The following is a 57,671-nucleotide window of genomic DNA, read 5'->3' on the forward strand; positions in this document are numbered from 1 at the left end:
GAGCAACGTATGCAGGTGGCGACACTCGTCTCAGCTTACTTGGATGCCAACCTGAACGACGGTATGGTCGTCGCGGTTGGTCAAGGACAAAATGTCGCGGCAGTCGCAGACCACCCAGGTGTGGTATCTCATCGTCAAGCACGCTTTGTCTGCGCCATTGGTGGGACGCACCGCAGTGGAGATGCATTCAACGCTGACCATATTTGTCGACGTCTCGCCAAAAAGTTTGGTGGAAGCAGCGAAACCCTCTATGCCCCTGCCTACGTCGACAACGAAACCATTCAACAAGTCTTTGTTTCTCACCCCAACATCAGTGAAACCTTGAACCAAGCCAGAAAAGCAGAGTTTGCGCTGGTGGGAATTGGCGATATGGATGAAAATAGCCACATGGTAAAACTTGGCTGTTTTAGCGCTCGCGAATTTGTAGAAGCACGGGTTAACGATGGTATTGTCGGTGACATCGGCGGCTTTGATTTTTTCCGCATGGACGGTCAACCGACCGATAATCTGATGCGAGGCCGTGTAGTGGGTCTAGCTATGCCAGATTTGGCGCGCATTCCTAATGTGATTGCTATGGCAAGCGAGAGCCGCAAAGCGTTGTCCATCTTAGGTGCACTGCGTACAGGTGTCATTGACGTGTTAGCAACCAGTGCCAGTTGCGCCATGGCGCTATTGAATATGTCAGAGCCAGCACCGAACGAGAAGAAGATCACATTTCAACAGCCAGAGTAAACCACACACAAAGAAGTGAGATGTATCGCGGGTTTATTTCGCAATACAATTGACAATCGATGTGAAAAACACAAAGATCGTCACATCATTTGCTCAGGCGCGTTGCATCTGTTCATATTCAGAGCAGGCGCTAACCCGCAAATTTGGCGTCTGAGCCTATCACGCAGAAAAGGTGAGTGAAGATGAGCAACAAACTGGACCAACTCCGTGCCCTGACCACCGTTGTCGCTGACACTGGTGACATCGAAGCGATCAAAAAGTACCAACCACAAGATGCAACGACAAACCCGTCGCTGATCCTGAAAGCGGCGCAAATCAAAGAATATGCGCCGCTCATCGAAGAAGCGATTGCTTACGCCAAATCACACAGCAACGACGCTGATCAACAAGTGGCAGACACGTGTGATCGTCTTGCCGTCAATATCGGTAAAGAAATCCTCAATGCTATCCCTGGCCGTATTTCAACCGAAGTGGATGCACGCTTATCTTACGACACTGACGCCAGTGTGGCGAAAGCACGCAAACTGATCAGCATGTACAACGAGGCAGGGATCAGCAACGACCGTATCTTGATCAAACTCGCCTCAACGTGGGAAGGTATTCGCGCCGCAGAGATCCTAGAAAAAGAAGGAATCAACTGTAACCTGACGCTACTCTTCTCGTTCGCGCAAGCGCGCGCCTGTGCCGAAGCTGGTGTTTACTTGATCTCACCATTCGTTGGTCGCATCATGGACTGGTACAAAGCGAAAGAAGGCCGTGATTTCACACCAGCAGAAGACCCAGGTGTGAAATCCGTCACCACCATCTACAACTATTACAAGTCGCATGGCTACAATACTGTGGTCATGGGTGCAAGCTTCCGTAATACCGGCGAAATCTTGGAGCTGGCAGGCTGTGACCGTCTAACCATCAGCCCACAACTGCTGCAAGAGCTTAGTGACGCAGAAGGTGACGTGCCAGTGAAATTGCAAGACACTGGCGCCACAGAGCAGCGCCCAGCGCGTATGACCCATGCTGAGTTTATGTGGGAACATAACCAAGACGCGATGGCCGTTGAAAAACTGGCTGAAGGCATCCGCAATTTCGCGGTTGACCAAGGCAAGCTCGAAGCCATGATTCGCGAGCAACTGTGATTTAACACAATAAAAGCGGCTTAGGCCGCTTTTATGATTAACGTCGATACCGTATTCAACCTGTTCAATCTGTAGGTATACACATGGAACGCAAAATGCTAGCCAACGCCATTCGCGCCCTTGCGATGGACGGAGTTCAACAAGCTAACTCGGGACACCCAGGTGCCCCAATGGGTATGGCTGATATCGCCGAGGTTTTGTGGCGCGACCACATGAACCACAACCCACAAAACCCAGACTGGGCAAACCGCGATCGCTTTGTGCTATCAAACGGCCACGGCTCAATGCTGATTTACTCACTGCTGCACCTTACGGGTTATGACCTTGCCATTGACGATCTGAAGCAATTCCGTCAATTGCACTCAAAAACACCGGGTCACCCAGAGTACGGTTATGCCCCTGGCATCGAGACCACAACCGGTCCGCTTGGCCAAGGTATTACTAACGCCGTCGGTATGGCCGTGGCTGAGAAAGCACTGGCTGCTCAATTCAACCGTGACGGCCATAATATTGTCGATCATCACACTTACGCGTTCCTTGGTGATGGCTGCTTGATGGAAGGTATTTCTCACGAAGCCTGCTCGCTAGCCGGTACCTTGGGCCTAGGTAAATTGATCGCGTTTTGGGATGACAACGGCATCTCAATCGACGGTCACGTTGAAGGTTGGTTCTCTGACGATACGCCAAAACGTTTCGAATCATACGGCTGGCAAGTTATCCCAGCGGTCGACGGCCACGATCCTGCCGCGATTCAAGCAGCTATCGAAGCGGCAAAAGCTGAAACCGGCAAACCAACGCTTATTTGTACCAAAACCACCATTGGTTACGGTTCGCCAAACAAAGCCGGTAGCCATGACTGCCACGGCGCACCGCTGGGTGAAGACGAAATCAAAGCGGCACGCGAATTCCTTGGTTGGGAGTACGGTCCGTTTGAGATCCCACAAGATATTTATGCACAGTGGGATGCCAAAGAAGCCGGTGCGGCCAAAGAAGCAGCATGGAACGAAAAATTCGCTGCCTATCAGGCGCAGTATCCAGAACTCGCGGCGGAATTTACGCGTCGTATGAACGGTGACCTGCCTTCAAACTGGGACAGCGAAACCCAAAAGCTCATCAAAGACCTACAGGCTAATCCAGCGAAAATTGCCTCACGCAAAGCGTCGCAAAACGTACTAGAAGCCTTCGGCAAACTGCTACCTGAACTGCTCGGCGGTTCGGCGGATCTGGCGCCATCAAACCTCACCATGTGGTCTGGTTCAAAAGCCATTACCGCTGACGATGCCAGTGGTAACTACCTACACTACGGTGTACGTGAGTTCGGTATGACGGCCATCATTAACGGTATTGCGTTGCATGGCGGCTTTGTACCTTATGGCGCAACCTTCTTGATGTTCATGGAATACGCGCGTAACGCGATGCGTATGGCAGCCCTGATGAAGGTGCAAAACATTCAGGTTTATACCCACGATTCCATCGGCTTGGGCGAAGACGGTCCAACTCACCAGCCGGTCGAGCAAATGGCTAACCTGCGCCAGACACCAAACATGAGCACTTGGCGTCCATGTGATCAGGTAGAATCAGCCGTTGCTTGGAAGGCAGCTGTTGAGCGTAAAGACGGCCCAAGCGCGTTGATCTTCTCGCGCCAAGGCCTTGCCCAACAAGATCGTGATGATGCACAGCTTGCTAACATTGCCAAAGGCGGCTACATCCTGAAAGATTGTGCGGGCAAGCCAGAGCTTATCTTAATTGCAACTGGCTCTGAAGTTGAGCTGGCCGTTGATGCGGCGGCACAGCTGAGTGAGTCTGGCAAGCAAGTGCGTGTGGTTTCCATGCCAAGCACGGATCTGTTTGATAAGCAAGATGCAGCCTATCGCGAATCTGTATTGCCATCAGACGTAACCGCGCGTATCGCGATCGAAGCTGGCATTGCCGACTACTGGTACAAGTACGTGGGTCTAGACGGTCGTATCATTGGCATGACATCTTTTGGTGAATCAGCACCGGCTGGTGAGCTATTTAAGATGTTTGGTTTCACCGTTGAAAACGTTGTAGAAACCGCTAACGAACTACTCGCCTAGTTCCTTATAGCCAGCGATTAGCACGCTAACGCGCACAAAGGCCAGTCTTAGACTGGCCTTTTTTATATCCTTTCGCCACGGTTCAGTAAAGTCAGTAAAGAAAGCGACTGGCTGATGGACGAGGGTGATACGCAGACCTCACACCGAGATCGTGGCGAAGATATTCAGATAGCTGATCCATTGAACAAACGTTCAACATTTTATCGGCTCGCGTAATGCCAACCGTGATAGTGACAACCTTCATCACAGTGACGGTAAAACCTTGTTTCGTAATTGCCATCAGTGACTTTCCTCTCATTGTTTTTTCAACATACTCGCCATCATAAAACCTCAAGTTATATTGAGGTAAATGAAAATCACAGCAACGGGAGCAAAAAATGACCATGAGTGTCGGGCAAGTGGCTAAGCGTGCGGGGGTAAAGGTCTCTACCCTGCATTTTTACGAGCAAAAGGGGCTGATTGTGAGTCAACGCAACGCGGGTAACCAACGTCGTTACGACCGTGCAGTGCTGCGTCGCCTTGCCGTGATAAAAGCGGCGCAAAATGTTGGCCTGTCACTGGATGAGATTGGTAAAGCACTCAGCGAGCTTCCTTCACATCAAGCCCCCACTCAAGCGCAATGGCGTAAAATGGCAGAGCACTGGGATCAGACCCTGAATGATCAAATTGCGCGGCTTCAACAGCTACAGTCAAACCTCAGTGGCTGTATCGGCTGCGGCTGCCTCTCCATGAAATCATGTGCGCTCTATAATCCCAATGACGTGGTGGGCGAAGCCACGAAAGATGACAACGTGCTCAACCACCCCAAAAAAAATGTGTCTGATCTTTTAAAACACTGGGGACAAAATAAGTAATAAACGCTTTACATGAACTGGGATTGCTGTATGGTGGACACAGCTCTGGAACATGGAGCATCAATGATTCATCAAGTAAAAGTCGACATAAGCTACGCTATTATCAATATTATAGAGTTTCTAACGTTACCCACTTTCGCTTTTAGACATTTCATCGACTCCGTTCAAAGCTACCCTATTTATTTTAATTTAAGAGAGAATGATTATGTCTAATCAATCAACTGGTATCGTAAAGTGGTTTAACGAAGAGAAAGGTTTTGGTTTCATCACTCAAGACAGCGGCGAAAAAGACGTGTTTGTACACTTCCGCGCGATTGTTGGTGAAGGCTTTAAAACCCTTACCGAAGGCCAACGTGTAAACTTTACCGTTGAGCAAGGCCAAAAAGGCCCACAGGCATCTAACGTTTCTGTTGCATAAGAAACCTTGTCTGACTGATTGTAGGGCGCCGTTGGCGCCCTTTTTTGTGCCTATCGAACAGACACTCGCGATAATAAAAAAGGCCCCACAAGCACTTGCTGTGGGGCCTTTTTAACCTTGATATCAATTAACCTTGATTAGCTTTGTTGCATCTTCTGGCGTTTTTTCAAAAAGGTTAACCAGCTTTCTACTGCGTCATCCGGCGAAATACGTTGCGCGACTTTAGCTTGCTCAAGGGCATGGTCAAACTGATTCAACTTGTAATACGCTTGTACTTTCGCTAGCGCAATATCCTTCTTAGAAGCCCCTTTTTCCGCTCTGTCTAGCGAAGTGAGTGCTTGCTGATAATCACCCTGCTGAATTTGCATCAAAGCCAGCTGCCAGTGATATTGGCTCTCTTTCTTAGCTGCTAGTTGCCAAGCTGAAATGGCCTGAGACCATTCACGCGCTTGTTGCCAAAGGCTGGCTTGCTGAGCAAGTGTTTGCGCATCTTGCTCGCTCTCAGGCAACCCCTTCAGCCACTTGGCTGCGCGCTCAGGAACACCGACATTGGCATAAAGCTGTGCCACTGTCCGTTGCTCACTCGGCTCTAGGGCTATCCCTTTGCGCTTGGCAAGTAAATAGGTGCTAATCGCGTTTTTCGGCTGTTCTAAGCGCACATAGTTGGCCGCCAATTGACGCCACCACTGTTTATTATCTGGCTCAAGGGCAATCAAGGCTTTTAAAGTGGGGGGCGCCCCGCGCCATTGCTCCAATTGCAATTGTGCCCCAAGCTTGAGTGACAATGCCGACACGGTGGCCGTGTTATTCATGGCGCGCTCATAGTCCGGATACGCAGCCAACACTTTCTGCCATTGCTCGCGTTGATAATGCGCTTGCATGATACGCAGCCACACATCTTCTGCCTGCTCGGATTTCTCTTTAGGTACCGAACGGGCGAGCGGATAATAATATTGCAATGCCGCCGCGTATTGGCCATCAATCAGCAGTAAATCGGCTAACATCCGCTTGGTTTGCCACGCTTGCGCATCTTGCAATTGCTCGCTATCTACCGCGCGCTTGATATGAACAATCGCTTTATCATTGTTGCCATATTGCCAGTAGAAAACCCCCAGCGCACGGTCAACAAAAGCTTTGTCAAAATCACGTTTCACATTCAGCTTGTTGAGTAGCGCAATGGCTTCGCCCAACTTAGACGCTTGCTCTAACGCTTGTGCCTTTTCAATCGATAAGGCAACCGAGGGTGACAACTGCGCCGCGGCGGGCAGCGCAAACATCAATGCCAAGGTAAAGATAAGTCGTTTCAACATTAGCGTAAGTTAAACTCCAATTTGATCTGCTGACCCGGCTGCGCCACGGCTTCTCCATTCACCACTTTGGGCTCGTACTTCCATTTACGCAGCGCTCGCAGTGCTTCACGTTCAAATACTCGGGGCGGATTTGCTTCAACCACACTCAAATCTTGCGGTCGACCGGAAGGACTAATGGTAAAACGCACCACTACATATCCTTCTAAACCACGACGCATGGCCCGTGGTGGATAATTGGGTTCCACCCGAAACAGCGGCATAGCCTGCTGATTATTCGGCCCCTGCATGACGCTTAAATCACCCAGTGAGGGAGCTTGCACCATGACGCCTTGAATGTTGGTCTGCAAATTCAGCGTTGGCATATCCGGCTGAGCGGAAGCTGTCGATTGTGTTTGTGTCACCGGCGTCGGCGTATCTGGTATTTCCGGTGGTTTCGGCCGCTCTGGCACCGTGCGCTGACGACGCTGCACATCGGTGTCTGGCTCCTGCATAAAAATATCGATGCTCATCGAGGTCGACGTTTCTTGCGGGCGCTGGGTACTGTGACCCACCATCAGAGCCATCAGCATAAATAAGCCTAACGTGAATACCAGCGCGACCGGCATTGAAATCAGCCATCGCTTCATTATGGCGACTCCGTAGCCAAGGCAATACTCGCGATCCCTGCTCCCTTGGCGGCGTCCATCACTTTTACGACGGTACCATTGTACGCCAGTTCATCGGCTTGAATCACAAGGGACGCATCCGGCTTATCCAACAGCACATGCTCTAACGTCGCTTCGACACGCTCTACATCCACCAAACGCTTATCAATATAGATTTCGTTCGATGCGGTCACTGCGACAAAGATACCGGCATCTTTTTGGCTGGTTGCATGGCTGGCCTCGGGACGGTTCACTTCCACCCCGGATTCGCGCACAAACGAGCTAGTGACGATAAAAAAGATCAACATGATGAACACAATGTCCAACATGGAGGTTAAATCGATTTGCGCTTCTTCGCGCTGCTTATGAGGTCGAATCAATCGCATTACTGACTCCGAAGCGCCTGTTCAAGCGCAACTTCTCGGCGCTGACAGGCTTTAACTAGACGGGCATGGGCAAACATGCCGGCAAGGGCCGCCACCATACCAGCCATGGTCGGCAGCGTAGCCATCGAGATCCCCGATGCCATCAAGCGTGGCTCGCTGGTCCCCTGGCTGGCCATCACATCAAATACCGAGATCATTCCAGTGACTGTGCCCAACAGGCCCAACATCGGGCAAATGGCCACCAGCGCTTTAATTAAACTGAGGTAGCGCCCCAGTTCATGCTGCGCTTCAAATAGCCACCCTTGACGAATAGCGCGTGCATACCACGAATGGTGATCAGTGCGTGCTTGCCAAGCCGATACCCACGCTTGCCGTTGTACCGGAAACCGTGAGTATAAGTACAACAAACGTTCGATCACCAACACCCAGCAAAACAGCACTACCAGACCCAGCCACCATAGCACTGGCCCACCTTGCGCCATAAAATGGCGCAAGATAAACCAAATATCTTGGTGATTGAATTGGGAAAGTAGCTCTACATCCATCATGCTGCTTGTCCAGTGGCCGCCGTATTCGCTGGTTGCTCGGCTTGTTCTGCAACAAGGCTAATACTTTGTTTTTCCAACATGCCGCGAATGTGATCGGCCTGCCCGCTCAAAATATTATGCGCAAGAAGCAGTGGGATCGCCGCGATCAAGCCGAGTACCGTGGTCACGAGAGCCATCGAAATACCGCCTGCCATCACTTTCGGGTCGCCATTACCAAACTGGGTAATCACTTGGAAAGTTTCGATCATCCCCGTCACTGTTCCCAACAGACCCAGCATTGGCGCCAGTGCTGCCAGTAGTTTCAACATAGAGAGGCCTTTTTCACAGCCTTGCTGCTCATCGACAACCGCTTCCAGCAAACGTAACTCCAGCGATTCAACATCACGTTGTGGCGCATCGTGATACACCTTGAGGACACGGCCAAGTGGGTTATCCTCTGGTGACTCTGGATGTTTCAGCTGACGATGCATTTTGGCATGAATAGACAAAAGGACCGCGCCACGATAGAGCGCAATTAACAGACCAACCGCCAACAACGCCGCAATCACTTTGGCCACAAAACCGCCTTGGCTAAAGCGATCCGCCAGGCTTGGCGCTTTCTCCAATTGACTGAGGAGAAAACCGCGCGACGGATCAACCAGTACAGGCTCACCCACCGAGGTGATCGCTTGCTCGAGCTTGGATGTAGTCAGGGTATTATCAGGTTGCGCACGATACGGGATCGCCACCTTCCTGTCCGACTGCCAGTTCAAATAGCCCTGCGGGCTAATCAGCCCAAGGTTACCGATGCGCACCACCGACTGCTCAGACGACACGCCTTGCGCATCCACAACCGGCAGCGTTAACGCTTGCAGTTCGCCGCTAGTTTGCATTTGGGTGAGCATCCCTTGCCACAAGGTATTTAGCTGTTTGAGCGACGGTAATGTATCGGCGGCAACGATCTCTGAAACGGTTTGATTAAAGGTCGGTTGCGTGATGCCTACATAGCTGGAAGCGCTGTCGGTTTGAATGGTTTTGCTCGCTTGACGCACCACGCCAAATAGCTCTCCCAAACTGCCCGATTCTAAGCGAAGTTTATCTTCCAACGACGCCAGTTGTTGCTCGTTGTCACTAAAGGTGTCACTGAGTTTTTCGGTTTCCGCCTCAAGCGCATTACGGGTCGCTTTCAACTGATTCAGTTTGGCGCGCAGCTCCCGCTCCGTCATCGCGAACTCCGCTTCACGCGCTTGGTTGTGTTCACGGGCTTGCTGCTGCGCTTGTTGGGTTTGACCCACAAGATCGTCAGCATGGGTCAAAGGCGCGACAGCCATAAAACAGGCCGCAGCAATCAGCGTTTTCCAGCTCATGATTTCACCCCTTGGTTGGCACTTAAAGGCAGAGATAACAACGACGGCGCCACTTGTTTTTGTGCAACCGCGAAGGCTTTATCCACGGCTTCGCCCGCACTCGCATCCAAGGATACCCACTGCATATCTCGTGTGCTCCATACCCAATGCTGCTTGCCATCAAGGCTACGGGCCACCAGCGACACGCGACCAAGATGCAGCACATCCACTTGATGTGCCCGACCATCCAGCGCAATGGTGTCTTGGTAAGCATCTAGCTTAGTGCCATAGTCACGCTCAATTTGATAGGCCTCGAGAATACGACGAAACTTCTCCGAATCCGCCACATCGGCGCGACCCATCATCGCTTGAAGTTTTTCTAGGCGTGCTTGTCGCTGCTCCGCTTTCAGTGGCATATCTTTAGCAATCCACTGTTCCAATCCGTCAAGCATGCGGTACATCAAAGGTACAATGCCTTGGCGCGTCTCTTTGATCTCGATGATTTGATCGCGAAGGCTTTGTGCTTCTACCTGTTGGTTGCTCACCAAGCTTTGTAGGTGATCGCGGTAGATTTCTAAATTACTGATCTGAGTTTGGATTTGCTCAATTTCTTGACGCATAGCCAAACTGGCATCGGCGCGGCGATTAATGCGTGATTGCGACTGTGCCGCTTCTTGGGTGGTTTTACCCTCGATGGCTTGCGCCTTTTCGAGCTGATCCGCACTCACCGCTGGCGTGAACGCCAAACAGGACGCAACGCCCAGCACGAGCCGAAATGAAGACGATTTTATCATGGTGATATCTACAAACATGCTTGGTGATATGGCTTCCGCCACAAACAAAAGTGAGAATAGTTTCTATTTGCGTGTAATGTACCGAGTTTGGCGGCAAAGATCTAGCCTAGCAGCATAGGGAGCGGAGAATATTGCGGCTTATCAGTAAAGAAGAAGTGACAATAAAAACTAAAAACACATCAAGTAGATAGCGACCAACTGGGTGTTAGCCTAACTCTGCACTTTGCCGATTAAGCCCAAAGACAACAGCGCACGCCATTACTCTTTTTAATCGCGTGCGCTCATTTGCTATCAATACCCTGTTGTTTCCGAGGTGTTTTTATAGATTTTGCCGTTTTTCATGATCACAACGAAGTGCGCATCAGGCTCGGCAATCAGGTCAAGATTTTCCAGCGGATTACCCTCAACAAGCAGGATGTCAGCGATAGCATCCTCTTCTATCACCCCTAATTTCCCTGAATATGGACTCCGCTTGCCAGACAGCGCAAGCAAGGCTGCATTCCCAGACGTTGCCATCGATAACACTTCAGCCGGTGTGTACCACTTTGTCATCGTGGTTAAGATCGCGCCCTGGTTTTTTGTCATGGCAGGATTGAATAAAATATCCGTGCCCCACGCCACCTTGAGATCATATTGCTTGGCCAGTTTAAAAGCGTTGTCAGTGCCTTGGGCAACCTGTTGTTGCTTTACTTTCGACTCCCCTTGCATCGGATTCGAGTACTCGTTAGCAAGGAAGGCTTGGCCGCTCAGCCATACGCCTTTTTCCGCCATTAATTGTGCAGTTGCTTCATCCATGAGCTGTCCATGCTCAATCACTTTCACTCCCGCGTTGATCGCAGTTTGAATCGCTTTAGGCGTGTAGGCATGTACCGTCACATAGGTGCCCCAGTTATCTGCCGCATCTACCGCAGCGCGGAATTCTTCTTCCGAGTATTGGGCCACATCAATCGGATCATACGCAGAGGAGACGCCGCCTCCCGCCGCGAGTTTGATTTGCGAGGCACCCAACATCAGTTGCTCGCGGACGCGCTTTCTGACTTCCGCCACCCCATCCGCTATCACACCACCATTGAGCGATTCACCTCTGCTCAGCCCGGCATTGTTCGCGGCAGGCACCTCATAACGCATCCTAAAATCACCATGTCCGCCCGTTTGCGAAATCATTGCACCGGAGGGCCAAATGCGCGGCCCGGCGACTATTCCCTCGTCAATGGCCTTTTTCAGACCAAATACCGGCCCACTAAGATCACGTACACTGGTAAAGCCACGCATTAACGTGCGTTCAGCTTCTTGTGCGGCCCGAAGATTGATGTAGCCGACGTCTGCGGTAAGCAGTTGTGGGACGGAAACAGTCGCCAGCATCGCATGCCAATGTGCATCAATCAGCCCCGGCATCAGCGTGCGTCCCTCACCTTGGATCACAGTGGAGTTCAATGACGGCACCACGTCAATCGGCTGACTCGAAATCCGTGTGATCTTGTTTCCCTCAACTAAAACATGTTTGGGGGTAGAAAGCTGCGCAGATTGACCATCGAAAATACGCACATTTTCAAACAACACACTCTGCGGATGCGGCGCCAACTGCGCCTTAACCGATACCACCAACAACAAGCCGCCCACAACTATCGCCAGCCTTCGCATCAACCTCGCCATCTCACACTCCTTGTACTCAGTAACAAAAAGCGACTCAAACCCCTTCCACAGCGCCTGCTCCTCGCTCATTTAACAAACCACAGGACGATGAGGTTCTGACCGCACTGTCTATTAAATTAGCCAACCGCACCAAAAAGCCCAAATTTTAGAGAGTTATCGCAATTTTGTTGATCTTGCTGTGGCACGCTCTACGGCCCATTGAATATTCTCTTTCCCACGCTCCCGCGTGGGAAAGAGTGACAAAATCAGCGCCTAGACGTTACTGTGAGGAGTTTACTTTATTCTGGAATAAGTTAATCATCGTCCTCGCTGTTCGCCTCGTCCTCTGGCTCAAAGCCGGTTTTCGATAAATCTGAGAACGACTCAGCTAGGTTATCATTCACTTCTCGGCAGCTGTTTATTCTCGTTCCCACGCTCCCGCGTGGGAATGCCTACCTTGATACCACTTGCGACAAACCGCCAGTAACCCCGACGCGCCCATGTAATCTCTGGCACTCGAATAACGCCAGTGAGCCGCGTCATCTCTCGTTCCCATGCTCCCGCGTGGGAACGCATCTCTCGTTCCCACGCTCCCGCGTGGGAATGCATACCTTGCTACCACTCACGGCAAATCTCCAGCAGCCCCGTCGTGCCCATGTAATCTCTGGCACTCGAATAACACCAGTGTGCTGCTTCACCTCTCGTTCCCACGCTCCTGCGTGGGAATGCATACCTTGCTACCACTCACGACAAACCGCCAGCAGCCCCGACGAGCCCATGTAATCTCTGGCACTCGAATAACGCCAGTGAGCTGCTTCATCAACATAGCCCCGCTTCACCGGATTTTACCTTGCTACCACTCACGACAAACCGCCAGCAGCCCCGACGAGCCCATGTAATCTCTGGCACTCGAATAACGCCAGTGAGCTGCTTCATCAACATAGCCCCGCTTCACCGGATTTTGATGAATGTAGTCGATTTTCTGCCACATCATGGCATCGCTTTGTATCAATTCAGGATGCACACCCTCCTGCCAAAACTGATAAGCGCGATCACCTTTGTGGGCTTTTTTATAAAACGCCAGTTGATCCAGTATTTGCTTAACGTTGCGCTCAGCAAGGTATTGAATCAGATTTTTCGCCGTCCATGACTTCAGTCGAGCGATATCACGATCCAATGCCTGACTTTGCAGCACTAAATGACAGTGGTTTTCTAGCACCACCCAAGCATAAACCTTAAGGCCGTCTCTGCTTAAAAAACGCAAAGCATCTAGCAAGATATTAACGGTGTCCGGGCGCGTGAATACCGGGATCCAGTGCAGTACGGTTAACGTCACGAAGTGCGGTAAGTGAGGCTCGGTGATTTTGTAGCGGCTTCTCCCCATAGTTAAAACTCCATATGCATTCCCACGCGGGAGCGTGGGAACGAGATACGACTTCTACCGATGATTCAAGCTCCTATACATTCCAAAGCCGGAACATGGAAACGAGTGAATCGCGCTCAAACCCAAACATAGGGCGCCTTATTCAGAAGGTGCTCTCGATTAGCTTACAACTTCCTGCCATTTCGAGTAATTCGTAACAACATCATATTTGGCGTTCTCACTCGTAATCTCTGCATTCATTTTTTCAGAGACTTTAACTCGTTCCCACGCTCCCGCGTGGGAATGCATACCTCGCTACCACTCGCGACAAACCGCCAACAACCCCGTCGTGCCCATGTAATCTCTGGCACTCGAATAGCGCCAGTGAGCTGCTTCATCAACATAGCCTCATCTCTCGTTCCCACGCTCCTGCGTGGGAATGCATACCTCGCTACCACTCACGACAAACCGCCAACAACCCCGTCGTGCCCATGTAATCTCTGGCACTCGAATAACGCCAGTGAGCCGCCTCATCTCTCGTTCCCACGCTCCCGCGTGGGAATGCATATCGAATTGACCCTCCTGTTAATGATCACAAAGCCATCAAAATCACCACACAGAGATGTCATAAAATCCAGTCAAGAGTGCGAAGTGAACCGCAGCAGTGATAAACTACGCCCATTCGTTTGCAATATGATGTGAAAAATGAACCAGCCGACTCAGCAAGAACAAGAATACTTAAAAGCGCTTGAAAGCAAGCTATGGACTGCCGCCGACAAACTCCGCTCCACCTTGGATGCGGCTCAGTATAAACACGCGGTGCTTGGGCTGATTTTCGTCAAGTATGTGTCGGATGCCTTTGATGCCCGCCGCCAAGAAATTTCGGCGCAGCTGGATGACCCAGAGCACGAATACTACCTCGACCCAGAGGGCTTAACCCCACAAGAGCTGGAAGAAGAAAAAGCGATCGAGCTAGAGCAACGTGATTACTACACCGAGAAAAATGTCTTCTGGTTGCCCGCTGAATCACGTTGGCAGTTTTTGCAAGACAACGCGCCACGGGTAATTGGCGGGGCCGAGCTGGCTATCGCCGGCAAAGCGAAGAAAATCACCTCCGTCGGTCACTTGATTGATAATGCGCTAGAAGGCATTGAGCGCGACAACGCCAAACTCAAGGGCGTTTTGAACAAAGCCTACAGCGGCCTGCGTATCGACCAAGCCAAGTTGGTCGAGCTGATCAACCTAATTGCCACTATTCCGTTTTCTCACAACTCGCTAAACAGCAAAGACATCCTCGGTCATATCTACGAGTATTTTCTCGGTCAGTTTGCCTTGGCAGAAGGGAAAAAAGGTGGCCAGTTCTACACGCCCGCCTCGATTGTTAGCTTGATTGTTGAAATGCTTGAACCGTTCGAAGGGCGGGTGTACGACCCGGCGATGGGCTCCGGTGGCTTCTTTGTGCAATCAGAAAAATTTATTGAGCGTTACGCCAATAAATATGACATCGACCCGCTGACCCAAAAGCAAAAAATCTCGATTTACGGCCAAGAATACAACTACACCACTTGGCAGCTGGCTGCGATGAACATGGCGATCCGTGGCTTAGATTATGACTTTGGTAAAGAGCCCGCCAGCACCTACACCAATGTGCAACACCCTGACCTGCGTGCCGATTTTATTATGGCTAACCCGCCGTTTAATATGCGGGAGTGGAACACAGGCGTCGATGATAACGACCCACGCTGGGTCTACGGCCAACCGCCCGCCAATAATGCCAACTTTGCGTGGTTGCAACATATGCTCCACCACCTCGCGCCCGACGGCTCGCAAGCCTTGCTGCTCGCCAACGGCTCAATGAGTTCTACCACCAACAATGAAGGCGAGATCCGCGCCGCGTTAGTGGAAAATGACCTAGTCGAGTGTATGGTTGCCCTACCCGGCCAGCTGTTTACTAACACCCAAATCCCCGCCTGTATCTGGTTTTTAACCAAAACCAAAAAAGCACGTACCGATAAAGCAGGCCGCCAGTTGCGCGACCGTAAAGGCGAAGTGCTGTTTATTGACGCCCGACACCTTGGCTATATGAAAGACCGCGTATTGCGCGATTTTTCTATGGACGATATCGCCCAAGTGGCCGATGTTTTCCATGCGTGGAAGACAGGCGCGGAAGTAAACGGCACCACATACCAAGACCAAGCCGGCTTTTGTAAATCTGCCACCTTGGACGAGATTAAAAAGCACGATTTTGTGCTCACCCCTGGCCGCTACGTGGGCGCAGCGGATGTGGAAGACGATGGCATTCCCTTTGCAGAAAAAATGGCGACCCTAACCGAAAAGCTCAGTGAGCAGTTTGCGGAGTCAGCCAAGTTAGAAGCTGAGATTAAAAAGAATCTAGCGGGGTTGGGTTATGAGTTATAAGGTCAAGCTCTCTGACGTTGCAGAAATAGTTATGGGGCAATCACCAAAAGGAATAGATTGTAATAGTACAGGAAATGGATTCCCTCTGTTAAATGGCCCAACAGAATTTACAGGACGAAGCCCAGCACCAACTCAATTCACTACAGCTGGCAAAAAATTCTCAAAAATTGGAGACATTCTTTTTTGTGTTCGTGGTTCCACTACAGGTCGAATGAACTATGCAGACAGAGTCTATGCTATTGGCCGTGGGATTGGCGCAATTAGAGGAATAAACGGCTATCCAACTCCCTATATTCGGGCCGTATTAGAGTATAACCTTGAAAGATTATTGGTCGCAGCAACAGGCTCAACTTTTCCTAATGTCGGGAAAGATCTTCTAAATGCCTTTGAAGTAACTGTTTGCAGCCCTGAGGAAGCTCAACGAGCGAATCAACTGATTACCGGTATTGAAGATAAAAGGTATTTAAACACCCAAACCAACCAAACCCTCGAAGCCATGGCGCAAGCCATCTTTAGGTCTTGGTTTGTTGATTTCGACCCCGTCAAAGCCAAAATGCAGGGCAAGCAGCCCGAGGGAATGGACGCCGACACCGCCGCCCTGTTCCCCGATAAGTTGGTTGAATCGGAGTTGGGATTGATTCCGGAGGGGTGGTCTACTGGCACATTGAGCGATATTGCGACATACTCGTCAGCACGCACCAGCGCAGAAAATATCAGCTTAGATAACTATATTTCTACTGAAAACATGCTGCCTGAAAAGAAAGGTATAACCTCAGCATCCAAGCTTCCTACAGCTAAAACAGTAGCTGCATACAAGCCTGGCAATATATTAATTTCTAATATTCGCCCCTACTTCAAAAAGATTTGGCTAGCCGAGCGCTGCGGGGGACGTTCTAACGATATTCTAGGTTTTGAATCTATCAGTCCAACTACCACTCTATATCTTATGAACTTGCTCTCTCAGGACGAGTTTTTCGAGTACATGACCAGAACTTCTAAAGGCGCAAAAATGCCACGAGGAGACAAAACTGCAATTATGAACTGGAGTTTAGTTATTCCACCAATTCAATTGCGGCAAACCTTTTCCAGTGTTGTGGAACAGTTTTACGAGTTAATCCCAAAAAATAATTTACAAAACGGAAGCTTAGTGGCGCTTCGCGACACCCTGCTACCCAAGCTACTCTCCGGCGAATTACCGTTGAAACAAGCAGAAAAACTGGCAGAGGTCAGCTAAACGCTGGTGAGGCTGCGCGATCACAGCGAGTGAGATAAAGAATAAAAGGAATAGCGGATGATTACCGAAGACCAGCTGGAGCAGCTCTGCCTCGATTGGTTTAAAACACTGGGCTATCAATACGCGCTTGGTTACGATATCGCCCCTGACGGCGACCGCCCTGAGCGCGATGACTACCACCAAGTCACCTTAAAAGGGCGGCTGCTTAACGCCCTTTCCGCGCTGAACCCACAGGTGCCGCATGACACCTTAGTGGCAGCAGCCAAAACCATCTCCACCCCAGATTCACCGGTGCTGATTAAAAGCAACAAGACCTTCCATCACTATGTGATTGAAGGCGTGCCAGTGGAATACAGTGTATGGCAAGACGGCAAACAGACCACCAAACATGACCGTGTCAGGCTGATTGACTTCACCCACCCCGATAACAATGACTGGTTAGTGGTGAACCAATTCACCCTCACGGGTACGAAAGGTAATCGTCGTCCTGATGTGGTAGTCTTTATTAACGGCCTGCCTATCGCGGTGATTGAGCTCAAAAACCCTGCCGACGAACACGCTGATATTTGGAATGCCTATAACCAAGTTCAAACCTATAAAGACGAGATCAGTGATTTATTTGTGTGCAATGAAGCACTGGTGATCTCAGATGGATGGACTGCGCGAGTTGGCTCGTTAACTGCCAATAAAGAGCGCTTTTTACCTTGGCGCACCATTGCCAGCGAAGACGACAAACCCTTCAATGAGTTTGAGCTCGAAACTCTGGTCCGTGGCTTTTTTAATCGCGCCCTGCTGCTCGACTACATCCGCTATTTTGTCCTGTTTGAGCAAAGCGGCGACACCACCATTAAGAAAATTGCCGGTTATCATCAATTCCACGCCGTGCGCGAGGCCGTCAAAGCAACGGTTATTGCCGCCAACACCGCCAACCAAGTGGCAGAGCCGCGCGCCAACTATGCCAATACCGTTAAGCCTGGCAGTAAAAAGGCGGGTGTGGTGTGGCATACCCAAGGCAGCGGTAAAAGCATTTCGATGGTGTGTTATGCCAGCAAGCTGTTACAACAGCCAGAGATGAACAACCCTACCTTGGTGGTGGTCACCGACCGTAATGATCTGGACGGTCAGCTGTTTAACACCTTTACCATGGCGCAAGACACCCTCAAGCAGTTGCCACAACAAGCCGAAGATCGAGAGTCCCTGCGCGATTTACTCGCCAGTCGCCAATCAGGTGGTATCATTTTTACCACCGTGCAAAAGTTTTCGTTGCAGGACGATGAGTCGTTTCACCCTCAGTTATCGCAGCGTGGCAATATTGTGGTGGTCTCTGATGAAGCGCACCGCAGCCAATACGGCAACAAAGCAAAACTTCGCGAAGTACGAGACGCTAATGGGCAAGTGGTGGATCACCGCTATGTGTATGGCTACTCACAATACATGCGCGATGCGCTGCCGAATGCCTCTTTTATTGGCTTTACCGGCACGCCTATTTCGCAAGACGACAAAGACACCCGCGGTGTGTTTGGCGATTATGTCTCCATTTATGATATTCAAGATGCGGTCGATGACGGCGCAACGGTGCCAATTTATTACGAATCTCGCCTTGCCAAACTAGACATTAACCAAGACGACATCGAAGCGCTGAATAAGCAAGTCGATGAAGAAATCGGCGAAGACGAAGAGATCAGCACCCGCGAGAAGCTAAAATCTACGTGGTCAGCACTCGAAAAACTGGTGGGTGCCGCGCCCCGCATTGAACAAGTGGCGGCTGACTTAGTCGAGCACTTTACCACCCGCACCGCGACGTTCCCCGGTAAAGCGATGATTGTAGGGATGAGCCGCGAAATCTGTGTTGATCTTTACAACGCGATTGTTGCAAACAAGCCCGAGTGGCATGACCCTGACCCACACAAGGGCGCGATAAAAATTGTGATGACGGGCAGCGCGTCAGATAAAGAAAAGATGCAACCCCACATCTACGATAAGAAAACCAAGAAGCTATTTGAGAAGCGCTTTAAAGACGTGGACGATGAGCTGCAATTGGTGATCGTACGCGATATGTGGCTGACCGGCTTTGATGCGCCCTGCTGCCATACCATGTATGTCGATAAACCGATGAAAGGCCACAACCTGATGCAGGCGATCGCGCGGGTCAATCGGGTGTTTAAAGACAAACCCGGCGGGCTGGTCGTGGACTATATCGGTATTGCTAACGAACTAAAAAACGCACTAAAAACCTATACCAATAGCCAAGGAAAGGGCAAACCCACTGTCGATACCGCCGAGGCCTTCGCGGTGTTGATGGAAAAAATCGATGTGGTCAGAGGCATGTTTGCCACCCCCGTTGATGGTGAGGTGTTCCACTACCGCCCAGACTTTGAAACCCAAGCTATTCGCCTACTACCCGGCGCGCTGAACCATATTGCGGGCCTGTCGCACCGTAACAGCAAAGGGGAAGAGGTGCGCGACGGCAAACGCCGCTATCTCGATACCATGGCCGCGCTGATGAAGGCGTATTCCCTGTGTAATACGCTGGATGAAGTAGAGGGGTATAAAAACGAAATCGCCTTTTACGGTGCTATCAAGACGGCCTTTTTGAAGCATTCCACCGTAGATAAGAAGCGCAGCGACGAAAGCCGCAACTCCGCACTACGTCAGATCCTCGATAACGCCATTGTCGCAGACGGGGTCGATGACATTTTCAGTACCGTGGGGCTGGAAAAGCCCAATATTGGCCTGCTGTCGGAAGAGTTCTTGGAAGAGGTGAAAGATCTCAAAGAGAAGAACCTTGCGGTTGATCTGCTAGAGCGACTCTTACGTGATGAAGTGAAAGCACGGATGAAAAACGATGTGGTGCAGGAGAAAAAATACTCCGACCGCATTATGTCAACGCTGCAAAAGTATCATAACCGCAGCATTGAAACCGCGCAGGTCATTGAAGAGCTGATCCGCTGGGCCAAAGAGATGCAAGCCGACGCCAGCATGATGGACGAGCTGGATCTTAATGTAGACGAAATTGCTTTCTATCGTGCACTGGTCGTGAACGAGGCATCGGTGCGTGAGCTAGGCAATGATACGCTCCGGAAATTAGCGATTGAGCTAACCCGCCAGTTACGAAAATCAGCAACGGTAGATTGGCAAAAGCGCGACAGTGTACGCGCACGCATGCGTAATATTGTCCGTCGCCTACTCCGCCGCTGGAAGTATCCGCCTGATAAAGCCGAAGAAGCTACCAAGCTGGTCCTAGAGCAAGCCGAGGCATTAGCAGACGGTTGGTATAGTTAACGGAAGAGAAACCGGCCAATATGCATTCCCACGCAGGAGCGTGGGAACGAGTGGTGCATCGGTTTCGGTATGCATTCCCGTCTCTAGCTCCCATGCTCTTGCGTGGGAGCCTTAACGGTATGAGTAGCTATAGCTAAAATCTAGAATTAAAGGTGTTGGTTTATGGATAACAAGGCACTAAGGATTTTTTTCCTAACCCTATTAGCGGTTTCAACCAATGGAGCAGCTCAAGGTAGGGCGACATACCCTGAAAACAAAGAGTTATTACTTGGTAGATACGCAGGTAAAGAACTTGTTATTAACCGGATTACGCCAAACTTTGCTGTTATGTACGATATATCAAGCTTTAAGATATATGGTCATGATTTTACAATAGATAAGCATACTCGCTATTACGGCAAATCAGGTATGGCACACTACTCTCAGATCACTACTGAAAACGTGAATTGCCGGGACGGATTCATATCAAATTCATCTCTGGGATTTTATGCGACTTACTCATTAGATATGCAAGTAGAATTTAAGGCTCCTAGTTTACCTGAGAGTAAGGAGCCGTTGGGTCGGTTTGAACAAGATACGTGCAGCCTACTCTCCGATACTGGATTTAAGTCAGCAGGACTAAGCCAACATGAGGGATTAAAACATTATAAAAGTGCCATGCTTGAATTTAGCGTGAATATGTTTGAATTAGCTCCGCCTAACGTATTCGCTATACCTGATCTTATTAGTAATCCGTTAGGGGTAGCACAAGGAAACGAGGCGATACTGACACCTATCGGGAAGCTATTGAAAGAAAAAAATACCAACATAGACTAAGCCACCACTCATTCCCACGCCGGAGCGTGGGAATGAGTTAATCCTCTAACTGCGAAAACTTGATGATCGCGTGAGATTGTTCAAGGGTTTGTGCGAGGTGTTGGATATGGGCGGGGGTGATTTCGCAGCAGCCGCCGACAACGAGGGCACCGTCGGCAATCCATTGTTGTACGCGTTCGGTGTGCACTAGCGGTGAAAGATCTTCACGGGCCTCTAGCGCATCGGCTTTGCTGCCTTTGGCCATGTCATCCACAGATTTAAAGGCATTCGCATAGCCACCCACGGTGTGATAGTTCCGTGACATGTGTGGCATTGCAGTGGTCAATACGGCTGGATCACAGCAATTAAGCATCACCGCTGTGGGGGCGTAGTCGGCCACGGCGCGCATTGCCTCGTTGAGTGACTCGCCAGAGCGCAAGTTACCATCAGCCTCGAGACGAAATGCAACGCCATAAGGCTTACCTTGCTCGCGAGCGGCGGCACAGGCTGCGCGCGCTTCGAGTGTGTTGCTCATGGTTTCGATAAGAAAGACGTCCACGTCAGGCTGTAGGCGCGCAATATGAGCAAACTCCGCTTTCATGTCTTCAAAGCTACGCTGGGGCTGACCGAGATAGCTGCCGACTAGAGGGGGTAAGCAACCGGCAATATCAACATCCTCGCCGGTTTCGTCGACGGCTTGTTGCAATGCAAAAAACGCCTGCCGATAGATGGTGTCAATGCTATCGAGCAACCCCGCCTTCGCCAAGCGTGTCGGGGTGGCCGGATAGGTATTGAGAGTATGCGTTTTGGCGCCTGCCCGGATAAAGTCTTTGTGTACGTCTTTAACAATATCCAGATGCTCTAACATTACCGCCACCGACCAAAGCCGTGAGCTCACTTGTGGCGCTCGCTGATAAATTTCTTGCCCTAGGCCACCATCGAGTAATGCAATCGACGTCATGGTAACTTCAGCCTCCTTCGGCTTTTTATCCTTGATTTAGGATGAGATTACCATCTGTGTCGCTATTTCACACTCATCGCGTTACGCGACTTCTTCGCTGCCTTCAATCGCCAGATGTTCAAGTTTATCAATCACCGTCATACTGGCACTCTCCATCCCTGTTAGCGCCGCGATCATCTGCTCGGGTTGCTGTGCATGAAACGCTGCTACCGCCGCTTTCGCGTGAGTGTGTACTTGCTCATGAGGGGCGGCGATAGCTTTAAAATTTTGTAACTGGGCGAAGTACTGTCGTCCTTCGCCGCGGTCGTACCACTGCCCTAAGCGGCACTGGGTATGGTCGGTCACATCATCGGCGTTCATGCTATCTTCACCGAGCACCACACGATAAATCGCAAACTTAAAACTGATATGGTCGAGTTTTGCCAGCTCACAAAAGGCACGCAATGCCGATGCTTTAATGGTGGTTCGACTGTTCTGCGCCTGCTCACTTTGCGTCGCCATCGCATCTGCCACCTGTTGGCCTTGCTCGCTATATTTGATCGCTTCACTGGCAAGCTGATCGGTTAGCGTACACGCATGTCCACTCCCGGCGCGAATCTTCTCCACCAGCTGAGTAATATCTTGCGTAGCGGTGGAGGTGCGTTCGGCGAGGTTGCGGACTTCATCAGCCACCACGGCGAAACCCCGCCCTTGCTCGCCGGCTCGGGCTGCTTCAATCGCCGCATTCAGGGCCAACAGATTGGTTTGGTCAGCCACATCGCGAATCAAGTTCACAATGCCACTCACTTCCTGTGCGTGCTGATCGAGAGCACGAATTGCTTCCGACGATTGCTGACATTGCGCGGATAATGACTGCACATGGCGAGCGAGATCATTGACTTGTTCGGCACATGACGCCGCCTGATGGCTCACCTCCGTCACACGCTCTTTTTCACCATTAATGGTTTCTGCTAGGGTCGCCAGCGAAGATTGGGTCGCAGTAATTGAATCACCAAAATGGCACAGGTTAGCGTCGATCGCTTTACCGGTTTGGCGTTTTTTCTGTACCACGGCCAGCTCCGATTCTAACGTCGCTTTTTCGCTGTATAGCGCGTCTATTTGGGCATTGACTTGCTCCAGTTTTAGTTGCAATTCAGTACGTTTTTGTTGCTCTTGTTCGAGTTGACGACGAGATGTAAACACGCGAAATCCTCCTAGTCGGTAATATCTGCATTGTACGCCTTATGCATATGTATGCGCTTGTAATCGATTAAACTGTGATCCTCTCAACGCCAATGCGTTGATTTACACTGTAAACCCATAAGAAATCCCTTCATACTGGCGTTTCCATAGCGAATGAGCGAGACACTATGACCTTTTGGTTGCTTTTTAAACGTTGGATTATCAGCCACTTCGCCCATTTAAACGGGCGTATTCTCGGATTGGTCGTACTTGCCTACGGCGTCATTGGCTGGCTGCTTTTACAATCGGCGGGTGAAACTGAGATGACTCAGTCACTCAGTCGCTACATCTATTATTTAGTGGTCACCGCCTCTACCGTGGGGTATGGCGATTACTCGCCCGCCACCGAGGCAGGACAGTGGATTACCGCCTTTTGGATCATTCCCGGTGGGCTCGGTCTGTTTGCGGTGGTGATTGGGCATGTGACCAGTGCCTTAGTGGATTATTGGCGACGTGGATTACAAGGAAAACGGAGTCTTACTGTGAAAAATCATATTTTAGTTTTGGGGTGGAACGACCAGCGTACCATTCAGTTAATCCGGTTGTTGCAAAGCGGTATTCATGGCGAGCGCCCGATCGTGCTTTGTGTCCGTCCTGAAATGGAAAATCCGCTGCCTGGCGAGGTGGAGTTTGTGCGCGTGACCAGCTTTACTGATGCCGAGGGCATTGCGCGCGCCGGCATCGACAGCGCCGCGAGTATCATTATCGATAACCCAGAAGACGATATTACGCTTTCTGCGGCGCTGTTCTGCGCTCACAAAAACCCTTCCGCTCATTTACTCGCGTATTTTCAAGATGATGCACTCAGCCAAATATTGAAGCAGCACTATCCGCACGCTGAATGTGTGCCGTCTGTGTCGGTAGAAATGCTGGCAAAAGCGGCCGTTGATCCCGGATCAAGTCAATTACATCACGAGCTATTGAGCACGGCTCAAGGGATGACCCAATACTGTGCCCGCTACCCCACCGATGCGAGTGCAACCGATGTCGGCACCTTGTTTAATCAATTAAAGCATGAGCATGATGCAACCTTAATTGGTCTCGACAAAGGCGATGGGATCACCCTGAACCCTCGCCTACACACTGAAGTGGCACCGGGCGATCGCATCTTTTATATCGCCGCCGAGCGTTTACCACATTGGTCTGCCGCCTAACGGACGCGTCCAACGCATCTTTGCTGTTTTCTTTTCGATGCCGCTGCCCCACTTGGGTTGCAGCGGATCGTTTCCATCTCGTCTCAGGGCAATTCCGCGACAGCATGCTCTGCTGGCGACAGACACAAATTATCAGGGTAAGCGTAAAAATGATGCACCGGCCCAGCGCCTCTTCCGACCGTTAGCTGCTGACTATGCGCTAAGGCCTCCGTCAAATACTGCTTAGCCGCTCGCCCGGCCTCGATAGGCGTCATCCCTTGGGCATAAAACGAGGCGATCGCAGCAGACAGTGAACATCCGGTGCCATGGGTGTTGGTAGTTTCAATGCGGCGTGCGCGCAAGGTTTGACAGGTATCTCGGCTAATCCACATATCGACACTCTCGGGCATCTGGTGTAAATGGCCTCCTTTGAGCATCACGTAAGGACAGCCTAGATGGCGAAGTGCCGGCACCAGCTCATGCATTTGCTCTATAGAGGTAGGCACAGGCCGACCGGTTAAGCGAGCGGCCTCCGGCAAGTTGGGAGTGAGCACCGTTGCTCGCGGAATAAGCTCTTCAATCAACGCCGTCATGGCCTGCTCGTCGAGCAAAGGGTCGCCGCTGGTCGCGACCATCACGGGATCTAAAATCACCGGTAAGTGTGGCGACCGTGCCAGCACAGCAGCGACTTCACGAATAATCGCTTGATTGGCCAGCATACCGATTTTCACCGCACGCACCGGCATGTCGTACAACACCGCATCTAATTGGGCGCGCACAAAATCGGGCTCAACCGCCGAGACGGCGTCAACACCGCAGGTATTTTGCGCGGTTAGCGCAGTGATCACCGAGCACGCATAGCCGCCGGTCGCTGAAATCGCTTTAATGTCAGCTTGAATGCCCGCGCCACCACCGCTGTCTGAGCCGGCAATGGTGAGAATAACAGGTGGAGATAGGTTCATAATGGCCCCTTAATCATCAGGGGCGGAAGGAGACAAAGTACGGCAGTATGCATCACTTTATGCGCTGATCGTGTCAGTTCCCTCCGCCAGTGCTAACTGGATCAGGTTCTACGGGTCCTGCTTTCGCAGTCTCAGCAATTACTTGCTCCCCGACTAACTGAGTTCAGGATATGCATCCTACGGATAAAGCGCAAGCCTTACGCATACCGTACCGTCACGCTTTTCACGTTGATTTTCATCCAGTATTGACCTCAACCCAGCACTCTGCTCCCTATTTTGCTGATGAGGTTAAAGGGACCTTATCGCTACCGAGTTTTCACCAGCATTTTGACCCCACGTCAGGCTTGGTGACCGACACCGAGTTTAATCAGCGCCTCGATACCATTATCAGCCACCTCTAACGCATGACTCATCTCTAATCCGATGATGACCACGGCTATCCAGACACGGGCGCACTGATAGCCGTCGCTGGGCACTCACATCCGGTTTGCAGAAGCTGTTCAAACTGTTCTGTTCCCAGCGGTTTGGCATATAAGAAGCCTTGCGCTTGATCGCAGCCAATACGCTGCAAAATCTGTTGCTGGCCAACTTCTTCCACGCCTTCGGCCACCACACCGTGGCCAAACCCATGCGCTAGGTCGATCACGCTACCAACAAGATGTTTGTCACCGGCGTTGGATGTAAGATCTTGAATAAAGCTACGATCAAGCTTCACCCAATCCACAGGAAGCTGTTTCAAATAGCTCAATGAACTGTAGCCTGTGCCAAAATCATCAAGCGCAATGTGCATCCCCGCATCACGGAGCTGTTGTAACTCTTTAAGCGCCACCGACATATGTCGAATTAACGCCGATTCAGTAACCTCAAGCTGAATGATTTGGGTGGGTACTTCCAGCGCTTGGCAGCGGGCAAGAATGCTGTCGGCAAAACCGTGGCGAAGTTGCTGGGAAGAGACATTGATGGCTAAGTGAAACGCCTCAGGCAAGGTGTATTGCTCTCGCCAACGGACCAGCGCGCGCAACGCCATAGAAAAAACGGCATCGCCGAGTTGGATCATATCAGCACTTCGCTCGGCAATGGGAATAAACTCGGCCGGGCTGATCGCTCCCAGTTGCGGATGACGCCAACGCAATAACGCCTCAGCGCCTACCATGGTACCGGTATTGAGATCCCATTTGGGCTGAAAGACCAAAGACAACCCTCCTTGTTCAAGGGCCGGGCTAAGTCCATTGCGGATCATATGCTCACGTTGCGATTGCGCATCCAACTCTTGGCGATAATGACCCACTTCAGTGTCATCGGTCGGGATAGCTAGAATCGCTTGGCGAAAGAGTTGCTCCACATCATGATGATCACCTTCCGCTTGGGCTATTCCCACATGGCAGTGCATCGACATCAAACGGCCATCAAGGGTGTGATGACCACTCAATAATCGACAAATCCGCTTAGCAAGTGCGTCAATGGCGGTGATATCTCCTTCCACTAACATCACCAAACGTGTGTTGTCCCACACACCAATACGCCGCCCTCTTGCGACTGAGCTACTGGCTAAGAGCCCCGCTAGGTGCTTATACAGCGCTTCTGTCATTAAGTGGCCTTGATGCTGTGTGACCGCCTCCATCCCATCCAACGCGATCATTAACACGGTCACCATCCCCTTTGCGAGTTGACGTTCAGCCGCATCCACCAGCGCACGTCGATTGGGTAGATTGGTTAGGGGATCGGTTAAAGACAGGGTACGTAATGCCGCGGTTTGCTTATTCACTAACATCTGCAAACGCGCCGCTTGATCTCGCTCTTTCAGGGTTTTGAATTGAAAATGGAGAATATTATGGATGCGCTGGAGCACTTCATGGTGATCAAACGGCTTGGTGAGATAATCAATGGCCCCGCGGCATAAAGCTTGATTGCGCAGATTGTTGTCACTATCGGCAGTAAGCACCATCACGGGGGGACAGTGCTCGCCGAGCGTATTGTTCAGCAAATCGAGAACATCTAGCCCCGAGCGTTGAGGCATACGCATATCAAGCAACACTAAATCGGGGATCGGTGAGAGGTAATCGGTCACAAGGCGTGGATCGTTAAGGCCTGTGATGTGTTGATAGCCAGATTGCAGCAACATGGCAGTCAACAAGTCGACATTTTCCGGTCGATCATCAATGATCAGGATCTGCGCTTGGGATTTTTCTCGTGTCATGCCCTGTCCTCCAAAAGTGTTTGCATCGCTCGGCCCAACGCCGCACCCGATACCGGTGACGCCAACGTCACAATGCTATCGCTGTGCGATTGCATAGATTCGGTGTCCGGCACATTAACCACGATCATGGGCCGTTCACCGAGTCGCGACTGAACCTGATCTGCCGTGTCATCAAGCACCGCATGACTGACCATGAATAGCGAGGGCGGTGTGGTATGCGCCATCGCGGCTGCTAACGATAAATCATGGACACAGGTCAAGGTCAGTAACGGCCAATCTTCGAACCAATCGGCCATTAAGCGTTGCTGTGCAACGTCTGGTTCAATAAAAAGCACTCGATGCGGCTGGGTAAGGGTGAATGGTGTGGATGAAGACGCTATCTCGGTCAACGACTGGCCACGATAGGGAAAGGTGACGGCAAAACAACTCCCTTTTCCGACTTCGCTGCTCACGGTGATCTCACCTTGCATTTGCGCGATCAATTGCTGTGTGACCGCAAGCCCCACGCCTGCCCCTTCAATATGGGTTTGCTCGGCCGCTAAGCGATTAAAAGGCTCAAATAACGCGCTCAGCTTATCTTGTTCAATGCCAATGCCTGTGTCCGTCACCGCGATCGTTATCGTTTCGGCTTGCTGACAGGTCGATACCGTGACACGTCCACCCGCATGGTTATATTTAATTGCATTGCTAATGAGGTTGATCAGCACTTGCTTAAAACGGGTCGCATCGACGTAAAGATCGCCGTTGAGTGTGTCCGGTAGAGTATGGCGCAAACTCACCGTCTGGCGATGGGCAAGAGGCAACAGCGAATCGATAGCCTCGCAAATCATCGGACGCAAAGGTGCCCAGCTCGGGTTGAGGGAAATTTTTCCCGCCTCGATTTTGGCAAGATCCAGCACATCATTAATCAGGGCGAGTAAATGACGGCCACTTTGGTGTATTTGTGCCACGTATTGTTGCTGAGTGGCCTCTAACGCCGGCGAGGTCGCATTCATTAATAATTGTGCATAGCCAAGCACACAGTTAAGCGGTGTGCGTAATTCATGACTCATTGCAGAAAGAAAGTCACTTTTCGCTTGGTTTGCTCGCTCCGCGTCTTTCATGGCATTAAGAAGTGGGGTGGCATCGTACGCGACGGTAACAATGGCATATGGCTCACCTTCGAGGTGATGGATGAGGGTTTTCGCCAGTTTAAAGGTGCGGCCATCGTTCAGAGTGACATCGGTATGCACCGGCTCGCCATTCATGGTCAGTTGATGATCCAGCGCGTTGAGTGTCTCTCGTCCTCCTTTGGGCAATAACTGGGCAAAGGCATCAGCTAACGCCTCCACATTATCGACCCCAACGGCCTGCACGCACGCATGATTGGCCATGGTATATCGCCCGCCTAACTCGCGGACAAACACTGGATTGGCAATCGCATTGATGATGGTTTTTAGCTGGTTGCGCTCGTGTTTTACGCTCGCTTGCGCCTGCGTGAGCGCGCTAAGATCGGACATGATGCCGATAAACTCACGCCGACTGTCTATCTGTACTTCACTGACCGCGAGGTGTACAGGGACAAGATGCCCATCGACATGACGGGCCTTAACTCGCCGCCCAGTTCCAATCACTTTTGCTTCGCCACCGGTAAGGTATTGCATCAGATAATGCTGATGCTTCCCTTCATGCTCTGGCGGCATCAAGCATTCCACATTGTTGCCCACCAGTTGCCGATGGTCATAGCCCAGCAATGTGTGGGTGTAGGGATTGGCATCGATAATCACACCTGATTCATCAATCACCAAAATGGCAGCGGCTGCACTCGCCACGAGTGCTTGATAGTGGGCATCCGTGCCTGTCACTACGCACTGTTTGCCGGTACGGCTTTTCTTAACGATTTGATTATCCATAACAAATCCTGATCATCGGCCAAAAAAAACGCCCCATGACGGGGCGTTTATCGAATGTTTGGTCACGACTGTCGATAGTTTTTCACCAAGGCATCGACCTTATTCAAGAACTGCGTTTTAAGGTTTTCGTGCTCATAATCCAGGTGATATGTATTGTGAAACCCCACCCGTAACTGTACGCCATTTCCGGCTAAATAAATGGTGTAGCCGTCATAATCTGAGAAGGCTTCAATGCCATCTAGGCGATGTCCTTGTTCGGTTTTTTCTCCAAACTGAGTCACTATCTCGTAGGCGCGAAGTAGATATGCAGGATCTAGTTCGTTTTTCACGCTTCCCTCCTGACCGTTTATCGGAATGGCGCATCACCTCCCCGGCGCAAGGAGTGAGACGGCAAAGGCGACGCGATGACCGGATGCGATGGAACAGTGGTTGCTGGTCCCTGTTCGCGTGAATGCATCGGCTTTTCTATGATATTGGGCAGCGTCGCGAGTGTATCAAGGGTCAGATCGGGACGCGCTTTCTCTATCTCTGTTCCGTAATTATAGCCGTAAGTCACGCAAACAACAGGGGATCCGACCGATCGTGCGGCCTGAACGTCATTCACGGCATCCCCAACAACCAATAGCTCCGTGGGCGCAACGCGTAAAATCGCCGCGGCTTCATAGATGGCATCGGGGCCAGATTGCAAGGCAGCAATCGCATCAGCGCCTACAATCCGCGTGAAAAAGTGACTCACGCCGAGTGCTTTTAACAAACTATTGGCGTGAACGGTTTGCATGTGCGTGGTACAGATCATGGGCAGCTGTCTGCGTGCCAGTCCTTTCAAGCACTCAAGGACGCCCGGATAGAGTCGTGTTTTTGGCGGTTTTTTGCCCAGATAGGAGGACAGGAAAAGTGTGCGCGCCTGATTCAAGACCGCATCTGACACGCGGCCATTGATCTGGCGTGTTAACACCCGGTGGATCAACAAATCTGCGCCATCACCGATCCAGTCTTTGATCGTATTCGGATCTTCAGGTGGTAGATCGAGCCCTTTCAACATGCCCGATATCGCGTCAACAAGGTCGTCAAATGGGTCCGCCAAGGTCCCATCTAGATCGAAACATACCGCAGAGACATTCTCCAACTTTTTCATGGAACTCCCCCACAATCAATGTGTTATTACTCGGCAGGAACAGAGGTATTGTCGAGAGTGTGTCATCCATCGACTCACTAGAAGTTAGCAGAGAAGGTCGTGATCCCCTATCGAAAGATCAGGCATAATGTATCGAATCTGAGCGAGAAGAATGAATAATCAACCACCCTTTTCAAAAGTTCGTTTCCTAATCAAGCCACTAACCAATGAGTGATTCACATCACATTTTTGCGTTGTTGCGTCCAGTGATACCGACCTGATGACTGTATAAAAAATACGTCATATTTTTGACGACGCCGATCACCGTCAGCACCCAGTGTTCAAACAAGCGTTCACGGAAATGACACAAAATCCCATCAAAACTGTCATCGAGACACCTTACCCTTATCGACTCATTGGTTGTCACACATTGTCTTCTTGATTATGCGCTTTTTGCGATCACAGCCTATTTGGCGATTCGGCGTAGTTATTGCGCTGGCGGGTTTATCCAGTTGGCTGGTTTACACGCTAGACATACAGCGTCAACACGGTTTGTTCTCAGTACAAGTTGAAAAACAGCGTCATGTGCTCAGCAAAGCCTTTTCACATATTTATCAGCTACAACTTTCTGCGCAACTCTTTTTACAGCAAGAAGCCGGCCCCTCCCAAGCAGCGTTTCACCGCTTCATTGATACCCATACCCATGACAATACCGGAATTGATAGTGTGATGTGGTTGCCTCGCGTGAACCGCGCTGAGCTTAGTGATGTTTTTGCTCAGCGTCATCCGGTTCAGCCTTATCCGCCATTAAGCCGCAAAGCGTGCCAATGGGTGATGCGTAACGACACCTTCCCCGCACTATATGTATCGCCTAAAGCAAAAGAAAATGGCTATCTGGGTTGGCGTGCCGATGCGCAATGTGACAACACAGTGACCATGGAGCGTGCCTATTTCAAGCGCCAACCAGAGGCTATGCTCATCAGTGATCAGCAAGGGCACGGTGTGCGCTGGTTTGCCGCAATTACCAAACCTGATGGTCAGTTGCGGGGCTATCTTGCGACGACATTGTATTTCGACACCTTTTTCCCAACACTTTGGCAAAGCGACACCCCAGCTCCCGCACTGGCAATGACAGCCAAGGAAGCATTTGGGCATCAGCAGCTTTTTTCCACCCATTCACCCGCGCGTCTGCATCCTTGGCAAAATCAACGCGCAGATACCGATCTTATTGCCATTCCCGGTAGCGAAGAGGGGCTGGTGGTTCAGTTCTTTGATATTCAATCTCGAAGTGCTGCGAGTCGCTATGCCATTTTAGTCGGCATTTTAGTGCTTGCGTTGGGACTATCTATTTTGGCGAGTTTCTGGTCCTATGCGAACCGACTCACGCTGGCACAGGCTCTGGTGACCAATCAAACACGCCAACTGTATCATCAAGCTCGGCACGATAGTTTAACTGGGCTGTCCAATCGTGCGGCGCTCGATAGCATGCTGGAACGTATGCTGGCGATGTTGAAAGCCCAACGCGCGACAAGCTTTACGTTATTGTTTATCGACCTCGATCGTTTTAAGGCCGTTAACGACTCCCTCGGGCATGTGGTCGGCGATACCTTACTTAGACGTGTCGCGTCGCGATTAACCCGTTACATCCCCGATGAGCGTATCTTTCGCTTTGGTGGCGACGAGTTTATTGTCTTGCTCGAGCAAGATTGCGCATTGGCACAAACCAAAGCCAAACAGTTGCTTCGCGTATTGAGTCAGCCTTATTCCGTTGACGAACATGTTCTCAATATCAGTGCCAGTATCGGCATCGCGACAGTGAATAACGCCAATGCCTCGTTGCTTGATATTATTCAGCAAGCCGATATTGCCATGTATCACGCCAAGCTTACGCGAGAGCGGCTCGCGATATTTCAACCCGCGATGCTAGCCAAAGTGCAACACCGCTTTATTGTCGAGCAAGATCTTAAAAAGGCCCTCGCCGAACATCAGTTCACGCTCGCTTATCAACCTATTTTCGATGGACAAAATAAAACGCTTAGCCACGCCGAAGCGCTACTACGCTGGCACCACCCAACCCTCGGGACCATCTCGCCCGCTGAGTTTATTCCTATCGCAGAGGAAACCGGCTATATCATCGAATTGGGCGAATGGGTATTGGAGCAAGTCGCGCGTAAACTAGATAATTGGAGTGAGCGCTTGCCTACCGGTCAGAGCCCAACAATTACGGTTAATGTTTCCGCTAAGCAATGCCAAGCAAGCTCCTTTGCGGATGACATTGCGGACTTGCTCGCACGCCATCAATTTGCACCTCAGTGCTTAGCTTTAGAAGTGACAGAAACCGCCTTACTGGAGCACTCCGAATGTGTCGCGACAAACCTCCATCGTCTCCATCAATTGGGCGTGAAGCTCTATCTGGATGATTTTGGTACGGGTTACTCATCGTTATCGTTATTGCGCCAATATCCGTTCAGTATGGTGAAGATGGACCGCAGCTTTATCATGGATATCGATCAGCCGACCGGCAAAGCAGCCCCTTTGTGTCGTGGGATTATTGCCATGGCCCATGCGCTTGATTTGCGTGTCGTCGCAGAAGGGGTCGAAACACGGCAACAACTTGCTTGGCTACGTTATCATCAATGCGATTACTTGCAAGGCTATGTGTTATCACGCCCGCTTGAGAGTCACGCCATCGACAAACAAGTGATGCCAGCATCATACCAGCGTATGATGCTTGTGCATGGTTGATGCTGCAGCAAGCGGAGCGGGTTGGGCGTCTAGAGAGACATTGTTGATACCAAGCTGGGTAGAGGTGTGATGTAACCCATACCACTCTTCGCGAAGCACACCGAAACGTAACGCATCATAGTACTCACCTTGAAAGAAGCGCACCGAACGCAACCGGCCTTCTTCTTTCATGCCTAACGCCTTCGCGCAGCGCATCATGCCCGGATTCCCTGACCAAGTAGTCAATCCAATTCGGTTGAGTGTTTGGCAGCGAAATAACTCATCCACCCACAAGGCCAACGCACGGCGGCCGATTCCCCTCCCCCAATCGGCGGGGTCAAAAATAGTGATCCCCACTTCAAGCCAGCGTGTGCGTTTGTCTTCCCAGTAGAAGGTCACATAGCCCACAGGACGTTCATCCACACAAATGACTTTGGCACTGTCTCCAACAATGAAACGTCGGAACAGGCCAAACCGAAAGGACCAAAATGAGACAGGTTCGAGGGGAATATAAGGCGCGTCAAACTGCTTCCACGCGCGAGAGTGGTAAATCTGACGCCAGAAATAGGCCGCTTCACGACGAAAGGCGGGTCGAATCGTTACCCGCGGCGTCTCCATTTCCTTCACTTCCATGTTCGTAACGATTTCTCCTTGGGTTCACTACCAAATAATCGGTGATGAGGCCGATGACTTCACGCGGCCTTGCGCAGGCGTCACCCATAAAGGCATCCAATCTAATTCAATTAACCACCACATCGCTCACCTCCTATCAACACCCTAGGTTGATACTACGCTCATTTATCAAGTGTAGACGGTTGTCAGCGTGTTGGATGGGTAGATCGTTGCGATAATCCAACGCCGATAAGCACCAAACTGCCACCAATGAGGTGATAGTGCGTTAATACTTCATCAAGCCATATCATGGCAATGCCTGCGGTGAGTACGGGTAATAAATTCATGTACATCGCAGTACGGCTAGCGCCATTGAGCGCGATCGCATTTAGCCACAATGCCGGCGCTAATACCGACGCGCCGACGGCCGCAAAGCCCACCAAGGGATACGCGTCGGGCACAATATCAGCACTGGGCGCGGCATAAAGCACAGGTAAGAGCATCAATACCGCAAACAATGCTTGTACATACACAGAAACCCAATTAGACACCGACATCGGCCAGCGTTTGAGTAATACACAATACAAGGCATAAGCAGATGCGCAAATCAACATGAGTCCATCACCGGCAGTGACACCGCTTTCAAGCAGCGTCATGGGCTGACCTTGAGTGAGCATATACCCAAGTCCAGAAAAGGACAATATCGCGCCAGCGATGGCGATACGTGTTAGCGGTTGGTGCAGAAACCACACGCTAAATAGCAAACTGAGCATTGGGACCAACGACATAATTAACGCCATATTAGTGGCGGTAGTCGTTTGTGCAGCAAAATAGGCGACCGATTGGTTGATCACCATACCCAGAGACGCCAACACCGCAAGACGAGGGGCTAATTTAAACACCGCACGCCGCTGTCGCCATAAAGTCGGCAGACAAAAGGGAGTAAGCACTAAAATCGCAAAGAACCATCGATAGAAAGCCATGGCTCCAGGAGCAATCACCACCACCGCCATCTTGTTGACGATGGTATTCATCGCCCAAATGGACACTGCCGCAAAGGGCAAGAAAACAGGCATAGATCTCCCAAACAGCAAAAATCAATTAAGCAAAAGCAGGCAGTTTACACTGTAAACTCACCAATGAAACGCCTAATTTGCTGGACGTTGAGGGCGAGAGGGTGGATTCAGGCAAAGAAAAAGCGGGCAAAGAGCCCGCTGGCGAGAGAAGTGCCAAAGGATGTCGACGAGGACATCAAATAGGACAAAGGTATCTATCGAGATTGAGTATATCGTTCCTACTTTAGCAATTGTCAGCGCTTGGTTAACTTACTGCCAATCCTTATTGACATGAAAAACGGTAAGGTCAACGCCCTGAGGCAATCTCATCAAGCACGCTTAATACTTGCCCATCTAAATGGCCTTCATACACGCGCTGACAGACTTTACGACGTACGGCTAAGCCAGAGATCAATCGCTCGATGGAAAGATGACGCTCTTGCTGCTGTTGGTTATAAAACTCAATGGTACGGCTTAGCGTCTCGTACGGCACCACATTCTCACCCACCATCAGCCAATCCAGCTTCTCTAAATAGCCTTGGCACTCTTCCGTGATCACAGACGCTGGATGTCCCGTCATTGCTGATAACGCCGTGATACTGCGTTGGAGGGCTTCCTCCGAGGTATATTTCGACAACACGATCGTAAGCTCATCCGCGTTCACTTCAACCAAGTGCTTGCGTAACTTCACACGCCGCCCTAATCGACCGCTGGACTTTTCTTTGCGCTGAATGGGTTCAAACTCCCCATCAATGATCCCGGAAAGCTGATCAAGGTCTTGTTTGGGTAAAATCTCATTGCGCAGTGGGTTCGGCATGGTTGGTGCTAGCGATCGTTTGCCTTCGTTATACATCTTGGCCCGTGAGTAGCGGATCACTTCATCCACATTGCACTTAATATCCATCCGATAGTCAGGATACTTTTTATCATCCTCGCGAGTGAGGGTCAGATGATACCCCCACAGATTGACTGCAAACACATCATCCGTCACCTTTCCATCAGCCAGTTTTTTAAGCTCTCGAATGAGATCGCTCGAAAAACGGCGCCATTCGATGTTTCTCGCCATTTTCTGGTTTAGTTCGCTCAACAACAAGGAATCTTCTAAACGACGCGACAGACGGCTTCTGAAGAGCGAATACAGCTGGAAGACCAAGGTATGCTGACGCAAGATCTCGGGGGGGAACAAGAAGAAGTAGTCTCTTGTCATTAACTCTTCGAAAAACGACGGTTCCCACACCAAAATATACAGGTTCGGTTTGATTTTTACTTCACCATCCTCCCCTTCTTTTGGGGCTTCTTCTGACGCTGTGATGGTGCGGGCCAGGAAGCGGAAACGGTCACTTTTAAATCCTTCCGGCATGTTTTCGCTCAACCAACGTCCCGTCAGCTCGTGCAACTGAAAATCAGTGAATTCAATCCGATCGATACTTTCACGGATGGCATCTCGCGCTGGGCCACTGTCTTTCTTACCGCGCAGCTGCAGGATGTCCGTAATATAGATTGGCGTTTTATTGCCGATGGTCTGCGTCTGCAGTTCATAACTGGGCAGATGATGATCATGGTATTGCACTGTCAGTGTAAACAGCGCAAACAAGGTCATCAGATCGTCCACCGTCATGATAGACTTCGCTGAGCGTGTCTCGATGATCGCTTTGGTGCCACTGATCGCTACCATCGACTTTTGGTAACTTTTTTTCGTTCGCGGCGGTGCCAATGCTTGGTCAATGATCCCAGCCCAACTGGTCGGCGATACCAAGATCTGATCTTTCTCATCCGGCATGGTAGGAGGCGTGCCTAGCCCATGCTCACTGAGCAGTTGGCGATTCACTTGATTTTGTGCCAATGCTTTCGAGCGTTTTTGTTTGACCACATCACGGCTTTTCTCTGTCATTAACCCCGCACTACCAAGGGTAGAGATTAAACGGCTAGGATTAACGAAGCGATGAAGCATGGTTTTGCCTGCTAAGCCTTCCTCGAACCGCACCGGTTGTTGGACGAATAACCCTAGGCTGACAGCTGCTCGCAGTCGTTGCTGAATCGCGGCACGGGTGAGTTGGCCTTCAGTTGCATCGACCAATTCTGTGGTTGACACATAGCCATCTTGGGAGGAAAAGCCACGAACTGAAATCAGATTCAGTAACTCAAGAATACTTTTGGTTACTCCTTTAAAATGTTCATATTGAGCAAGCCAGTCCACAAGTTGAGCATGCACTTCAAAAAGATGCCCATCTTTGTGCGATCGTGGGGCTTTAATCAGTATTTTTTCTGGTTTGGTGCTGCTCATGTGCAGTTCGTTCCTTTCCCGATAGCTTGCTCATTGGAGAGCGAGAATAGTCAAATAAGCAAAGACCGTAAATTGACCATACTTCCAGGTAAATCCTAATAAAAAAAAATCATAAAAGAAAGATCTTTTTTATTGGCGCTTTTAACTGATCTTTATGATTTAACTGATCTAATTTGATGATCTGATCTATTGATCCATGCGGCGAATATTGTTTAAGTGTTTGTTTATTAGCATTTTATTTTTTGACACCCCCGAAAGCATGATCAACACAAGGTCGGAGGCATGATCAACATACGTCACCAACGATGATCATGTAATGCCCGTATCAATGATCATCAATGGCGCGAAGCGATGATCATCAATCAATTGAAACGATGATCATGGCTCACACACACTTTATCCACAGGCAAGTATTACCTTGTGTGGTTATCCTAGCCAAAATCTGCTGGATATCGGCTGTTTATGGTATGGAACTATGATCAAGCTAGCGTCATTTTCAGCTTTTCCGGTCAATATTGGTGAGATTGTCACCAGGCGAGGAGGGAAAAGGAGCGCTTGGGCTTAAAATTGAAATGACATTCACAGTAGATTAGCGAAGCCGAGATATGTGTCCGACTTACGGAACAATGATCATGATGGCGATCGTGCTGTTGGATCGTATGCGTAGCGATAACTGCGAGCCTACTGTAGCTGCGGAATGGTGAGACGATCCTTTGCGATCCCTTGCTACATCGGACATTCACCGTATTTTAGCCAACTGGTCTCATCGTTCCGGCCTGAATAGGGAAGAGTCCGCTTGTCGCGGTTCACTTGATCATTTTTCCGTATTCACTGGTGTCAGTGAGCGTCCATTTGCTGACAAATTCAACGGATATATTACTTGATCATCGTTCCTTAAAAGGGATACCGATAGCGTAAGCATGATCAAGGTTACTACGCTTTACATCGCATCTGCCTTGATCATGTTTTCGGGAAAAATGATCAAAAGCCATGTTAAAGGTTACTAATAGCATCAAGCGAGGTAGAAAGGTGACTCGTGGAGTATCGTCAGACAGACAATTAAGATTGAAATAACACTATCCGTAATTTGTCCATCATGAAATAGGCTTCCGTGAATTTTTGCTGTTTACATTGTAAATAAGTGACAGTGTGACATTTTAAATATTTGGCGTTTGTCCTACATTCAGTCGCAAGATTTTGGCGGTAAAAATGCCCTTATATTCGCTGGAATAACAATTGTGAGCAGGATCTTTATTTGATTGCTATCTGTTCAGCTTTTTATTGTATTTACTTCTTAGTGCTGTACAATCGCCAATTATTCCTCATGATGGCGAAAATAAGATGGATAGGGAAAAGACGATTGAAAACCTTCGCAATATCGCTGCGCAGACGAAACAAGTTCAGTCTGATCGCGTCGAAATTGTGATGGAAGAGCGACATGATCAGTTGTTTCCACCAATGTCAAAAGCGTTGATGGAAACCCGATCTGGCTTAACCCGTCGTAAGCTAGATGAAGCAATTTCTCGTATGGAGCAGCAAGGGCATCAGTTCACCAAGAACAATGCAAACCACTACTCGATTACCTTAGATGAAGCTCATAAAATCATGGATGCGGCCAATGTCCCCTCTTTTCATGAGCGTAAGGGAAAAGCCCATAAGCCTTGGGTGATAAACATCCAGAACCAGAAAGGCGGAACGGGTAAATCAATGAGTGCGGTGCACCTCGCGGCCTGTATGGCATTAAACCTAGAGAAGCGCTATCGCATTTGTTTAATTGACCTTGACCCTCAAGGATCGTTGCGTCTATTCCTCAATCCACAAATCAGCCTGACGGAACAGGAAGGGATTTATTCGGCGGTCGACGTCATGCTGGATAATACCCCCCAAGCGGCAGATAAAGACTTTATGATGCGTAATGTCTTGCTGCCGACGCAATATCCAAACTTAAAAACCATGGCTGCCTTTCCTGAGGATGCCATGTTCAACGCAGAAGCATGGCAAGCATTGGCAAGCAGTCAGTCGCTCGATGTCGTCGAATTACTCAAAGAGAAGGTTATTGACCCTATCAGTGATGAGTTCGACGTGATCATGATTGATACGGGCCCGCACATCGATCCCCTCGTTTGGAATGCGATGTATGCGTCAAATGCGTTGGTGATTCCGTGTGCCGCCAAGCGTTTGGATTGGGCATCAACGGTGAACTTTTTCCAGCACTTACCTCAAGTGTATGAAATGTTCCCTGAAGATTGGCATGGTCTCGAGTTTGTGCGCTTAATGCCAACTATGTTTGAAGATGATAATAAAAAGCAAATTTCAGTGTTGACTGAAATGAACTACCTTTTGGGTGACCAAGTGATGATGGCGACGATTCCTCGAAGCCGCGCGTTTGAGACCTGTGCAGATACGTATAGCACTGTCTTTGACTTGACCTCGCAAGATTTTGAGGGAGGTAAGAAGACACTATCAACTGCGCAAGAAGCGGTGCACCGTGTTGGGCTTGAGCTTGAGCGCGTGCTACATAGTCACTGGGCATTGCTCAATCAGGAGTGATAAAGAAGAATGGCGATTAAAACTTCCGATTTGAATGCACGCTTGTTTGCCAAAGCCGACAAGCGTCGCGCCACCACCACGCAAGAAGCGCAAAAAGCGGCTAGCGAAAAAGCGGCGGTGATTGAGCTGGCCGTGGCCGGCGAACACACTGTTGAATTTGAGCTAATTAAAGTACCGGCGGCGGATATCGCCGAGAAAACCACGGTATTTGATAAAAACGCCCGAGAGCAGTCCTTTCTTAATGAGCTCGCGCTATCAGATATTCTCACCACGCTCAAAGACCGCGGTCAGCAATACCCCGCGGTGGGACGTTGGTTAGATGATGGACGCATTGAGGTATTGGACGGTAGCCGCCGTCGCATGTCGTGCTTGATTGCAGAGCAAGACTTCCTCGTTTATGTCGCGAAAGATATTAGTACGCGTCATGCAAAATTTCTTTCCGATGTCGCTAATGCGCATAAACCTTTGTCGTTGTATGAGCGAGGCAAAGAGATGCAAGCCATGTTGGATAGTGGCGAAGTGGCTGATCAAAAGGCGTTGGCAACAGTCTGCCAGTGCAGCGAAGCACTGGTCAGTGGTGCGTTGAAAGCTGCTGCCCTACCCTTGCCATTACTGCAAGCCTATCCGAGTGTCGCCGAACTTGGCCGTCCGACCATAGTGAAGTTGCATCGTTTGTTCTTTGGCTTAGACGACAGTCAACAGCAGGCACTATTGGATAAACTGGGAAATACTCCGTTGTGGCAACAAGTGGATGCGCAGGGCGTGACGCGTATTACCCGAGAAGTGACCTTGCACATCGAGCAATTTAAGGATGAGTTAGTTACGCCAAAAGCGAAGCAAAAAGAGCAATCAACGACCTTAGTGGAAGGCCGTGCGGCGTATCGACGCAAAGGCAGTAGTTTAAGCATCAACCTTAAAAAGATTGATGATCAGCAAGCCGAACGTATACTCGCATTGATTAAAGAGCAGCTCGATAACGTGTAAGCCTCGACCTCGTGATTGAATATCGGCACGCATTGCGTGCCGTTTTTTTTGCTTTCAGTTATGATCAGCCTATTGTTCTTATCACTCGATTAGGCGCTTCATGTCTGCCACGTCTCTGTTGTCTCAGTTTCTCTCTCAACTCATTGAAACAGCCCAAGCCCGCTCGCATCGTCAACTGGTGGTCTCTGAGCGGTCGGTGACTGACATCCTTTCAGCGTTAGGAGAGGCGCCAGTGCGTCGCGTAGCAAGCCAAGATGCACCGGATGTCATCAGCTGGCGGCAAGCCAAACAATGGTTAGGGCAAGAGTGTGGCCATCTGTTAGTGGACGTTGATGGGGCATTTAATAGCGAGGCCTTCTGTGCGATCAGTGGTTGCTGTCGAGCCGGCTCTCTGATCATCTTGCAGGTGGCGGCCGATGTGGCGACCTTACCGTTATCGGTCAGAAGAATGCTTCGGCTTTTGCAAAATACGGACAGTGTGGCTTGGATTTCACATCAAGGTTGTCGGGCGCCCACCCTTCCGCCTTTATCCGACGTATCTCATCTCGTTTCACAACAAGATGCAATTAACGGATTAAAAAAAGTAGTGACTGGGCATCGCCGTCGACCCTTATTGCTGACCGCGGATCGTGGACGTGGCAAATCCGCGGCGATGGGAATAGCGGCAGCGCAGTTAGCCTTACAAGCGCCGCGACAAATTGTGGTGACGTCGCCAACTCCCGCCAATGTCACTACCTTGTTTGCCCATGCCAAACAGCAGCTGGGCACAACGGATGTGAATGGGCTTGATGTTGGTGTTGAAGGTAGTCGTATTCGCTTTGTCGCGCCAGATGCGTTGCTGCGAGAATGCCCCGACGCCGATCTTCTTCTCGTTGATGAGGCGGCAGCCATTCCACTGCCCATGCTTAGTCAGCTCCTTCGCCAGTATAGCCGTGTCGCCATTGCCAGTACCGAGCATGGTTATGAAGGAACGGGTCGCGCCTTTACGCTTAGATTACGCGCGCTCCTCGATGAAGAACAGCCACAGTGGCGCTCTCTCACCCTAACCGAACCCATGCGTTGGGCCGAAGGGGATCCAGTAGAGACCTGTCTGAATCAGCTTTTCCTACTCAATGTAGCTCACGATGTGATACCACCAAAGATGGAACCGTGTGCGGATAGCGCCGTGCAGTTTAAAACGCTCAGCGCTGAACATTTATTCCATCATGAACAAGAGTTGGTCACGCTATTTTCTTTGTTGATGACGGCCCATTATCAAACATCGCCCAATGATTTAGCCTTGTTGCTTGATGATGACAGTTTGCGTATCGTCGTTGCCAAGCAAGGTGAACACACGATTGGCGTTGTGGTGGTGGCGGAAGAGGGAGGCTTTTCAACTCCGTTAAGTGAGGCAGTGATTGCAGGCACTCGCCGTATTCGCGGGCACTTACTGGCACAATCATTAGCGACTCACCTTGGATACGCAACGGTGTTAGAGAACAAGCTATGGCGTATTCAGCGCATTGCGGTCGCTCCTGAATGGCGTCGGCACGGTGTCGCAAGTGGATTACTGACGCATCTTCAACAGCAAGCCGCGAAAGAAAATATAGCCTGTATAGGCACCAGTTTTGGGGCGACAAAAGACCTTATTCACTTTTGGCAGAAGCAGGGTTTTGATCCGGTTAAACTTGGCATGAAGCGCGACCAGGCTAGCGGATGTTACTCATTGCAGTTAATTAGGCCGGTAGAGACGATGACATGGATGAAAGAAGCCGTGACGCTTTTTCAGCAAAGCTTCCCCCTTTTATTGATGAGCGCACACCAGAATTTGGAGCCGGATATCGCAGCGACACTGGTCGCATTCATGCCCGCTCGTCCGCTAACCAACGCGGAGACTCGTCAAGTGCAGGGGTATGCGGCCGGCGGTGTTGGCACTGAAGCGGCGATTGGGAGTTTGCAAGCTTGGACACGATGGACATTCCAGTCAACGTCGCCTGTCGAGTGGGATTGGCGCGAGGTGCTATTAACCAGTAAAGTCCTACAAGGCCTTTGTTGGCAAACTGTCTGTGCTCGGTTTAATCTGTCAGGTAAGAAGGCGGCAGAGAAAGCCCTACGTGATTACGTGGCTTTTCGATTGGATAATTAGCCTCTATTTACAGTGTAAATTTGACGTCCTATCGCTGCCCCTATTTACACTGTAAATTATTGCCAAAACGCAATGCCTACGCTCAGCTTTAACGGTGACGAAGATATCGTCGTGTTAGATAGCACGCATTCTAACTGGAATGCGTGATATGCAATAAGATGTACGCTTCTCACCGCATCCTCACACTTTTTTATGATAAACGCTTACTACCTCACGCTTTTAGACGTGACCTCACTTCCATGTGTGCCAAAACCCCTATAATTTATTATTAATGAGACAATTGCGCGCGGTTGCGTTTAATGTCAGCTAATTTATAAGAAACTACCCAAAAGATTTCGCCTCGATAAAGGTTTAAACTCATGACGAGGACTGTTTCGCGTTGACGATATGGTTTTCAAAAGGACCGAATAGGCAGGGACCAAGATGCTAGACGAAATCCTACGTATATCGCAGGATGGAAAACGAGTATATCTATCAATCGGCGGACATCATCAAGGCGATGAGCCGATTGATAAACATCAGATTAAAGACTGGTTGGTTGCCAACAAGGTCGGTAGTTTCTTTTGCTTTGATGATACGATTCAATCTGCGCTCGCCAAGCTGAATGACAGTACCGAACATGATGAGTCCGAAGAAATCATCATTGCCGAAAGCCGTGATGCAACAGTCGAAGCACGTATTGCTGACGACAAGATGACAGCCTACTTAGTCGTGAATGGTGCCTGTGGTGGCAGTGGTCTTAAAGCCAATGATATTCTCTCGACCTTGCGTGAAGCCAACATTGTGCGTGGCATCAAAAAGCCAACCTTACAAAAACTCCTCTCTGCTTCTGGGCGCTTAAAACCGGGCGAATATTTGGATGTCCCGGTTGCGTTTGGTCGCCAGCCAGTGCCGGGTGAAGACGCCCATATCGTTTATTTGATCGAAGATCCCGCCGACCGTGTTCGCCGACCGAGAGAGCGTGATGACGGGCGAGTCGATATGCGTGATCTCGGTGAGATGGTGATGGTGAAAAATGGCCAGCCACTCGCCAAGCTGGTGCCTGAAACTGCCGGTTACGAAGGCTTCACTGTGACTGGGTCGGTATTACCGACCACACCAGGTAAACCCATGGCGCTGAATGCACATGATGGCAGTGAATTCAGTAATAAAGACCCTAATATCTTGGTGGCAACCATGGCGGGTATTCCGCGTTTATTGGATGACGGTGTCGCGGTAGATGATGCCTTAAGTTTGGACGCGGTCGATGTGGGGACAGGGCACGTTAATTTTGAAGGGAGTGTGGTGATTAAAGGCGACGTCGAAGTCGGGATGAAAGTGACCGCGACCGGCACAGTTACTGTCGGCGGTGTCGTTGAGTCATGCACCATCACGGCAGGCGGAGACATTATCATACAAAATGGTATTATCGGCCGCCAAGTAGCCTCTGACTCCGAGATCAATTGTACCTTGGTGGCGGAAGGCAACATCGTTGCTAAGTTTGCGCAGTATGCCACCTTGTGTGCTAACAACAACCTCGAGCTCACGTTGCATGCGATGCACTGTCAAACCCATGTGGGTAAATCACTGATGATTGCCGATGCCACGAAACGGAAAGGGACACTAGCGGGGGGTAAACACGAAGTAGGTGAAAAAGTAGAGGCGGTGATCATCGGTGCGAGTGCAGGGGCACACACATATATTCATTGCTTCTCACGCTTGGCGTTGTTGAAACGTGAAGTGGTCGATCTCAATAAACAATGGGAAGAGAAAAAAGCGCAACTTAACCGCATCAAAGCCGCAGAAGCGAAGCTTGAAGCCTTACCGGCTCAAAAGCGTGATGCAGCGATGGTAGAGCGTATTACCACCACGCGCGATCATCTTTTTGAAGAGATAGACAACATTGAACACGAGATTGAAGTAACGGATGCACAAATTGCCGCGGGCTACCGGGAATCGACGATTGTCGCGACCAAGTCTCTTTTGAGCCGAGTGCATTGCACCATCGGGGAAGAAAAGCATTCGGTCGACTCGGAGCACGGTCCGTCCATTTTGATGTATGAGAATGCAAAAATTCAGCTTAAACCCTATCAAGCGAAAGCTTAATCGCGAGTTTACACTGTAAACTGATTAACTGACTTTCCTTATTTTCCCTTCTTTTAATGCTTGTAACACCGCTTTTTTCGGCCCATCCGCAACCACACTGCCTTGTTCCATCACAATGACACGATCGACCACATCGAGCATACCGGTTTTATGGGTATTCAGAATTAGCGTCTCCTCTCGGCGAAGGTCTTTGAGCTGAGTCTTAATGAACTGTTCAGTACGGTTATCCATCTGACTGGTGGGTTCATCTAAAATGATCACGGGCGGACGTCCTAATAAAGCGCGAGCGAGCGCGACAGCTTGCCTTTGACCCCCTGACAACAAGGCGCCACCTTCACCCACTTGACGCTCCAAACCGGCTGAATCGTATTGGGTGAACGCGAGAACTCCGGCACGGGTCGCTGCATCCATAATATCGATATCATCCGCCAACGGCTGACCAAGGGTAATATTGTCACGAATCGAACCAAAAAAGAGGGTTGGTTCTTGAGGAACAAAACCGACATTACGACGCACATCAATGTAATGGAGCTGGGAAATGTCGGTGTCGTCAAAAGCCACGGATCCTGATGTGGGTTGATAAAGCCCTACCAACAAGCGTGCAATGGTCGTTTTCCCTGAGCCTACTCGGCCGATGATTGCGACTTTCTCTCCGGGATAAATGGTAAACGAGACACGACGCAGTGCTTGAGAGGTGGCATTGGGGTAATGGAAGTCAACGTTATCTAGCTCGACTTTACCGCGCATCATCGGACGATGAATGTAGCGTTTGCCCTCCACTTGCTCCGTGGGCAAGTCCATGAGCTGTTCGATAATATCTAAAGCAGATTTGGCTTGGTGATAGCGCGTTGAAAGTAAAGAAAGCTGAACCAAGGGCCCAACTGCGCGAGAGCTGAGCATGCTGGCCGCTATCAGTCCACCCATGGTCAAGGCGCCTTCCGCGATTTGATAGACACCAAACACTATCATACTGACCACGACAAACTGTTGGACAAAGCTCGCGGAGTTGTGGACGGAATCGGTCAAGCGTCGAGTTTTGATGCTCCAATTCGCCATATGCGCCACGGCTTCTTCCCAGCGGTATTGAAACTGGCTTTCGGCACCAAAAATCTTAATCGTTTCTAGGCCAACGAGGCTTTCAATTAGGTTGGCATTTTTTTGGGACGATAAACGCGTGCCTTCTTCAATTGTGCGCCGTAGCGGTTTTTGAATCAGCATTGCATGGATAATAAGCAAGGAGACGGCAATCAGAGGCACAATTACCAGAGGACCTGCGACCAGCCAAATGACGAAGAGAAAAATCAACGCAAAGGGGAGGTCGATGAGCGTTGAAATGGAGGCAGAGGTAAAGAATTCGCGGATAGACTCAAATTCTTGCATATGCCTTGCAAACGCGCCTACGGACGGCGGCCGTGCTTCCATCTTAATCCCAATCACTTTGGCGTAGATACGTGAAGAGATCAGCAAGTCAGTTTTCTTACCCGATATATCAATAAAGTAACTGCGCAGGAGTTTGAGCAAGAGGTCAAAAACGAAAATGACGAAAATGCCACTGGCCAGCACCCAGAGGGAATCAAACGCAAGATTTGGGACTATCTTGTCGTAAACCAACCGCGAGAATAGCGGAACACTAATGGCAAACACATTGATAAATAACGAGGCAATCAGGACATCGCGATAGATGTGGCGAGATTGCCAAAGTGTGCCCCAAAACCAATGGCCTTCATCTTTGACTTGCGCTTTGGGAGAGCGCTCATCATATCGAAATTGCTTTTTAAGTAAGAAAAGCCGTCCGACATAGGCGTCATTAAGGTCATCCAGCATGACCCACTGGGGCGTCATATCCGCGTGAGGCAGGACAATTTCTGCTTGGCCTGCCGCTAAATCTAATCCTAGCAAGACACACGCATCGTTATCTTTCATCAACAAAATGGCAGGGCAAAGTAACGGCGAGACCTGTTTGATGGCCATGGTTTCTTCTTTGGCAACAATACCAGCGCGCTCGGCGGCGCGCGGAAGGAGAAAGGGCGATAGATAACCATCGGAAATGGGTAGGCCTGACACCAGTGCGTCCGGAGAGTTCGCGTTACCGAAATAACGCGACACATAGATGAGAGATTGTAGCAGCGGATCTTTAACCATTGCTGTCCTTAGATTTCTCAAAGATATAGCCTTGGAAGCCGTTCACGAATAACTCCGAGAGGCGAGCAAGCTGTGCTTCGGTTTCGACCCGTGTTGCGATGGTGGTGATATTGAGGTTATGGGCCGTACGACACACCGACGCCAACACATGTCCCTGAGCATCGTCATCGATATTATTGGTATAGGCAAAATCGATTTTCACGTAATCAGGCTTGAAGCGTTGCAAGTAATCGAGTGACTGGAAGTTACGCCCGTAGTTATCCACACCAAATTGGAAACCCGCCTGACGAATTTGATCCGTGAGCAGACTGGTGTGGTCGGCATGGCGGACAAACGCCACTTCCGGGATTTCAAACAACAGACGACCGGCAAGTCCTCTGTTTTGGTACATGGCGCTGCCTAACCAACGGATAAAGGATGCATTCGTGATACTGCTTAGGGTTAAGTTCACCGCGAGTGGGCCGGCACTCTTATCTTGAGCGAGGGTTTTCATAATGTGGGTGATCACATATTTATCTAAGGTCTCACCCAACTGAAGTTGCTCTACTGCCCCTAAGAAGTGGCCGGCGCCATAATACTCACCGTCTTTTTCAATCGCCGAGAAGACCTCTTGGTGGAGCAGTTTTGAGGTGCTGTCACTGACAGACTGAAACTTAAATACAAAGAGCTCTTTCGCCACCGCTTCATGAAGGAGTGCTTTCCATTGCTGTTTACCCATCGCCGCATCGCCCATCGACTGGTCAATCAGCACCACTGGATGATCGGGAGTATTCCGCGCTTGAGAAAGCGCATTATCGGCTTGCGAGAGCAAGATACTGGCATCACGATTCCCTCCACCATTCACGGCTAAACCGACAGCCACTTTCGGCGGCGTAAGCCCCATGGGATCGGCTTGCATATCGACTACCATTGCCAGCACACTTTCACCGAGTAGTCGCAGATCATCAGCGTCGGTATTGGGAGCTAAGATCACAAACTCGTCCTTGCTCAAACGGGCCGCTGTCATGCTGTCATCGGTAATAATGGTGTGGGTGAGATTATTGGCAAAACGTTCCACCAAGTTATCACCCGCTTCGAACCCTTGTTTTTTGTACGCTTCACTGATCAGATCAACCTTAATCAGTGCCATCCCGCCAACGCCCGATTCGGTGAGCCAAGATTTAAGTTGGCCGACGTAAAAGCTGCGGTTGCCGAGCCCAGAAACGGCATCGCGATAAGCGGTTTTGCGTAATCGGTCGGCTTCTTTGGCTTGTTGCTCAAAATAGCTTTTCAGCTGTTCGGTCATGACATTGATGGCCCTGACCACGGTTTTTAATTCAATGGTCGGGGGAAGCGGAATAGGGTCGCCAAATCGGTTTTTAGCAATCTCGCCTGCTTTTGCGGTGATACGGGCTAAGGGCTTGAGAGAGCGGCGCAATTGCCAGCCGATCACGACCGATGCGATCAGAAAAATGACCGCCATACTCGACCCCAATTGTACAAACGACTTCCACAATTGTTTGTAGGCATAGCCGGGATGGGCCACGACCTCTACTTCTGCCAATTGCATCCAGCCACTGGTAATGGTTTGCTTTTCCGTGATCACTGGGAAAATATCGAGGTTGATAAACCATTGCGGAACACCTTGGATTTTAACTGGATATTCGCGCACGATTTCACTGTTATCAGACAACAGGGTGAGGTTGACTTCACGGTAAAAGCCACCGTCAAAAAACGCATTGATCACAGACTCGGCCGCCACCTTATCGTCTGATTCCAAGTAAGGGGCGAGGGCCAAGCCCATCGAGTTCACGGTATTGTTCACATCTGCGGTTTGCTGGTTGAGCAAAAAGTTGCGCGTGGTGTTGAGCTCGATACCGAACACAGACAACACCAAGAAGAAGAAAATGACCAGCATCCAGGTGAATATTTGGTTGAATAACGTCATAGGTCGTTACCTATCAAAAAGTTTAACGGGTTTTTGCATTTTTAACGTGTCGACGCGGTTACGTAAGTCATTCCATAGTCCGAGTCGTGAGGAGTTACCGGCCAGCTCCCCTTGGCCTCGCTCTTTCATCAGCCACAATCGGCTACCATTAAAGCTGTAGATAGGTAGCAAATCTCGCCGCAATGAAGCGCGCTTTATTTCTGGGTCGAGGTTATCGAGCAGCACAGGTTCCGATGACGGTGTCGGATAGTAAGCGACAACCATATGGAACTGATCCAACCGAATCGCTTTGACATACACCAACCGTAGCTTCTTATCATCGACACCGAGTTCTCGCAGTGAGAAATACTTGGCGATACTAAAATCCTCACAATCGCCTGCGCTGGTGCCGAGAAACTCAAGGGGCGTCGCCCAATAGTCTTTTTTTCCCCATAGCTCGATATCATCAACAAAATACAATTGGTTAAAAAAATCATTTACCTGGCGCAGCTTTTCTTGCTCCGACAGACTCTGTGTATTCGCGACCATATTGCGCCAGGCCAATACACGTTTGCCCGCACGCTCACCGTAAAACGCGGAAACCTGCTGGATCCAACGCGATTCAGTGGTGGTCAAGCCGCCGACACTCATCGACAGCAAAATGGCCAATATGGCGACGCCCCATCGCTTCATAGACATACGGCTCGCTGTACTACTGGGGCCGGCGAGTGAAGATTGTCCACGCTTTCTCTACATCTCCTTTAAAGTTCAACAGCTCTGCACTCACGCGCCGGTCTTGTGGCGCGTTAGGATCGGTGTGCGTGGCATTCGCTTCCCCCAGCGCATCAATCTCAATGCGGCTTGGAACAATGCCGGCGCTGACGAGCTCGGCCCTAACCGCACGTGCCCGCTCTCGCGATAAGCGTAAATTATACTCGGTCGAGCCAATGGCACTGGCATGACCGGTTAAACGTACTGACACGCCGGGGTACTGGGTAAGGAAGTCTGCCATAGCTGTTATATCAGTGACATAGTCGGGGCTGACTTTTGCGGTATCATTGGCAAATAGCACCCGCAACGATGTGGCTGGCGTCTCTGACGCTTGAACGGCGGAGTCAGGCTCCACATAACTGGGACACCCTTGATTATCGACTATGGCACCGATTGGCGTTTGTTCACAGCGGTCACGTGCATTGATCACGCCATCCTTATCCGCATCGGCAACGTCGTGTTCTTGCAGGGCCACCGGCGGTGCCATAATGGCATAACCACAGCCATTGAGGAGGCTGATACACACAGCGTAAAATAGGACTCTCATCATTTGTGGTCCTCCGCGTTGACTTGCCATTCGGCAGGTATTGTCACTCGCAGCGCATTCAACAGATTGCCGGTATTATTCAACAGTCGGTATTGCGCCAAGAGATGATCAAAATTCGCGTCAAGGTAAGCGCGACGTGCTTCGAACAACTCGTTTTCTGTGTTGAGTAAGTCCAATAAAGTGCGTCGGCCAATACGAAACTGTTTTTCATAGGCCAGCACTGTGTCTGACGCTGCATCTACTTGTTGTTGGAGAAACACTTTTTGTTGGGTGGTTAGCTGGTAAGCACTCCACGCTAAGCGCGTACTTTCTTCCAATTGCCGATAGGCATTGTCAAAGATGTCTCGTGCGCGATTCAGCTCGTATGCGCCTCTGCGAATGGTGGCCTGATCGCTCCCTCCATTAAAAAGGTTATAGCGAAAGCGCACCATCGCGCTAAATTCATCACTGGTATCGTTCACGCCACTGACTTGATCAGCCCACGTTTGACTGACTTCCAAACTAACATTAGGCAGATGATTGCCTTTAAACTGCTCGTATTGAGCGCGCGCTGCCTCAATGTCGTAGCGTGCCAGTTTTAACAATGGGCTGCGGCTGACGGCTTGCTCTAACGCTGTATCAATGGAGGGCGGTAAGGCAAGGTTATCGACAACGGGTTCAATTGGCTCGTTGGCTGGCTCCCCCACGACACGGAAAAACGCAGTAAAGGCGTCTTCGAGGTTGGTTTGTGCCGAGAGTAAATTTGCGTTGGCACGCGCGACACGTGCTTCGACTTGGGATAAGTCAGCCGTTGACCCAATTCCAGACTCCGCGCGGCGACGAATATCAGAGAGGATTTGTTCATGCACGGCCATATTGGCCTCAGAGAGATCTAACACTTGTTCTGCCTTAAGCACATCCAGATAGACCTCGGCGACTTGCAGGGCCTTGTCTTCCGCATCGGAGAGCAGTTGAAAGCGCTGACTGTTGGCTTCATAACGTGTGCGCCTCACATTGTGTGAGGTTTGCCCATCCCATAACAACTGGCGCAGGCTTAGTGTGGCATCTTTGCGATCAAAGTCGATATCACCTTGTGCGCGGGTGGAGTCGTTTTCGATACGCTCATAGCCAATACCTGCGTCTAAATCGATGTCGGGAAGGTAGTCGCCTTCACTGTTTTTCATTTGCTCATGCAAGCTCATCAGCTCGTGAAACCCGCCACGCAATTCAGGATCGGTGGCGAGTGTGAGCACCACTGCCTGTTCTAACGACTGGCTGTGGGCGGCGGGGAGCAAACTGAGTACCGCTATTACAGCCGCACTCATACGTGTCCAAACTGGCATCATATTTCAGTCATCCCTATTCCCGTAATGCCGTGTTTTGTGCCCTAACAATAGGATTAATCAGATAATCAAGGACGCTTCGCTTCCCGGTAATGATGTCAACAGACGCGGTCATCCCGGGAATAATCGGCAGTGTTTCTGCGTCACCGATATTGTTTTTCTCGGTGCGTACCTTAACCAAATAAAAACTGTTGCCTTCCTCGTCTTGAATGGTGTCTGCACTGATGGTTTCTAACTGACCGTTCAGGCCACCATACACGGTAAAATCGTAGGCGCTAAACTTCACCACCGCTTCCAACCCGGGGCGCAAAAAGGCAATGTCTTGTGGCGCGATTTTGGCCTCAATGAGCAGGTTGTCTTCCGAAGGAACAATTTCAATAATGTCCATCCCCGGCTGAATCACGCCACCGACGGTGTTGACATGTAACTTCTTCACGGTGCCGTCAACTGGGGAGGTCACCACGGTGCGTGCGACTCTGTCTTGTAGGCTCACTTTTCCCTCTGTCATCGATGCAATTTGCTGTTCGACTTGGTTAAGGGTTTCTTGTTGTTCTGTTCTGAACGTTAACGCGACATCTAAACGCTGGAATACCGCTTCTCGCATTGATGACACCACGGAAGGCAACGATAACTGTGCAGAGGATAGTTCACGTTGGGTATCGTTGAGTTGGCGCTGCAGTTTAATTAAGTCAATTTGAGGCACCACCCCTTCTTCGGCGAGAGGGCGAGTAATGTTGAGCTCTTCTTGTGCGAACGCCAAGCTTTGCTCGAGGTTGTCGATGCGTGACTCGAGCTCGATCAGTTCTTGCTCTTTTTGGCGAATTTTTTGTGCCGTCACGTACAGCTGATTTTGAATGTTTGATAGCTGCTCTTGATAACTGGCTTGTGCTTGGTTCACGAGCCCCGGACGCGCTGCGGCCAAATCGCTGGGGACTTGGAGCGGTTGACGATTGAGAATGATGCTGTCACGCCACTCTTCCATTGCAGCGGTGTCATTAATTTGTACTGACTCGAGCAATGCGCGAATGCGGATTTCATCGGCGCGCAAGCCATTGAGTTCCTGCTCACGCTCTCGAAAATCCGACCGGAACAGGGTGTCGTCGATAAGGATTAAACGTTGGCCACGGACGACCGTATCGCCTTCTTTGACCAACAGCTCTTTAACCAGCCCGCCTTCAAGGTTTTGCACCACTTGCAGTTGCGAGGAGGGGATCACTTTTCCTTGCCCGACCGTCACTTTATCGAGTTGCGCTTGGGAAGCCCAGATGGCGGCTGCGATCAGAAACAAAGCGATTGTCCACAACAAGATACGCGCACTTTTTGGCGCGTTTAAGAGCAAAGCCGCTGTTTTATCATCGATGTAATCGAGATGCTCGTCTCTGGGCAATACTGCATGAGACTTATCGCGCCAAGCCATGTCTCTCCCCATGTTAGAAACCGCTCTTAAAAGTCTAGTCTATGCTGCTGATTTTTTACTTTATTTGTTGGTTTTTATGCGAAGTTATGTATCACTGCGCGACGATGATACGAAGGAACCGCTAATGTTGGTTACGTTTGAAATTTTCTTTATCTAACTGGTGTTTGCGCATTTTGTCGTAAAGGGTCTTTCTCGCGAGGCCCAATTCTTGTTGTACGTCTTTTAGTCGACCACCATGTCGTCGCAATGCATCGCTAAGGATCTCAAACTCGAATTGACTGACACGGTCAGTCAGTGTGGGCAATTTAGACTCTGTGGTCGCGGAAGGCGCTGCGTTGTCTAGCCTATCTTCGCCAAGTAGGACCAATCGCTCGGCGTAAGCGCGAAGCTCTCGCACATTGCCCGGCCAGCTGTGTGCGCATAAACGTTGTTGTTGTGGTGAAGACAATGTTGGGGCTTCGATGCCATAGCGTGACGCAATGGTTCGAGTAAAGTTCTGAAATAGCGGGATAATGTCATCACAGCGGTCACGCAATGGCGGCATCAAAACGTGGTCAGTCAGGAAATGTTGACATAATGCGGGATCGAATTGCTCACGTTGTACCCGCTCGGCCAAATCAAACCGTGATGTGACAATAAGGCGAACCTGGCTGGTTTGGGGATGCTCAGGATTATCACGCAACTGAATATAGCGATATAACCGTTGCTGAAGAGGGATCGGTAGCGCCTCGATGCCGTCAATTAACAAACAGCCACCGTTTGCAGCATGCAATTTTCCAGCTTTGTTAGCCCAGTGAGGCAACTCGCCGCCAAATAACGTTTGCTCCAGCAAATGGGTAGGCAGTAAGCGGCATTTGAGGGTAATCAAGGGCGTGTTTTGCCATTTGCCATGGTCGTGAATAAAGCGAGCAGCCAGCTCTTTCCCGGTGCCTTTTTCTCCGACTAGTAACACGTCATCGTCTGTTTGCTGATAGTAGCCCAGCTGACGACGGGCGGATTTCACTTGCGGATGGTTGCCTAAAATGCGCGGCCCGGGGCCACTTTGCGCTGCAAGCTCCTTGCGAAGTTCGCGGTTTTCGAGCACCAGAGCACGCTTGTCATACGCGCGTTTTAACACGTCCAAAAAATGGTCGTTTGAAAAAGGTTTTTCGATAAAATCGTACGCTCCCAGCCGCATGGCTTCGACCGCGGTAGAAATATCACCGTGGCCGGTAAGCATGATCACTTGCATCTCACCATCGAGCGCTAATATCGCTTGCAATAGCTGCATACCGTCCATGACGGGCATATTAATATCGGCGATGATAACGCCTGAGAAGTCGGTGGTCAGGGCCGCTAATGCCTCTTGTGCGGTCGCAAACGCGTTGACCTGCCAGTCATCAAGGCGCAGTGTCTGCGTTATCGCATCGCGGACTGCAGGCTCATCATCGACCACAATCACTGTCGGCTCCATTATTCACTCTCCTTAGTCGGAACGGGCAGACGAATGATCATGATGGTTCCGCCTGTTGGGTTGGTGTTAGCGATAAGTTGACCATGTAGGCTCTCGATGATCCGCGTCGAAATCGTCAGCCCAAGCCCGAGTCCCGTTTCTTTAGTGGTAAAAAAGGGCGTAAAAACCTGTGCCAGTGCTTCACTATCCATGCCTTTACCATTGTCTATCACACGCAGTTCAAGGCGGCTTGCATCGTGTTGAGTCTCAAACCGAATGCAAGGGTCGGGAGTACTCGATACAGCATCAATCGCGTTGGTGAGCAAGTTGACTAATACTTGCTCAAGCAAAATGGCATCAGCGATAACATAAAGAGGGCTTGAGTGTGAGGGAAGCTGTACCGTGATGCCTTGACGAAGCCAGCGGCTTTTGGTCAACGAGACAGCGGCATGAAGTAATGGCACGACATCGAGGGTACCTGTTCGGGTTTGTGATTTTTTTGCGAAGATCTTAAAACGCGCCACAATGTCACTGATCATTTGAATCAATTCGAGCGTTTTCGCCAAATTAGCTTCCACGTCTTGATAGCGTGCTTTGGCCAGTAAGCGCTGACTGTTTTCTGTGTAGGTGCGCATGGCCGCAAGTGGTTGATTGATTTCATGGTTGATCCCTGCAGACATCTCTCCAAGGGTCGCCATTTTGGCGGCTTGTACCAATTCTGATTGTGTTTGTTTGAGCACTTGTTGCGTGCGCTCGTATTGATGAAGGGTGTCACGCAATTGCAGGTTGGACGCTTGCAAAGATTGTGTACGGCGTGCGACTTTACGTTCAAGATTCTGGTTTAATCGTGCAAGCTGGCGCTGAGCAGCAAGACGCTGCCACCATGCTAAGACAATCACAGTGACCAAGAAATAAAACGTGATGAATAGTATGACTGCCTGAAAAACATAAGGGTAAAGGGTGCTGATCGGCGTGAGTCCATAGAGCTGCCAATCTGCTTGGCTGATGGTGTGTGTGGTCATCAGCATTGGCTGACGTGCAGAGGCATCTAGCCCGAGGGAAACCACCGCGTTATCTCCTAACTGGCGAGGATGCTGAAACTGGCTCAGCGGGATAAGCGGGGTGTCGCCATAACGCCTCGAGCGTTGAATACTTTGCTTTTGAGGCGTGGGCAAGGTAGTGAGTGTTTGGTACACCCAGTCTGGGTTAGAGCTGTAAAAAATAACCCCTTGCGGATCGGTCAATAGGTAGTCAAAGGTTTGATATTTCCATACTTGTTCGATAATCGACAGGTCAACCTTGATGACGAGCACTCCCAGTAAACCCTGTTGATTTGAGTCACGGACGGGATAGGAAAAATAATAACCGCGCTTTCCTGAACGACTGCCCAAGGCATAATAAGCGCCTTTTCCCCCTTTTATCGCTTGTTGGTAATAGGGTCTGTACGCATAGTTTTGACCCACAAAAGAGGCTTGGCTCTGCCAATTACTGGCCGCCATCGTGGTCCCTTGTCTGTTCAACAGGTAGACGGTGTCGGCTTCAAGACGCGAGGCCCACCGAACTAATAAACGATTGATCTCTACAACTTGCTGTTTTGGCGCCGAATCAGCTAATAAGGTGACTAAGCGTGGATCGGTGGCGAGGACGGCGGGTAGCTCACTGTATCGATCCAGCTCGGCAGACAGCTTATCTTCGAGTTGTCGAACATCCTCGCGCATTTGCGCCATTAACTGAAACTTGGTTTCGTTGAAGGTGACAATGCCAACGATCACGGATAAGACCGTGCCGAGTAGGGTCGCCGACAACACAAATTGCGACTTTTTCACCGTCTTGCTCCTTGGCCATTGATCGGAGTCGGTTTAATACCGTACCCGAGAATATCCTTGTCTATCTGGCGCAACCTGCGCAAAATAACGAAAAATGAATGAATTGGAGAATGCAATGGATCTGTCTGACATTCGAAGAGAATATACGCGAGGCGGTCTACGCCGCAATGATTTGCCTGATAGCCCACTACAATTATTTGAACATTGGCTCAAACAGGCCATAGAAACAAAAGTTCCTGACCCTACCGCGATGACGATCGCTACAGTGGATGAAAACGGTCAGCCTTACCAACGTATTGTGCTGTTGAAAGACTACAGTGACGATGGGTTCGTGTTTTACACCAATCTAGGCAGTCGTAAGGCCTTGCATTTAAAGAACAATAGCCAAATTAGCTTACATTTTCCTTGGCATTTTATTGAGCGCCAAGTACATATTACCGGCGACGCTGAGCCATTGACTAAAAAAGAGGTGTTTAAATACTTTACCTCTCGTCCCAAGGAAAGCCAGATCGCTGCATGGGCGAGTAAGCAAAGCGAGCGTCTGACAGCGCGCTCCGCCCTTGAAGGTAAATTTATGGAGCTAAAACAGCAATTCGCAAAAGGTGAAGTGCCAGTGCCCACATTCTGGGGTGGCTATCGTGTGAAACCAAAAAGCATTGAATTCTGGCAAGGCGGAGAGCATCGGCTGCACGACCGCTTCTTATACCAGCGCGACGATGACGATCAATGGGATGTTGAACGCCTTGCGCCTTAGGCCCTATCTCTTAGCCAATGTAAGCAATGAAAAGTGCTGCTTTGTGTAGCACTTTCTCTATTCTCAGTACGTTAATCTCGCAATACCACAGATACTTGCTTAGTGAGCAACCGCTCTGGGATCGCAGAGCCGAACCCCAACGCCAACGCCCGTTCAATTAAAGCTGCCTTGGACTCTACACCAAACTTTTCTCGCAGGTGTGCAAAGTGGTTTTCAATCGTCTTTACCGATACCCCTAAAGTTTGCGCAATTAATTGCGGCTTTTTGCCATACAGATGCAGAAATAGCACTTCAGACTCTCGCGCGGTTAAATGGATGTCGGGACGATGTGATGGTGCGTCGAGCGGATGATCCTCTGGATGTGTCACTGCGCGGCATATCCAGTGTCCGACTTCCAAGATCGCCGTGTCACTCAACTCTTGGCCACAAAAAACGACGCCACAGATATTCCCCGCTTCATCGTACCAAGGCGTTTTGGTAAAAAGATGGGCGTACCATCGGCCGTTTGCGTAAGGATGAATATCTAATACCCTTAGACGTTTGCCTGTTTCCATCACTTGTTTGTCTTGCGCCTGGAATTGATCGGCACAGGCGATAGTTGGGCAGGGCATGTCGTGATCCGTTTTACCAATACACTCTTGAGGGTGCTTGAGTCCCACGAGTCGGCAGTATTCACTATTTGCGTAAACAAACACGGAGTTTTTATCTT

At 50.2% G+C, this 57,671-nt stretch carries 45 protein-coding genes and 1 riboswitch (2 of these 46 cut by a window edge); of the genes, 17 read left to right on the plus strand and 28 right to left on the minus strand.

Annotation, left to right across the window (positions count from 1 at the left end):
• The 3 genes from BGK46_RS01645 to tkt form a co-directional block, all read left to right on the plus strand.
• Positions 1 to 732 carry the 3' portion of a sugar-binding transcriptional regulator gene (locus BGK46_RS01645; RefSeq protein WP_371440441.1) on the plus strand. Its footprint begins 285 nt before the window's first position, so only the last 732 of its 1,017 coding nucleotides appear in the window; its start codon lies off the left edge, out of view; the stop codon is at positions 730 to 732.
• Positions 733 to 914: 182 nt separating this feature from the next.
• Complete coding sequence (gene tal / locus BGK46_RS01650) at positions 915 to 1,865, plus strand: transaldolase (RefSeq protein WP_069586735.1); 951 nt, start codon at positions 915 to 917, stop codon at positions 1,863 to 1,865.
• A gap of 83 nt (positions 1,866 to 1,948) precedes the next feature.
• Positions 1,949 to 3,943 (plus strand): transketolase, encoded by a 1,995-nt coding sequence (gene tkt / locus BGK46_RS01655; protein ID WP_069586736.1) that lies wholly within the window; start codon positions 1,949 to 1,951, stop codon positions 3,941 to 3,943.
• A gap of 91 nt (positions 3,944 to 4,034) precedes the next feature.
• Here the strand turns inward: tkt and BGK46_RS01660 are convergent, their stop codons facing one another.
• The gene (locus BGK46_RS01660) at positions 4,035 to 4,223 is read right to left on the minus strand and encodes a hypothetical protein (RefSeq protein WP_069586737.1); all 189 of its coding nucleotides are present in this window, start codon (positions 4,221 to 4,223) and stop codon (positions 4,035 to 4,037) included.
• 97 nt (positions 4,224 to 4,320) lie between these two features.
• Between BGK46_RS01660 and soxR the strand changes: the two genes are divergently transcribed.
• Together soxR and cspE are read left to right on the plus strand one after the other, a co-directional pair.
• Complete coding sequence (gene soxR, locus BGK46_RS01665; protein ID WP_069586738.1) at positions 4,321 to 4,797, plus strand: redox-sensitive transcriptional activator SoxR; 477 nt, start codon at positions 4,321 to 4,323, stop codon at positions 4,795 to 4,797.
• A 205-nt stretch (positions 4,798 to 5,002) separates the two neighbouring features.
• Positions 5,003 to 5,215 carry a transcription antiterminator/RNA stability regulator CspE gene (cspE, locus tag BGK46_RS01670; protein WP_069586739.1) on the plus strand — a complete coding sequence of 71 codons (213 nt, stop codon included), beginning with the start codon at positions 5,003 to 5,005 and terminating at the stop codon, positions 5,213 to 5,215.
• 137 nt (positions 5,216 to 5,352) lie between these two features.
• Here the strand turns inward: cspE and BGK46_RS01675 are convergent, their stop codons facing one another.
• The 8 genes from BGK46_RS01675 to BGK46_RS01710 form a co-directional block, all read right to left on the minus strand.
• Positions 5,353 to 6,525, minus strand: a complete 1,173-nt coding sequence (locus BGK46_RS01675) for a tetratricopeptide repeat protein (protein ID WP_069586740.1) — start codon at positions 6,523 to 6,525, stop codon at positions 5,353 to 5,355.
• Positions 6,525 to 7,151: an energy transducer TonB gene (locus BGK46_RS01680; RefSeq protein ID WP_069586741.1), complete on the minus strand. Its 627-nt coding sequence runs from the start codon at positions 7,149 to 7,151 to the stop codon at positions 6,525 to 6,527. The genes BGK46_RS01675 and BGK46_RS01680 overlap by 1 nt, the downstream gene beginning before the upstream one ends.
• A complete protein-coding gene (locus BGK46_RS01685) occupies positions 7,151 to 7,555 on the minus strand; it encodes an ExbD/TolR family protein (protein ID WP_069586742.1) in 405 nt (134 codons plus the stop codon). Before BGK46_RS01685 ends, BGK46_RS01680 begins: the two co-directional genes overlap by 1 nt.
• Positions 7,555 to 8,100 (minus strand): MotA/TolQ/ExbB proton channel family protein, encoded by a 546-nt coding sequence (locus BGK46_RS01690; protein WP_069586743.1) that lies wholly within the window; start codon positions 8,098 to 8,100, stop codon positions 7,555 to 7,557. The genes BGK46_RS01685 and BGK46_RS01690 overlap by 1 nt, the downstream gene beginning before the upstream one ends.
• On the minus strand, positions 8,100 to 9,449 hold the full coding sequence (locus BGK46_RS01695; protein WP_069586744.1) for a MotA/TolQ/ExbB proton channel family protein: 1,350 nt from the start codon (positions 9,447 to 9,449) through the stop codon (positions 8,100 to 8,102). Before BGK46_RS01695 ends, BGK46_RS01690 begins: the two co-directional genes overlap by 1 nt.
• Positions 9,446 to 10,228 carry a DUF3450 domain-containing protein gene (locus tag BGK46_RS01700; RefSeq protein WP_069586799.1) on the minus strand — a complete coding sequence of 261 codons (783 nt, stop codon included), beginning with the start codon at positions 10,226 to 10,228 and terminating at the stop codon, positions 9,446 to 9,448. The genes BGK46_RS01695 and BGK46_RS01700 overlap by 4 nt, the downstream gene beginning before the upstream one ends.
• Positions 10,229 to 10,513: 285 nt before the next feature.
• Complete coding sequence (locus tag BGK46_RS01705) at positions 10,514 to 11,875, minus strand: metal-dependent hydrolase family protein (protein WP_069586745.1); 1,362 nt, start codon at positions 11,873 to 11,875, stop codon at positions 10,514 to 10,516.
• An 832-nt stretch (positions 11,876 to 12,707) separates the two neighbouring features.
• The gene (locus BGK46_RS01710; RefSeq protein WP_069586746.1) at positions 12,708 to 13,238 is read right to left on the minus strand and encodes an REP-associated tyrosine transposase; all 531 of its coding nucleotides are present in this window, start codon (positions 13,236 to 13,238) and stop codon (positions 12,708 to 12,710) included.
• A gap of 684 nt (positions 13,239 to 13,922) precedes the next feature.
• Between BGK46_RS01710 and BGK46_RS01715 the strand changes: the two genes are divergently transcribed.
• The 4 genes from BGK46_RS01715 to BGK46_RS01730 all read left to right on the plus strand — a co-directional run bounded on the left by BGK46_RS01715 (position 13,923) and on the right by BGK46_RS01730 (position 20,967).
• Entirely contained in the window at positions 13,923 to 15,635 is a 1,713-nt protein-coding gene (locus BGK46_RS01715) for a type I restriction-modification system subunit M (RefSeq protein WP_069586747.1), read from the plus strand.
• Positions 15,625 to 16,869: a restriction endonuclease subunit S gene (locus BGK46_RS01720; protein ID WP_069586748.1), complete on the plus strand. Its 1,245-nt coding sequence runs from the start codon at positions 15,625 to 15,627 to the stop codon at positions 16,867 to 16,869. The genes BGK46_RS01715 and BGK46_RS01720 overlap by 11 nt, the downstream gene beginning before the upstream one ends.
• 57 nt (positions 16,870 to 16,926) lie before the next feature.
• A complete protein-coding gene (locus BGK46_RS01725) occupies positions 16,927 to 20,151 on the plus strand; it encodes a type I restriction endonuclease subunit R (RefSeq protein WP_069586749.1) in 3,225 nt (1,074 codons plus the stop codon).
• 162 nt (positions 20,152 to 20,313) lie between these two features.
• Positions 20,314 to 20,967, plus strand: a complete 654-nt coding sequence (locus BGK46_RS01730; protein WP_069586750.1) for a hypothetical protein — start codon at positions 20,314 to 20,316, stop codon at positions 20,965 to 20,967.
• 37 nt (positions 20,968 to 21,004) lie between these two features.
• Here the strand turns inward: BGK46_RS01730 and BGK46_RS01735 are convergent, their stop codons facing one another.
• Both BGK46_RS01735 and BGK46_RS17960 read right to left on the minus strand, forming a co-directional pair.
• Positions 21,005 to 21,907: a homocysteine S-methyltransferase family protein gene (locus BGK46_RS01735; RefSeq protein ID WP_069586751.1), complete on the minus strand. Its 903-nt coding sequence runs from the start codon at positions 21,905 to 21,907 to the stop codon at positions 21,005 to 21,007.
• A gap of 81 nt (positions 21,908 to 21,988) precedes the next feature.
• Positions 21,989 to 23,089 carry a methyl-accepting chemotaxis protein gene (locus BGK46_RS17960; protein ID WP_069586752.1) on the minus strand — a complete coding sequence of 367 codons (1,101 nt, stop codon included), beginning with the start codon at positions 23,087 to 23,089 and terminating at the stop codon, positions 21,989 to 21,991.
• Between the two features lie 167 nt (positions 23,090 to 23,256).
• Between BGK46_RS17960 and BGK46_RS01745 the strand changes: the two genes are divergently transcribed.
• Positions 23,257 to 24,282, plus strand: coding sequence for a potassium channel family protein (locus BGK46_RS01745; protein WP_069586753.1), 1,026 nt, complete (start codon positions 23,257 to 23,259; stop codon positions 24,280 to 24,282).
• Positions 24,283 to 24,365: 83 nt separating this feature from the next.
• Here BGK46_RS01745 and thiD read toward each other — a convergent pair whose 3' ends face one another.
• Entirely contained in the window at positions 24,366 to 25,223 is an 858-nt protein-coding gene (gene thiD, locus BGK46_RS01750; RefSeq protein WP_069586754.1) for a bifunctional hydroxymethylpyrimidine kinase/phosphomethylpyrimidine kinase, read from the minus strand.
• Between the two features lie 61 nt (positions 25,224 to 25,284).
• Positions 25,285 to 25,385: riboswitch (TPP riboswitch) on the minus strand.
• An 8-nt stretch (positions 25,386 to 25,393) separates the two neighbouring features.
• Between thiD and BGK46_RS01755 the strand changes: the two genes are divergently transcribed.
• Positions 25,394 to 25,624, plus strand: coding sequence for a hypothetical protein (locus BGK46_RS01755; RefSeq protein WP_069586755.1), 231 nt, complete (start codon positions 25,394 to 25,396; stop codon positions 25,622 to 25,624).
• A 35-nt stretch (positions 25,625 to 25,659) separates the two neighbouring features.
• Here BGK46_RS01755 and BGK46_RS01760 read toward each other — a convergent pair whose 3' ends face one another.
• From BGK46_RS01760 to BGK46_RS01775, 4 genes are all read right to left on the minus strand, one after another.
• On the minus strand, positions 25,660 to 27,420 hold the full coding sequence (locus BGK46_RS01760; protein WP_069586756.1) for a putative bifunctional diguanylate cyclase/phosphodiesterase: 1,761 nt from the start codon (positions 27,418 to 27,420) through the stop codon (positions 25,660 to 25,662).
• Positions 27,417 to 29,312 (minus strand): PAS domain-containing sensor histidine kinase, encoded by a 1,896-nt coding sequence (locus tag BGK46_RS01765; protein ID WP_069586757.1) that lies wholly within the window; start codon positions 29,310 to 29,312, stop codon positions 27,417 to 27,419. Before BGK46_RS01765 ends, BGK46_RS01760 begins: the two co-directional genes overlap by 4 nt.
• Before the next feature lie 62 nt (positions 29,313 to 29,374).
• The gene (locus BGK46_RS01770; protein ID WP_069586758.1) at positions 29,375 to 29,641 is read right to left on the minus strand and encodes a DUF3081 domain-containing protein; all 267 of its coding nucleotides are present in this window, start codon (positions 29,639 to 29,641) and stop codon (positions 29,375 to 29,377) included.
• A gap of 17 nt (positions 29,642 to 29,658) precedes the next feature.
• Positions 29,659 to 30,447, minus strand: a complete 789-nt coding sequence (locus tag BGK46_RS01775; RefSeq protein WP_069586759.1) for an HAD family hydrolase — start codon at positions 30,445 to 30,447, stop codon at positions 29,659 to 29,661.
• A 423-nt stretch (positions 30,448 to 30,870) separates the two neighbouring features.
• Here BGK46_RS01775 and BGK46_RS01780 point away from each other — a divergent pair, with 423 nt between their 5' ends.
• A complete protein-coding gene (locus BGK46_RS01780) occupies positions 30,871 to 33,171 on the plus strand; it encodes a bifunctional diguanylate cyclase/phosphodiesterase (RefSeq protein ID WP_069586760.1) in 2,301 nt (766 codons plus the stop codon).
• Here the strand turns inward: BGK46_RS01780 and BGK46_RS01785 are convergent.
• The 3 genes from BGK46_RS01785 to BGK46_RS01795 form a co-directional block, all read right to left on the minus strand.
• Positions 33,139 to 33,783 (minus strand): GNAT family N-acetyltransferase, encoded by a 645-nt coding sequence (locus BGK46_RS01785; RefSeq protein WP_069586761.1) that lies wholly within the window; start codon positions 33,781 to 33,783, stop codon positions 33,139 to 33,141. The genes BGK46_RS01780 and BGK46_RS01785 overlap by 33 nt on opposite strands.
• Before the next feature lie 185 nt (positions 33,784 to 33,968).
• Positions 33,969 to 34,838 (minus strand): DMT family transporter, encoded by an 870-nt coding sequence (locus BGK46_RS01790; RefSeq protein WP_069586762.1) that lies wholly within the window; start codon positions 34,836 to 34,838, stop codon positions 33,969 to 33,971.
• Between the two features lie 286 nt (positions 34,839 to 35,124).
• On the minus strand, positions 35,125 to 37,101 hold the full coding sequence (locus BGK46_RS01795; protein ID WP_069586763.1) for a replication initiator protein RctB domain-containing protein: 1,977 nt from the start codon (positions 37,099 to 37,101) through the stop codon (positions 35,125 to 35,127).
• 1,341 nt (positions 37,102 to 38,442) lie between these two features.
• On the opposite strand from BGK46_RS01795, the gene BGK46_RS01800 reads away from it, so the two are divergent.
• The 4 genes from BGK46_RS01800 to BGK46_RS01815 all read left to right on the plus strand — a co-directional run bounded on the left by BGK46_RS01800 (position 38,443) and on the right by BGK46_RS01815 (position 44,845).
• Positions 38,443 to 39,651 carry a ParA family protein gene (locus BGK46_RS01800; protein ID WP_069586764.1) on the plus strand — a complete coding sequence of 403 codons (1,209 nt, stop codon included), beginning with the start codon at positions 38,443 to 38,445 and terminating at the stop codon, positions 39,649 to 39,651.
• Positions 39,652 to 39,660: 9 nt separating this feature from the next.
• Positions 39,661 to 40,635, plus strand: a complete 975-nt coding sequence (locus BGK46_RS01805) for a ParB/RepB/Spo0J family partition protein (protein ID WP_069586765.1) — start codon at positions 39,661 to 39,663, stop codon at positions 40,633 to 40,635.
• Positions 40,636 to 40,735: 100 nt separating this feature from the next.
• Positions 40,736 to 42,760 (plus strand): GNAT family N-acetyltransferase, encoded by a 2,025-nt coding sequence (locus BGK46_RS01810; RefSeq protein ID WP_069586766.1) that lies wholly within the window; start codon positions 40,736 to 40,738, stop codon positions 42,758 to 42,760.
• 423 nt (positions 42,761 to 43,183) lie between these two features.
• Complete coding sequence (locus tag BGK46_RS01815) at positions 43,184 to 44,845, plus strand: DUF342 domain-containing protein (RefSeq protein WP_069586767.1); 1,662 nt, start codon at positions 43,184 to 43,186, stop codon at positions 44,843 to 44,845.
• 24 nt (positions 44,846 to 44,869) lie between these two features.
• On the opposite strand, the gene BGK46_RS01820 is transcribed toward BGK46_RS01815, so the two are convergent.
• The 8 genes from BGK46_RS01820 to BGK46_RS01855 all read right to left on the minus strand — a co-directional run bounded on the left by BGK46_RS01820 (position 44,870) and on the right by BGK46_RS01855 (position 56,208).
• Positions 44,870 to 46,987 (minus strand): type I secretion system permease/ATPase, encoded by a 2,118-nt coding sequence (locus tag BGK46_RS01820; protein ID WP_069586768.1) that lies wholly within the window; start codon positions 46,985 to 46,987, stop codon positions 44,870 to 44,872.
• Positions 46,980 to 48,914, minus strand: a complete 1,935-nt coding sequence (locus BGK46_RS01825) for a bifunctional diguanylate cyclase/phosphodiesterase (protein WP_069586769.1) — start codon at positions 48,912 to 48,914, stop codon at positions 46,980 to 46,982. The genes BGK46_RS01820 and BGK46_RS01825 overlap by 8 nt, the downstream gene beginning before the upstream one ends.
• A gap of 6 nt (positions 48,915 to 48,920) precedes the next feature.
• Positions 48,921 to 49,586, minus strand: coding sequence for a transglutaminase-like cysteine peptidase (locus BGK46_RS01830; protein WP_069586770.1), 666 nt, complete (start codon positions 49,584 to 49,586; stop codon positions 48,921 to 48,923).
• A 19-nt stretch (positions 49,587 to 49,605) separates the two neighbouring features.
• On the minus strand, positions 49,606 to 50,214 hold the full coding sequence (locus tag BGK46_RS01835; RefSeq protein WP_069586771.1) for an OmpA family protein: 609 nt from the start codon (positions 50,212 to 50,214) through the stop codon (positions 49,606 to 49,608).
• Positions 50,211 to 51,536, minus strand: coding sequence for a TolC family outer membrane protein (locus tag BGK46_RS01840; protein WP_425589398.1), 1,326 nt, complete (start codon positions 51,534 to 51,536; stop codon positions 50,211 to 50,213). The genes BGK46_RS01835 and BGK46_RS01840 overlap by 4 nt, the downstream gene beginning before the upstream one ends.
• Before the next feature lie 13 nt (positions 51,537 to 51,549).
• Positions 51,550 to 52,950 (minus strand): HlyD family type I secretion periplasmic adaptor subunit, encoded by a 1,401-nt coding sequence (locus tag BGK46_RS01845; RefSeq protein ID WP_069586772.1) that lies wholly within the window; start codon positions 52,948 to 52,950, stop codon positions 51,550 to 51,552.
• 121 nt (positions 52,951 to 53,071) lie between these two features.
• The gene (locus BGK46_RS01850; protein ID WP_069586773.1) at positions 53,072 to 54,403 is read right to left on the minus strand and encodes a sigma-54-dependent transcriptional regulator; all 1,332 of its coding nucleotides are present in this window, start codon (positions 54,401 to 54,403) and stop codon (positions 53,072 to 53,074) included.
• Complete coding sequence (locus BGK46_RS01855) at positions 54,403 to 56,208, minus strand: sensor histidine kinase (protein ID WP_069586774.1); 1,806 nt, start codon at positions 56,206 to 56,208, stop codon at positions 54,403 to 54,405. Before BGK46_RS01855 ends, BGK46_RS01850 begins: the two co-directional genes overlap by 1 nt.
• A 115-nt stretch (positions 56,209 to 56,323) precedes the next feature.
• Here BGK46_RS01855 and pdxH point away from each other — a divergent pair, with 115 nt between their 5' ends.
• The gene (pdxH, locus tag BGK46_RS01860) at positions 56,324 to 56,962 is read left to right on the plus strand and encodes a pyridoxamine 5'-phosphate oxidase (protein WP_069586775.1); all 639 of its coding nucleotides are present in this window, start codon (positions 56,324 to 56,326) and stop codon (positions 56,960 to 56,962) included.
• Positions 56,963 to 57,033: 71 nt separating this feature from the next.
• Here pdxH and BGK46_RS01865 read toward each other — a convergent pair whose 3' ends face one another.
• Positions 57,034 to 57,671: the 3' portion of a helix-turn-helix transcriptional regulator gene (locus tag BGK46_RS01865; RefSeq protein WP_139130710.1), read on the minus strand. It continues 70 nt past the right edge of the window; 638 of the gene's 708 nt are visible here — the last part of the coding sequence; its start codon lies beyond the right edge, outside the window — the gene reads right to left on this strand; it ends in the stop codon at positions 57,034 to 57,036.

The sequence above is a fragment of the Salinivibrio sp. SS2 genome, from assembly GCF_001722075.1.
GTDB classification, from domain to species: Bacteria; Pseudomonadota; Gammaproteobacteria; order Enterobacterales; family Vibrionaceae; genus Salinivibrio; species Salinivibrio proteolyticus.

Excerpts from the sequence above, each read along its gene's own strand:
- BGK46_RS01800 (WP_069586764.1), top strand. The coding sequence starts at position 38,443 with ATGGATAGGGAAAAGACGATTGAAAACCTTCGCAATATCGCTGCGCAG.
- BGK46_RS01830 (WP_069586770.1), bottom strand. The coding sequence starts at position 49,586 with ATGAAGCGATGGGGCGTCGCCATATTGGCCATTTTGCTGTCGATGAGT.
- BGK46_RS01840 (WP_425589398.1), bottom strand. The coding sequence starts at position 51,536 with ATGATGCCAGTTTGGACACGTATGAGTGCGGCTGTAATAGCGGTACTC.
- BGK46_RS01820 (WP_069586768.1), bottom strand. The coding sequence starts at position 46,987 with ATGGTTAAAGATCCGCTGCTACAATCTCTCATCTATGTGTCGCGTTAT.
- BGK46_RS01845 (WP_069586772.1), bottom strand. The coding sequence starts at position 52,950 with ATGGCTTGGCGCGATAAGTCTCATGCAGTATTGCCCAGAGACGAGCAT.
- BGK46_RS01825 (WP_069586769.1), bottom strand. The coding sequence starts at position 48,914 with ATGACGTTATTCAACCAAATATTCACCTGGATGCTGGTCATTTTCTTC.
- BGK46_RS01730 (WP_069586750.1), top strand. The coding sequence starts at position 20,314 with ATGGATAACAAGGCACTAAGGATTTTTTTCCTAACCCTATTAGCGGTT.
- BGK46_RS01850 (WP_069586773.1), bottom strand. The coding sequence starts at position 54,403 with ATGGAGCCGACAGTGATTGTGGTCGATGATGAGCCTGCAGTCCGCGAT.
- cspE (WP_069586739.1), top strand. The coding sequence starts at position 5,003 with ATGTCTAATCAATCAACTGGTATCGTAAAGTGGTTTAACGAAGAGAAA.
- BGK46_RS01675 (WP_069586740.1), bottom strand. The coding sequence starts at position 6,525 with ATGTTGAAACGACTTATCTTTACCTTGGCATTGATGTTTGCGCTGCCC.
- BGK46_RS01805 (WP_069586765.1), top strand. The coding sequence starts at position 39,661 with ATGGCGATTAAAACTTCCGATTTGAATGCACGCTTGTTTGCCAAAGCC.
- BGK46_RS01720 (WP_069586748.1), top strand. The coding sequence starts at position 15,625 with ATGAGTTATAAGGTCAAGCTCTCTGACGTTGCAGAAATAGTTATGGGG.
- tal (WP_069586735.1), top strand. The coding sequence starts at position 915 with ATGAGCAACAAACTGGACCAACTCCGTGCCCTGACCACCGTTGTCGCT.
- BGK46_RS01835 (WP_069586771.1), bottom strand. The coding sequence starts at position 50,214 with ATGATGAGAGTCCTATTTTACGCTGTGTGTATCAGCCTCCTCAATGGC.
- BGK46_RS01725 (WP_069586749.1), top strand. The coding sequence starts at position 16,927 with ATGATTACCGAAGACCAGCTGGAGCAGCTCTGCCTCGATTGGTTTAAA.
- BGK46_RS01795 (WP_069586763.1), bottom strand. The coding sequence starts at position 37,101 with ATGAGCAGCACCAAACCAGAAAAAATACTGATTAAAGCCCCACGATCG.
- BGK46_RS01760 (WP_069586756.1), bottom strand. The coding sequence starts at position 27,420 with ATGACACGAGAAAAATCCCAAGCGCAGATCCTGATCATTGATGATCGA.
- BGK46_RS01785 (WP_069586761.1), bottom strand. The coding sequence starts at position 33,783 with ATGGAAGTGAAGGAAATGGAGACGCCGCGGGTAACGATTCGACCCGCC.
- BGK46_RS01780 (WP_069586760.1), top strand. The coding sequence starts at position 30,871 with ATGCGCTTTTTGCGATCACAGCCTATTTGGCGATTCGGCGTAGTTATT.
- BGK46_RS01775 (WP_069586759.1), bottom strand. The coding sequence starts at position 30,447 with ATGAAAAAGTTGGAGAATGTCTCTGCGGTATGTTTCGATCTAGATGGG.
- BGK46_RS01680 (WP_069586741.1), bottom strand. The coding sequence starts at position 7,151 with ATGAAGCGATGGCTGATTTCAATGCCGGTCGCGCTGGTATTCACGTTA.
- pdxH (WP_069586775.1), top strand. The coding sequence starts at position 56,324 with ATGGATCTGTCTGACATTCGAAGAGAATATACGCGAGGCGGTCTACGC.
- BGK46_RS01660 (WP_069586737.1), bottom strand. The coding sequence starts at position 4,223 with ATGGCAATTACGAAACAAGGTTTTACCGTCACTGTGATGAAGGTTGTC.
- BGK46_RS01705 (WP_069586745.1), bottom strand. The coding sequence starts at position 11,875 with ATGGCGAGGTTGATGCGAAGGCTGGCGATAGTTGTGGGCGGCTTGTTG.
- soxR (WP_069586738.1), top strand. The coding sequence starts at position 4,321 with ATGACCATGAGTGTCGGGCAAGTGGCTAAGCGTGCGGGGGTAAAGGTC.
- BGK46_RS01755 (WP_069586755.1), top strand. The coding sequence starts at position 25,394 with ATGCATCCTACGGATAAAGCGCAAGCCTTACGCATACCGTACCGTCAC.
- BGK46_RS01765 (WP_069586757.1), bottom strand. The coding sequence starts at position 29,312 with ATGGATAATCAAATCGTTAAGAAAAGCCGTACCGGCAAACAGTGCGTA.
- BGK46_RS01745 (WP_069586753.1), top strand. The coding sequence starts at position 23,257 with ATGACCTTTTGGTTGCTTTTTAAACGTTGGATTATCAGCCACTTCGCC.
- thiD (WP_069586754.1), bottom strand. The coding sequence starts at position 25,223 with ATGAACCTATCTCCACCTGTTATTCTCACCATTGCCGGCTCAGACAGC.
- tkt (WP_069586736.1), top strand. The coding sequence starts at position 1,949 with ATGGAACGCAAAATGCTAGCCAACGCCATTCGCGCCCTTGCGATGGAC.
- BGK46_RS01715 (WP_069586747.1), top strand. The coding sequence starts at position 13,923 with ATGAACCAGCCGACTCAGCAAGAACAAGAATACTTAAAAGCGCTTGAA.
- BGK46_RS01815 (WP_069586767.1), top strand. The coding sequence starts at position 43,184 with ATGCTAGACGAAATCCTACGTATATCGCAGGATGGAAAACGAGTATAT.
- BGK46_RS01685 (WP_069586742.1), bottom strand. The coding sequence starts at position 7,555 with ATGCGATTGATTCGACCTCATAAGCAGCGCGAAGAAGCGCAAATCGAT.
- BGK46_RS01690 (WP_069586743.1), bottom strand. The coding sequence starts at position 8,100 with ATGGATGTAGAGCTACTTTCCCAATTCAATCACCAAGATATTTGGTTT.
- BGK46_RS01810 (WP_069586766.1), top strand. The coding sequence starts at position 40,736 with ATGTCTGCCACGTCTCTGTTGTCTCAGTTTCTCTCTCAACTCATTGAA.
- BGK46_RS01695 (WP_069586744.1), bottom strand. The coding sequence starts at position 9,449 with ATGAGCTGGAAAACGCTGATTGCTGCGGCCTGTTTTATGGCTGTCGCG.
- BGK46_RS01710 (WP_069586746.1), bottom strand. The coding sequence starts at position 13,238 with ATGGGGAGAAGCCGCTACAAAATCACCGAGCCTCACTTACCGCACTTC.
- BGK46_RS01790 (WP_069586762.1), bottom strand. The coding sequence starts at position 34,838 with ATGCCTGTTTTCTTGCCCTTTGCGGCAGTGTCCATTTGGGCGATGAAT.
- BGK46_RS01735 (WP_069586751.1), bottom strand. The coding sequence starts at position 21,907 with ATGACGTCGATTGCATTACTCGATGGTGGCCTAGGGCAAGAAATTTAT.